Here is a 55123-nt window from a genome sequence, read left to right on the forward strand (position 1 = left end):
CTTCGTGCTCTACTTCGCGATCGGACCGATCCGCGCGCTCTTCGGCGTCTGAGCAGGTGGGAGCCGTCTCGCGCGTGCGGGACGGCTTCCTGGTATCCAGGAGGGCAAAAACCGGTTAGGGAAATATCCTGCCTTCGCCTATAGTTAGCAAAGGTAATGACTCATGCTAACCAAACCCCAGCACAAGACGGACCTGCGCAGCGACGCAGGCCTGGCTTCGGCCTTGCGCGTTTCTCTGGCAAGGCTGACCAGGCGCCTACGACGACAGGCAGCGGCGCACTCGCTGACGCCCACCCAGTTCGCGACCCTCGCCGCCATCGAGCGCAGGAGCTCGCCAGGAGTGAGCAAGGAACGAGCCAACGAGGGGCGAAGCGGGCGCGACAATCAGAGCGAGCGCAGGAGCTCGCCACCACCCCACGAGCAGCAAAGCGGGCACGACAGCCAGACGGAACAGCATTTCGGGATAACCCCCGGCGAATTGGCCGAGCTCGAGAAGGTGCAGCCGCCCTCGATGACGCGTGTGATCGCCAAGCTCGAGGAACGCGGCCTGGTCGCGCGCCATCCGCACCCGACCGACCGGCGCCAGGTGACCGTGACCGTGACCGAGGCCGCCGAGAAGCTGCTGAAGGAGGAGCGGCGCCGCAAGGAGGCGTGGCTGACACAGCGGCTGAAAGAGCTCTCCCCCGAGGAGAGGGCGATTCTCCGGCAGGCGGCGCCCATCCTGGAGAAGCTCAGCCGGATCTAGAGGAGCCTGAAGAACCCAGGACCGGAATGTTCCGGTCGCTCAGGGTTCGTAACTATCGCATGTTCGCGGCCGGGGGCGCCGTCTCCAACGTCGGCACCTGGCTGCAGCGCACCGCCCAGGACTGGCTGGTGCTCGACCTGACCAACGGCAGCGCGGCGGCGCTCGGCACGGCCACCGCGCTGCAGTTCCTGCCCATGCTGCTGTTCGGCATGTTCGGCGGCGTGCTGGCCGACCGCTACCCCAAGCGGCCCATCCTCGTCGGCGCCCAGGTGCTGATGGCCTCGCTCGCGCTGACCATAGGCGTGCTGACGATGACCGGCGCGGCCCAGGTGTGGCACGTGTACGCGATGGCGTTCCTGCTCGGCATGATCTCCTGCGTTGAGGTGCCGACGCGGCAGGCGTTCGTGGTCGAGATGGTCGGCCGTGACGACCTGTCCAACGCGATCGCCCTGAACAGCTCCATCTTCAACCTGGCCCGCGTGGTCGGCCCGGCGCTCGCCGGTCTGCTGATCTACGTGCTGGGCGGGACGGGCCCGATCTTCCTGATCAACGCGCTGACGTTCGGCGCGGTGATCTCCAGCCTGGTCTTCATGCGCAGCTCGGAGCTGAACGTCTCCGAGCGCGTGCCCAGGGCCAAGGGCCAGCTCCGCGAAGGGCTGCGCTACGTGGTGCGGCACGAAGAACTGCTCATGCCGGTGCTGCTCATCGGGTTCGTGTCGATGTTCTCGCAGTCGTTCTCGATGTCGATCGCGCTCATGGCACGCGAGGTGTTCAAGGCCGGCGCGTCCTCGTTCGGCCTGGCCTCCAGCATGTTCGCGGTGGGCGCGCTCGGCGGGGCGCTGCTGGCGGCGCGCAGGGCACGGTTGTCGCGCAAGGTGCTCTTCGCCGGGGCGATCGGCTTCGGCCTGTTCCAGATCGCGACGGCGCTGGCCCCGTTCTACCCCGTCTACCTGCTGCTGCTGGTCCCCACGGGCATCGCGCTGATCACCATCAACACGGCCGCCAACGCCAGCGTCCAGCTCGCCACCTCCCCCGACATGCGGGGGCGGGTCATGGGCATCTACATGCTGGTCTTCACCGGCGGGGCGCCGCTCGGCGCACCGCTCATCGGCTGGCTCTCGGAGCTCGGCGGGCCGCGTACGGGCGTGATGTTGTCGGGCGTGCTCGTCCTGGCGGGCACAGGGCTGGCGGTCCTCGTGACGCGGCTGATCAGCTCGCGGGTACGCAGGCCGTCGCTCGCCACGGCCTGAGCGACCCCTCCCCGCCACGGGGCACAATCGGATGGCATGAGGCTCTTCGCGGCCCTGGTGCCGCCCGACGAGGCGCTGGACGAGGTGTCCCGCGCGATAGCGCCGCACGTCGGGCAGGTGTTGGGCCTGCGCTGGCCCGACCGGGCCACCTGGCACATCACGCTGGCCTTCTTCGGCGAGGTGCCCGAGCGGGCGCTGCCCGAGCTGGAGCTGCGCCTGGCCCGTGCCGTGCGCCGCTACAGCGTGCTCGACCTGGCCTTCGACGGTTTCGGCGCGTTCTCGTCCGCCCGCCGGGCCAGGGTCCTGTGGGTGGGCGTCACGGGCGACTCGATGACCCGGCTCGCCGACTCCGTCAAGGCCGGCGCCCGCCGGGCGGGGGCCGGGCAGACGGACGGCAAACGGTTCCACCCGCACCTCACGCTGGCCAGAGCCAAGACGGAGACGGACCTCCGCCCGCTGATCGAGTCGCTGTCGGGATTCAGCGGCTCGCCGTGGCGGGCGGAGCACGTCCGTCTCGTCCGCAGCCACACCGGACCGCAGGTGAGGTACGAGTCACTCGCCGAATGGGCGCTCGCACCCTCCGAGCGGGGCTAGGCTCCAGGGCGTGGATCGTCCTCGTTCCTGGTTGCTGCCCATCGTGCTCGGCCTGCTGCTGCTGATCGTCGTGGTCGGCGCCCTGCTGACCTGAGCACTACCAGGCGTAGTCCTCCGGCGCGGTGCGGTGGCCGGGGAAGATCTCGTCGAGCCGGGCCAGCGCGGCCTCGTCCAGCTCGATCTCCAGGGTCCGCATGCTGCCGTCGAGCTGCTCCAGCGTGCGCGGGCCGATGATCGGTGCGGTGACCGCCCGCTGCTTGAGCAGCCAGGCGAGGGCCACGTACGCCGGGTCCTCGTTCAGCTCGTCGCAGAACTTCTCGTACTGCTCGATCTGGTCGCGGTGCTTCTCGAGCTGCTTGACCACGGCGTCCGAGGCCGACCGGCCCTTGTCGATCTTGCGCAGCACGCCGCCGAGCAGGCCGCCGGCCAGCGGGCTCCACGGGATCACGCCGAGGCCGTAGTCCTCGCAGGCGGGCAGCACCTCCAGCTCGACCGCGCGGGTCAGCAGGTTGTAGTGCGACTGCTCGCTGACCAGCCCGGTGGTGTTGCGCCTGGCGGCGCTCTCCTGGGCCTTGGCGATGTGCCAGCCGGCGAAGTTGGAGGAGCCCACGTATATGATCTTGCCCTGCTGGCGCAGGGTCTCCATGGCCTCCCAGAACTCGTCGAACGGGGTGTTCCTGTCGACGTGGTGGGCCTGGTAGATGTCGATGTAGTCGGTCTGCAGCCGCTTCAGCGAGGCGTCGCAGGCCTTGCGGATGTTGAGCGCCGACAGCTTCTGGTCGTTGGGCCAGTCGCTCATCCCGCCGTACAGCTTGGTCGCGATGACCGTCTTCTCCCGGCGCCCGCCGCCTTGAGCGAACCACCGGCCGATGATGTTCTCGGTGATGCCCTCGCCGAGTTTCCAGCCGTACACGTTGGCGGTGTCGAAGAAATTGATCCCCAGCTCATGAGCCCGGTCCATGATCGCGAAGGAGTCTTCCTCCGTGGTCAGCGGGCCGAAGTTCATGGTGCCGAGGCAGAGCGGGCTCACCTGGAGGCCGCTGCGTCCGAGATTGACGTAATCCATGCTCTCAACCCTAAGTACCTGGAGTGCGCTCCAGGCCATAGGATCCAGTCGTGATCTATCGAGAAATGGGGCATTCCCTGCCGCGCCGTCTCTCCCTGTGATCGCCCTGCTCAGGGCGGCCGTTCCGCTCTTCCTGGCCATGGTCACGGGCATGATCGGCTCGCTGGTGGTCACCTCCGTGCTCGGCCGGTACGACACCGTCGCCCTCGCCGCCTTCGCGGTCATGACCGCCGTGCTCAACCCGGCGTCCGCGACCGTGCAGGGCGCGCTGCGCGGGCTGGGGCCGTTCGTCGCCCAGCACAGGGACTCGCCCGCGGCGGCCGTGCCGATCGTGCGGGACGCGCGCTGGCTCAGCATGGCCGCCGGCGCGGCCGGGGCGCTCGCGGTGATCTGCGTTCCGCTGCTGGCGCACGCCACGGGGGTGCCCGGCGCAGTGGTGCGCGAGCTGGGCGCGCTGCCGTACCTCGTCGCGGTCTACCTCGTGGTCTTCGCCTCCACCGGCGGCGCGAGCACCATCCTGGTGGCGCTCGGGCGCAACCGCAGCGTGCTCTGGCCGTCCCTGACCTTCGGGCTGCTGCTGAGCGTCCTCACCGTGGCGCTGGTGCCGTCGCTCGGGCTGACCGGGGTGGGCATCGCGTGGGTGGCCGGGGGAGTCGCGGCGGCGGTCGTGGCGAGCCTCCTGCTGCGTCGCGCGCTCGGCGGCCCGATCGGGCAGGCCAGACCACGGATCGGCGAGATCGTCAAGCTCGCGAGGGTGAGCGTGCCGCTGGCGGGCACCGTACTGATCAAATTCGCGGTGCTCGGGGTCGTCACCCTCGCCGCGGGCGGGACCGGCGCGCGTGACACCGCCGCCCACGCCGTGCTGACCACGCTCACCGCGCTCATGATGATGGCCTCGCTCTCTATCGGCCAGGTCGCGGTCCCGGAGATCGCCCGCGCCGCCGACCCGGCAGGGGCGCGGCGGGCCAACAGGACGGCGGCCCTGCTCGCCCTCGCGGCCTCGCTCGCCGGCGCGGGCCTGCTGCTGGGGTTCGGCCCGGCGCTGGTCACGCTGTTCAGCGACGATCCCGGGGTACGCGAGCGCGTGCTCGCGTTGCTCCCGCTCATGGCGCTGGCGTCGATGGCCGACGCGGCCCAGGCCGTGCAGGGGACCGGGCTCACCGCACTCAAACGTTCGGGGGCCAGCCTGGGCTACTTCGCCATCGGGTACGGGCTCCTGGTCCTCGCCGCCGTGCCCGTGGCGAGGACCTGGGGCATCACCGGGTTGTGGGCGGCCATGGCGGTGGCCAACGTGCTGCTGGTGGTGCTGCAGGGCACCGGCTTCCACCGCCACAGCGCCAGGCTGGCCCGTTGAGGCTCAGGACCGGCTCATCCGCGGCACGCCCCACCAGTGCCCTTGACGTGGTCCTTGTCGACCCAGTACGGGGAGACCTGCAGCCGCCCGTTCGTCAACGAGCCCGACGTGACGTAGACGATGGCTCCCTTGCTGAAATAGCCGTCGGCCTTGCTGCCCGTCGAGCCCTTGTAACGGGGCGTCTTCTTCGTCACCTCGAAGGGGCACTGGGTGGCCGCGGTAGCGGTCGAGGTGGTTGCGCCGGCGGCGGGTGCGGTGGCCAGCGCCGCGCCCCCCGCCATCACGGTGGCGGCGAGCATCACAGCCAGACGGCTCGTTTTTGTGATCATGCCGAAAGGCTAGGCCGCGGCCCGCGACGATGTCCTTAGCGGCGGGTAGCGAGATTATTAGCGCTGCCTCCACTCGGGCGTGGCGCCTGTCGTGCGGCCGAGTCGGTCACCTACGCCGCCGACGGTACGGCGCTGCTGGTCGGTTCGGAGGGGCCGCGCAGTCCGGTCCACCTTGTTCCGCGGCACGAACGAACGGGCCTCTCCTGCCGCCACCGCCCGTGGGCGTGATCATGTTTCGCGCCCGCCGTACCCGCTGGTACGGGCTGCTGGTCCTGGCCGCCGTGCCCATGGCGAGGACCTGGGGCATCACCGGGTTGTGGGCGGCCATGGCGGTGGCCAACGTGCTGCTGGTGGTGCTGCAGGGCACCGGCTTCCACCGCCACGGCGCCAAGGTGGCCGGTTGAGACTCAGGAGCGGCACTGTCCCGCGCTGGTGAGGTCGGTCGCGGTGGCCCAGTAGCCGGAGGTCGTCTTCACCCGGCCGAACTTGCCGGAGCCCTGGTAGACGCTGACGATGTCCTGGTAATTCCACCAGCCCTTGATGTAGACGGTGGTGGCGGACAGCCACTTGGGAGTCGTCTTCGTCTTCACCTGGTAGGGGCAGATGACGGCCGCGGCCGCGGATGAGGTGGCGGCGCCGGCGGCGGGCGCGGCCATGAGTGCCCCGCCTCCCGCCAGCACGGTCGCGGCGAACACGGTGGCCAAACGGCGATTAGTGATGATCATTCGGTCAGGTTAGCTTGGCCGGCGCGAATGTCCTTGTCGGAGCGTGGCGAGACCTTGACGTTGCGTCTTCACCGATGCGGCTGCCGGTGCTGTCGTGCGGACCGGGTGGCCGGTGGGTGGGGCATGATGGCGGCGTGGGGGATGTCGTGATCAGGATGCTCGCGGTCGTCACGGCGATCTGCTGTCTGTCCGCCGTTCCCGCCTACGCGGCGGACGACGGCACGGAGAAGCTCTTCACCTTCCGCGATCCCGCGATCACGGAGTCCAGCGGCCTGGCCGTGTCACCGACGTACGACGGCGTCTTCTACACGCACAACGACAGCGCCGCCGCCCCCACATTCTACGCCGTCGACGGGAGGGGCCGTACGAAAGCGACCTTCCAGGTGCAGGGCGCCCAGGCGCGAGACTGGGAGGCGATGGCGGCGACCAAGGACCCGGAGACGGGCCGGGGGGTGTTGTGGTTCGCCGACATCGGCGACAACCTGGACGGCGCCTGGCCCGACATCTCGGTCTATCGCGTGATGGAGCCGCAGACGCTGCGCAGCGCCAGCCTGCCCGCCACCCGCTACCGCTTCCGCTACGCCGACGGAGCCCGCAACGCCGAAGGGCTCATGATCAACCCCAGGACCGGCCGGCTCTACGTGGTGTCCAAGGAGTTCGCCGGTTCGGTCTACGCGGCGCCGAAGAAGCTCCGCACCGGCCGGACGAACATCCTGCGCAAGGTCGCCAGCGCCCCCCTCATGGCCACGGACGCCGCCTACGCCCCCGACGGCTCGTCGTACGTCATCCGCACCTACTTCTCCGCGACCCTCTACCGGCCCTCCGGCGAGACGATCGCCAAGGTGACGATGCCGGAGCTCGAACAGGCCGAGTCGATCGCCTACACCGCCGACGGCACGGCGCTGCTGGTCGGCTCGGAGGGGCCGCGCAGCCCGGTCTACCGTGTCCCGCTGCCCGAGCGGGCCACCCCGACTCCCACTCCGACCCCGGAAGAGGCGCGCGAACAGGCCCCGGACGAGAGCCCTGACGAGGTGGCCGCCGGCGCCGGCGCGTCCGGGTTGACGATCAAAGACGTTCTCATCTGGCTGGCCGCGGCCGCCACCGCCGTGGGCGTGATCACGTTTCTCGCCCGCCGCACCCGCTGAGGGCCGGTCATCGGCCGGGGTGCCGCATCGTGGCGGTGGCGGGTGCGTACGACTTCACGCTGCCGGCGATCGCCGCAATGATCGTCGTCAGAACGCAGAAGATGATCGCCAGTCCTATGGCGACGCTGTTGGTCTTGTCGAAGCCGAAGACGAACGCGAGCTGAGCGCTGAAGGGCGTGCCGCGCAGGAGCGGCGCCACGAAGGTCGCCACCACGTAGAGCACGCAGAGCACGCACAGCGTCCACGCGCCGGGGATCCTGCGGGCGAACGTGAACCCTGCTGCGACCATGACCAGCCCGGCGCCGATGACGCCGCCGACCACGTTCACCACCACCACGCCGTTCCAGATGCCGGCCGGCCCGTTGGCGTGGACGACGTTGTAGAGCGCGAACCAGACGAGCATGCCGGCAGTGAGCAGCCCCAGGATGCCGGCGATCATGGCCGCCGCGACGTTCGCCCTCGGCCTGGGTGGCGGCCCCAGCGGGCTCGGCCCGCCACCCCACGGCGCGGGCCCGCCCGCGATCGGCGGCTGCCCGTACTGGGGGAACCTGGGTTGCGGTGGATTGGGCTGCATCCGCACTCCTCGCGCGTTCTGGCGGCACATGTGCCGCCCGTCATGGGCCGCGATCATCGTAGTGGGGAGGTCACGAATGGTGGCCTGTCGGTGACAGCACGCCGACTTCGCGGCCCGGCGTCAGGACGTCCGGCCTCAGCGCGGCGGGGGACCTGCCGGCCGCCCGCGTCCACGCAGCGTAGAGGTGAACAGGTCGCCGCGCAGCGCCCGCTCCACCACCTCGATGGAGCGTGACAGCCGGACCAGCCGGGGGCCCTCCTCGCGGTACACGTCGAGCACCGCCTCGATGGTGTGCGGCGGCAGGTGTCCTTTGAGGTCGACGGCCGCCGCCCGGTAGCCCGCGCGGGCGGCCTCGACGGCCGAGGCGACGTGGTGCCTGGCCATGCTGGCGAGCGCGATCGGGTGCCGTCTGAGCACCTCGTAGGCGCGGTAGTCGGGGGGCACCGCGTCGAGCAGCCAGGCCACCGCGGAGGTCTCCCAGTCGGGCACGCTCGGCGGCCGGACCTCGGGCGGCCACTCCGGCGGAACGTACATGGCGACATCGTACTCATGTTCGATTCGTCCGGATATGGCGGGGGAGGGCGGTAAGTCGGAAAATTGTCATGTGACGGAGAAGATCGGGATCGTGGGCGCGGGCATCGTGGGCCTGGCGGTGGCGCGGGAGCTGGCCAGGACCAGGGGCGCCGAGGTGACCGTGCTCGACAAGGAAGACCGCGTCGGCGCTCACCAGACCGGGCACAACAGCGGCGTCGTCCACGCGGGCATCTACTACCCTCCGGGCTCGCTGAAGGCGAAACTGTGCCGCGAGGGCGTGGCGCTGCTCAAGGACTACTGTGCCGCGCACGCGCTGCCGTACGTCGAGGTCGGGAAGCTGGTCGTGGCGAGCACCGCGGCCGAGCGGCCGCGGCTGGGCGCGCTGGCCGAGCGGGCCAGGGCCAACGGGGTGCCGGGCATCTCCGAGCTGGACGGGCTGGCGCTGCGCGAGATCGAGCCGCACGCGGTCGGCGTCGGCGCGATCCACTCGCCGCACACCGCGATCTGCGACTTCCCTGCGGTCGCGCGCCGGCTCGCGCAGGACGTCGCGGAGCTGGGCGGGTCCGTACGGCTCGCGCACCCGGTCAGGGCGATCAGGGAACGCCCGGGAGGCGTGGAGGTGCTGGCCGGGCAGCGCAAGCTCGTCTTCGACCGCCTGGTCGTGTGCGGCGGGCTGAACACCGACGCGGTGGCCAGGATGGCGGGCTCGCCGGGAGACGTCAGGATCGTCCCGTTCAGGGGTGACTTCTACGCGCTCCAGGGTGCGGCGAAGGACCTCGTCCGGGGGTTGATCTACCCGGTGCCCGATCCGCGCTATCCGTTCCTGGGGGTTCATCTGACGCGGCAGACCGACGGCCGGGTGCTGGCCGGGCCGAACGCGGTGCTCGCCCTGGCTTATGAGGGCTACGGTTCTGCCGTGCGATGGCGAAACTACTGCAATTCTCGGCAAATTCTTGGCTGGCCGGGGACGCTACGTCTGGCCCGCGCCCACTGGCGTACCGGGCTCAAAGAACTCCACGGCTCCCTCGTCAAACGCGAGTTCCTCCGCGCTACCCGCCGCTACGTCCCCGCCCTCACCGCCTCCGACCTGGAAAGAACCGAAGGCGGCGTACGCGCCCAGGCCGTGGCGCGGGACGGCCGCATGGTCGACGACTTCGTCGTGGACGTACACGGCCCGGTCGTGCTCGTACGTAACGCGCCCTCACCCGCCGCCACGTCCAGCCTGGCCATTGCCCGGCACATTGCCGGAATTGTCCCGGCACCCGTCCGATGAGTGCATCCTTGAAGGTGATGGAAGCGCGCCTGTTGATCGTCGAGGACGATCCGAACATCCTCGAGCTTCTCGCCGCGAGCCTGAGGTTCGCGGGTTTCGACGTGACCACGGCCAAGAGCGGCCTCGACGCCGTGGCCGCCGTGCAGCGGCACCGCCCCGACCTCATGGTCCTCGACGTCATGCTGCCCGACCTGGACGGATTCGAGATCGTCAGGCGGCTGCGCGGCGGTGGGCTGCACACGCCGGTGGTGTTCCTGACCGCCCGTGACGAGACCGAGGACAAGATCCGCGGGCTCACGATCGGCGGGGACGACTACGTGACCAAGCCGTTCAGCCTGGAGGAGGTGATCGCCAGAATCCACGCGGTGCTGCGCCGTACGAGCGGGGAGCCGCAGTCGCCGCCGCCGAGGCTCACGTTCGCCGACATCGAGCTGGACGAGGAGAGCCACGAGGTGTGGCGCGGGGGCAACGCCGTGGCGCTGTCGCCGACCGAGTTCAAGCTCCTGCGCTACTTCATGACGAACGCCGGCCGGGTCCTGTCCAAGCCGCAGATCCTCGACCACGTGTGGGACTACGACTTCAGGGGCGAGGTGGGCATCGTCGAGTCGTACGTGTCCGTCTTGCGCCGCAAGATCGACAACCGCAGCCCGCGGCTCATCCACACGCTGCGCGGTGTCGGCTACGTCCTCCGCCTGCCGCCGAACCCGTGATGCGCGGCCTGCCGCTGCGGATCAAGCTGATCGCGTCGATGCTGGCCCTGCTGGGGTTCGGCATGACGTTCATCGGCCTGGTGAGCGTCTCGGTGCTGCACGGCTACCTCATCGACCGGGTCGACAGCCAGCTCCACCTGCTCAGCCTGCGCATGCACAAGAAGGTCCTGAGCGACTGGAAGAGGGACAGGGAGACCTCCGACCGGCCGATCGCCATCGAGTCCGACGCGATCGTCCTGGTCAAGGAGCCGGGCGGCACGTTCGAGCCGATGCTGATCGACCGTGACGTCGACCTGAAACCGAAGCCGGTCCTGCAGTCCGCGCCGGGAGCCGAGCCCTACAACGCGCCCGCGATCAGGGGCAACGGCGAGTGGCGGGTGCTGGAGAGCATGGTCCGCCGGCGCACGCTGGTCGTCGCGGTGGACCTGGAGGAGGTCGACGCCATCACCCGGCGGCTCGTGCTCATCGAGCTGCTCGGCGGCGGCGGGATCCTGCTCATCCTGGCCGTCGTGGGCATCACGATCGTACGGCGCAGCATGCGCCCCCTCGGCCAGATCGAGCGCACGGCCGAGGCCATCGCGGCCGGCGAGCTGGGCCGGCGGGTGCCGGACGGCGACCCGCGTACCGAAGTGGGCCGGCTGGCCAGGTCGCTCAACGGGATGCTGGCGCAGATCGAGACCGCGTTCGCCGCCAGGTCGGACTCTGAGGCGGCGGCCCGGCGTTCCGAGGTGCGCATGCGCGAGTTCGTCGGCGACGCCTCCCACGAACTGCGCACCCCGCTGACCTCCATCCGCGGCTTCGCCGAGTACGCCAGGCAGAACCCCGGCGCCGACCCCGCCGAGCTGATGCAGCGCGTGGAGAAGGCCGCGGGACGGATGAGCCTGCTCGTGGACGACCTGCTGCTGCTGGCCAGGGTGGACCAGCAGCGGCCGTTGAAGCTGCGCCCGGTCGACATGCTGGCGCTGGCCGCGGACGCCGTACACGATGCGAGGATCCTCGCGCCCGACCGCGCGGTGAAGCTCGACGTGATCGGCGGCGCCGCCCTGATCGTCGCCGGCGACGAGGTGCGCCTGCGGCAGATCGTCAGCAACCTCGTCACCAACGCCATCATCCACACCGAGCCGGGCTCGCCGATCACCGTGCGTGCCGGGGCCGGCGACGGAACGCTCTTCATCGAGGTCGCCGACAGCGGCCCCGGGCTCACCCCTGACCAGCTGGAACGGGTCTTCGAACGCTTCTACCGGGCCGACTCCGCCCGGTCGCGCCGGTCGGGGGAGGACCGGGGCAGCGGGCTCGGCCTGGCGATCGTGCAGGCGCTGGTGGAGGCGCACGGCGGCACGGTGACGGTCGAGAGCTCGCCCGAGGACGGCTCCACCTTCCGGGTGGAACTCCCACTCGCCTTGGAGTGAGCCTTCAGCAAACCCTCAGGTGATTTTGTCACGCTGAGTAGGTGACGAAACCCGAGGCGCTGATCATGGTGGTGGACGACGAACCCAGCATCAGGGATCTCCTCTCCGCCAGCCTGCGCTTCTCCGGTTTCGAGGTGCTGACCGCCGCCGACGGTCAGGAGGCCGTGGAGGTGGCGGAACGCGCCTCGCCCGACCTGGTCGTGCTCGACGTGATGCTGCCGGACCTCGACGGCTTCGAGGTGGCCAAGCGGATCGGCACGCCCGTGTTGTTCCTGACGGCCCGCGACGCCACCGAGGACAAGATCGCCGGGCTGCGGGTCGGCGACGACTACGTGACGAAGCCGTTCAGCCTCGAAGAGGTGCAGGCCAGGATCCGGGCCGTGCTGCGGCGCACCCGCGGGGAGGTCGGGCCCGCCAGCAGGCTCAAGGTGGCCGATCTGGAGCTCGACGAGGACGCGCGCGAGGTGTGGCGGGGCGGCAGGCAGGTGCGGCTGTCGCCGACCGAGTTCAAGCTGCTGCACTACTTCATGGTCAACGCCGGGCGCGTGTTGTCGAAGGCGCAGATCCTCGACCACGTCTGGAACTACGACTTCGGCGGCGACGCCGGCGTGGTCGAGTCGTACGTCTCCTATCTCAGGCGCAAGGTCGACGACGTCGAGCCGCGGCTCATCCACACGCTCCGTAGCGTCGGCTACGTGCTGAGGGAGCCGCCCGCGGGCTGAGCGCGCGACACCTCGGGCTCCGCGGCCGGTGAATGTGGTTCACGCTGGGTAGCGTGGGGTTCATGGACCTGCTGGGCGCGTTGGAGACACTGCGCCGTCCCCTCGACCGCGAGCTGTTCCCGCTGGCGATCGGGGAGACCGCGGCCGACAGGCGCGCACTGCGCGAGCTGACCGGCCAGCTCGACGACTACCTGCTGCCCCGGCTGCGCTCCCTCGACGCGCCGCTGCTCGCCGTCGTCGGCGGATCCACCGGCGCGGGCAAGTCCACGCTGGTCAACTCGCTGGTCGGGGCCGACGTCGCCGAGCCGGGCGTGCTGCGGCCCACGACGCTGGTGCCCACGCTCGTGGTCAGCCCCGCCGACCGCGACTGGTTCATGGGCCAGAACGTGCTTCCCGGCCTGTCCCGCGGCACCGGCGCAGGCCCCGGCACGCTGCGCGTGGTGACGTCCGACGCGCTCGGCGCTGGGCTCGCGCTGCTCGACGCGCCCGACATCGACTCCGTGGTGACCGCCAACCGGGAACTCGCCGCCCAGCTCCTGGCCGCGGCCGACCTGTGGCTGTTCGTCACGACCGCGGCCCGCTACGCCGACGAGGTGCCGTGGGGCTTCCTGCGTTCCGCCCGCGAACGCAGCACCGCGCTGGCCGTCGTCCTCGACCGCGTGCCGCCCGACGCCCTCGACCCCGTCTCGCGCGACCTGTCCCGCCTCCTCGCCGAGAACGGCCTGGCGGACACCCGGCTGTTCACCGTCCCCGAGGCGCCGCTCCCCGACGAGAAGGCCCGGCTGCCCCGCGAGATGGTGCGGCCCATCGCCGCCTGGCTCGCGGGGCTGGCCTCCGACGCCGCGGAAAGGTCCCGCGTCGTACGCCAGACGCTGTCGGGGGCGCTCGACAGCCTCGCCATCCGGGTGCCGTCGCTGGCCGGAGCCGTCGACCGCCAGCGCGCCGCCTTCGACGGCCTGCGCTCGATCGTCACGGCGGCCTACGCGGGCGGCATGGCCGACTTCGACGAGGGCATGCGCGACGGGTCGCTGCTGCGCGGCGAGGTGCTGGCCCGCTGGCAGGACTTCATCGGCACCGGCGACCTCATGCGCTCGCTGGAGAGCCGGGTGGGCTGGCTGCGCGACCGCGTCGTCGGCTTCTTCACGGGACGGGTGCCGGAGGTCAGGCTCAGAGACGCCCTGGAGAGTGGCGTCGGGGCGCTGATCAGGGGCGCGGCCGACGGCGCCGCGGAGCGTGCCCTGGAGGGGTGGTCCGCCGCGCCCGGCGGCCCCGGGCTGCTCGAACGGCTCGGCGCCGTCGAGTCCGCCCGGCTCGGCCGTGCCTCGCCCGACCTGGCCAAGCGGGCCGAGGTCGCGGTGCGCGGGTGGCAGGAGTTCGTGCTGGACCTCGTACGCGAGGAGGGCGCCGAGAAGCGCACGGCCGCCCGCGTGGCGTCCTTCGGGGTGAACGGGGCCGGGCTGCTGCTCATGCTGGCCGTGTTCGCCTCCACAGGAGGGCTGACCGGGATCGAGGTGGGGATCGCCGGCGGGACGAGCGTGCTGACGCAGAAGCTGCTGGAGGCCGTCTTCGGTGACCAGGCGGTACGGACGCTGACCGTGCGGGCCAGGGAGGACCTGCGCGAGCGCGTACGCACCCTGCTGGCCGAGGAGGCGGCCCGGTTCACGGCCCAGCTGGAGGTGGTCGAGCCGCCCGCGGACACGGCGGATGCGCTGCGTACGGCACTGGAGCGCATCCAGGCCCACCGCACCGAACTCCCCGCGCCCGCCCTCGAACCACCCGCCGCCGAACTCGCCGGACCGGCGGAACCACCCACCGCCGAGCTTCCGGTCGTCGGGCCCGTGCAAGGTCTGACGCCGCCCGACCCCGAGGAGAGGCCGTGAAGCTGCTGCACCGTAAGGAGGGCCCGTCTCTCGACTCCAGGCTCGCCGCCCTCCTCGAGGCGGCCTCGCTGGCCGAGGGGCGGCTGCCCGAGCAGGCGGTGTCCGGCGCGCGTTCGGTCGCCGAGCGGGCGGGGGCACGCCGCAACCTGTCGGTCGACCACACCGTGGTCGCGCTGGCGGGGGCGACCGGCAGCGGCAAGTCGTCGCTCTACAACGCCCTGGCCGGTGCGGAGCTGGCGGCCGTGGGCGTCACCAGGCCGACGACCTCGACCGCGCAGGCGGCTCTGTGGGACGGCGAGGGCGCGGGCCCGCTGCTGGACTGGCTCGACGTCCCGCAGCGCCACGCGGCCGGCGCCGGCGACCTGTCCGGCCTCATCCTCCTGGACCTGCCCGACCACGACTCCATCCGGCTCTCCCACCGACTGGAGGTGGATCGCCTGGTGGAGCTGGTCGACCTGCTGGTGTGGGTGGTGGATCCGCAGAAGTACGCCGACGCGGCGCTGCACGAGCGCTACCTGCGCCCGCTGGCCGCGCACCGGGACGTGACGGTGGTGGTGCTCAACCAGGTGGACCGGCTGCCCGCGCAGGCCGTCGACCGCTGCCTGCGCGACATGCGCCGGCTGCTGGACGACGACGGGATGCAGGGCGTTCCGGTGCTCGCCGTCTCCGCCAGGACCGGGACGGGGCTGCCCCGGCTCCGCTCGCTCCTCCAGGACCGGGTCTCCGAACGTAAGTCGTGGTCCGCCCGCCTGGCCGCCGACGTCACGACCGCCGCCACCCACCTCACCACCGCCGGCCGGGCCTCGGAGGGGTTGCCGGGTGCGGTGGAGAAGCCGGGCTCCTCAGGGCGGGGCACGGAGGGGGCGGCGCAGCTGACGGGAGGGCTGGGCAGGGCGCTCACCGGGGCGCTGTCGCAGGCGGCAGGGGTGCCGCTGGTCGTGGAGGCCGTGGCCAAGGGGCACCGGCACCGGGCGATCGTCGCCACCGGGTGGCCGGTCACGAGGTGGCTCAGGAGGTTCCGGCCGGACCCGCTCAGGAGGCTGCGCGTCGACGGCATGGCCCCGCAGGGCGCGGTGGCCGGTGGCGTGACCGGCGCGGCGGGCAGGGAGATCGAAGGGCCGGGCGGGGAGCCTGGGAGCGAAATCGTGGGCCGCACGTCGGTTCCGGCGGCGTCGGCCGTCCAGCGGGCTCAGGTCGAGACGGCGATCAGGGACGTCGGCGAGGCGGCCGCGTCCGGGCTGCCCGGCCCGTGGGCGGCGGCGGTGCGGCACGCGGCGCGCTCGCGCTCCCAGGAGCTGGCGGACGCCGTGGACCGGGCGGTCGCGAGGACGTCCGCCGGCGCGACCAGGCGACCTCGGTGGTGGCGGGCGGTGAATGCGCTGCAGTGGCTGGTGTTCGCGGCCATGGTGGCCGGTGCGCTGTGGCTGGGCGTGCTGTTCGCGATGGACTACCTGCGCCTGCCGCAGCCGCCGCTCCCGACCGCCGGCGTGGTGCCGTGGCCGACGGTGCTGCTGGTGGGAGGCGCGCTCGCGGGCGTGCTGGTCGCGCTGTTGTCGAGGCTGGCCGCCTGGGCGGGCGGCCGGCGCAGGGCCCGGCGTACGTCCCGGGCCCTGCGCGCGGCCATCGGCCAGGTCGGCGAGGACCTCGTGCTGGATCCCGTGGAAGCCGAACTGGACAGGTACGCCCGCTTCACCGACGCGCTCGGGCTGGCCCGAGCAGACTGAACGTAGCCAAGCCCTCGCAGGCCGCTGCGGCACGCCCCTGACCCGTTGTGGGGGTTGCCGCGTTGTGCGGTGGCCCGCGGCATGGCGGTTGCTGTCGATCGATCGGCTCCGTCGGCTGAGCGTCGCCGGCGGGGTCGCGATGGGTCCTTTCGGAGGAGGACGTCGAACGCTCAGCTCGGGCGGATGGACAGACGGTGCCGGAAGATGTCGTGCGGGTCGTATGTCGCCTTGATCCGCTGCAGGCGGGCGTAGTTGCCCTTGTAGTAGAGCGTGTGCCACGGCACGCCGGAGGTGTTCCAGTCCGGGTCGTCGAGGTCGATGTCGGGCATGTTGATGTAGGAGCCGTCGCTCGCCGTGCCGGTGACGGGCACGCCGCCCGTGTCGGCGTAGACGTCCCTGAAGAACTCGCGGACCCACGCCAGGTGCGGTGTCTGGTCGTCGGTGTCCTCCCAGCCGGCCACGAAGAACAGCTTGAGCACCGAGTCGCGCTGGGCGACGGCGGTGGCTTCGGGGGCGACCGCGTTGACCCGGCCGCCGAAGGAGTGCAGGATCAGCGCGCCGCCAGGGCCGGGGACGTTCTCGCTGGTGAGGTAGCGGTAGGCGACGGAGATCTGCTCATCGGTCAGCCGGCGGCGCTGGTAGCTGTCCTTGGTCTTGAGGTTGTGCTGCCTGGTGTCCATCCCGGAGCCTTCGAGTGCGTAGGTCAGCCACGGTTTCACCTCGACCTTCCGCGCGGACGGCGGGACGGTGTTCTGGGACAGCGCTTCGAGGTGCGCGTCGAGTAGTTGCTGCGCGCCGGGGCCCGCGGGCAACTGGCCTTCCAGCGTGATCGTGCCCATGGACCGCCGCCACAGATAGAGCTCGCTGTACATGCCTGCATACGCCGAATCCGGATGGGCGTCCGACTCGAACCACTGCCCGTGGTTGCGGATCAGGGTGACGAACGCCTGCTCGTCCAGGGTCTGCCAATCCCACTCGATCGAAAAGCTGAGCACCTGCTCGGGCGGCCTGGGCAGCAGGTCGGCGGGCGTGGATCCGGTCGAGCCCGGCGTGCGGAACCAGTAGCGCGTCACGACCCCGAAGTTGCCGCCCCCGCCGCCGGTGTGGGCCCACCACAGGTCGTGGTGCGGGTCGTCCGGGTGGCGCGTGGCCACGATGCTCTCGGCCTGCCCCGCGTCGTTCACCACGACGACCTCCACCGCGTGCAGGTGGTCGACCGCCAGGCCGTGCAGCCGGCACAGGTAGCCGTAACCTCCGCCGAGGATGTGCCCGCCCACGCCGACGTCGGGGAACAGGCCCGCCGGGATGGTGACCCGCCAGCCCATGTAGAGCTTGCGGTAGACCTCGCCCAGGGTCGCCCCCGCCTCGACCATGAAGGCGCCGAGTTCCGCGTCGTATTCCACGCGGTTCATCAGCGACATGTCTATCAGCGAGCGCACGGCCGGGTCGTCGACGAAGCCCTCGAAACAGTGGCCGCCGCTGCGCACCGCGAGCTGCCGTCCGGCCGTCACGGCGTTCTGGACCGCGCGGACGACGTCGCCGGTCGAGGTCGCCAGGCACACTTCATCGGGAGTTCCGGTGAAGCGGCGGTTGCCCCGGCTGACGAGGCCGGCGTAGCGCGGGTCGTCTGGGCGGATCGCCGGCGGCAGGCTCCGGGAGTCGGCGAACTGCTGTTGGGTGGTCATGGTGTTATTACCTCTGTCCGTTCTGCTCCGGGGGGCATGGGCCGGCCTGAACCGCCGGCAGGATGGCCTGGTCGATGATCTCCGCGATCCGGGCCTGGTCCGGCGGTACGCCGTCGTCGTAGGCGAACTTGGTGACCAGCGCCTCGCCGATCTCCACGACCACTGGGGTCACCCGTGCGGCGTCGATGGCTCCGCGCGCGGCGTAGTGGCGCAGCACCGTCTCGGTGAACCGGCGTCCGCGCAGGTCGAACACCCGCTCATAGAGCGCGTCGAACAGCTCGGGGCGGCGGTTCCGCTCGGCGAGCACGGCGCCCGCCGCCTGGGCCGTCGGCGACATCATCCAGGTGACCATCGAGTTCAGTGCCTTGATGAGGTCGCCGCGCAGGTCGTCGGCGGAGGGTGAGACCTCCTCGGCGGGATGCGCGTCGTGCAGCGCCTCCAGAAGCAGGTCTTCCACTGTCGGCCAGCGCCGGTAGAGCGAAGTCTTGGCGATCCTCGTCCGCTTGGCCACGCATTCCATGGTCAGAGTGCCGAGCCCGCGTTCGGCGGTCTCGGCAATCACCCCCTCGTGCGCGGCTTTGACCAGGTCGGCGGCGCTACGCCGGGATCTTTCCGGTGGTACGTCCATGTCCATAGTCCCGATAACTAGCTACTATTTCGTAGCTACAATAACATAGCTACGAACAAGTTGCTTATTGTGCCAGGCATACGGGCGCGCAGGAGGGCGGCCGGGCGATCGCCGCAATGCCATACGGGCGGGCCGATCGGCGGCCCGCGTAGGTCGGTCGGGACAGTGCGCTGTGCAGATCTCCTCGAAACGTTCTCGGGGCCGGGCGGCCCCATGTGATTTCCTTCCGGTGGGTGAACACATCTGACGTCCCGGATGAAGGAGATGTGTTTCACCCTGTTCCGAGGGAGCCGGAGATCGTGCGGAGCCCCGCCAGGAGCGGGCGCAGGAGGGGATGGGAGTCGGCGCCACGGCGCACGGCGGCGAAGACGCGGCGCTCCGGCCCCGGCGTGTGGCGTACGACGACCCCGGGCAGCGCCATGTCGCGCAGCGCCAGCCGCGGCACGAGAGCCACCCCCGCGCCCGCGCCCACCAGGGCGACCACGGCGCTGAAGTCGTCGGAGCAGTGGGCGAGGTCCGGCGTGAACCCCGCCTGCCGGCAGGCGAACGTGATCACGTCGTGCACCGGATTGCCCGGATAGGGGCCGATCCACGTCTCGGAAGCGAGCGACTCCAGCGTGGCCGACCCCGCCAGCGGATGGTCGCGGGGGAGGACCAGGTCGAACGGCTCCGCGTACAGCGGCATGCGCGACAACCGGCGGTCGGAGGCGTCGGGCGCGTCCCGGTACTCCACCGCGATCGCCAGGTCCACCTCCCCGTCGAGCAGCATGGCCAGGCTCTGGTCGCCTTCGGCGTCGAGCACGCGTACGCGCAGGCCGGGGGCGGTGGAGCGCAGGGCGGCGATCGTGGGCGAGAGCACGGCGCTGATCGCGGTGGCGAAGCAGGCCACGGTCGCCTCGCCCGCCTCGCCCGTGGTGTACGCGGCCACCTCGGCCTCGGCGCGTTCGAGCTGGGCGAGGACCTCGTTGGCGTGGGCGATCATGATCTTGCCCACCGCGGTCAGGTGCACGCCGCGCCCGTCACGCGTGAGCAGGCGGTGGCCCACCTCGTGCTCCAGGGCGGCGAGCTGCTGGGACACGGCCGAGGGCGTGAGGTGCAGCGCCGCCGCCGCGGCGGTGACCGTGCCGTGGTCGGCCACCGCGCGCAACGTACGCAGCCGCCGCGTGTCTATCACGCAGCGAGAATACTGACCCCCCGCCCCTGTCACGCGACGAGGCGTCCAGGCGGGCGGGGCCGCGACTCAGGCGCGGGCCTGGGTGAAGGCTTCGATCGCGCGGTCGACGTCCTCCTGCGAGTGCGCGGCCGACAGCTGGACGCGGATCCTCGCCTGGCCGTGCGGCACGACGGGGTAGGAGAAGCCGATCACGTAGACGCCGAGGTCGAGCAGGCGCTCGGCCAGGGCGCCCGCCTCGGCGGCGTCGCCGATCATCACGGGCACGATCGGGTGGTCGCCGGGCAGGATGTCGAACCCGGCCGCGGCCATCCCGCCGCGGAAACGGGCGGTGTTGGCGCGCAGCCGCTCGCGGGCGTCGTCCGAGGTCTCCAGAAGGTCGAGGATGCGCAGCGACGCGGCGGCGATGACGGGCGCGAGCGAGTTGGAGAACAGGTAGGGGCGCGAGCGCTGGCGCAGCAGCTCGCAGATCTCCTTGCGGGCCGAGACGTAGCCGCCGCTGGCCCCCCCGAGAGCCTTGCCCAGCGTGCCGGTGATGATGTCGATCCGGTCGGTGACGCCGTGCAGCTCGGGTGTGCCGCGCCCGGTGGGCCCGACGAAGCCGACGGCGTGCGAGTCGTCGACCATCACCATGGCGTCGTACCGCTCGGCCAGGTCGCAGATATCGCGCAACGGGGCGAGATATCCGTCCATGGAGAACACGCCGTCGGTCACGATCAGCCGCCGCCGTGCCTCCGACGCCTCCTTCAACCTGGCCTCCAGCTCGGCCATGTCCCGGTTGGCGTACCGGAACCGCTTGGCCTTGGAGAGCCGGATGCCGTCAATGATGCTGGCGTGGTTGAGCGCGTCGGAGATCACCGCGTCCTGGGCGTCGAGCAGCGTCTCGAAGACGCCGCCGTTCGCGTCGAAACAGGAGCTGTAGAGGACGGTGTCCTCCATGCCGAGGAAGTCGGACAGGCGGACTTCGAGCTCCTTGTGCACCTCCTGGGTGCCGCAGATGAAGCGTACGGACGCCATCCCGAACCCCCACCGGTCGAGCGCCTCCTTGGCGGCCTCGACCACCGTGGGATCGTCGGCCAGGCCCAGGTAGTTGTTGGCGCAGAAGTTCAGCACCTCGCGCCCTGCCACGCTCACCTGGGAGCTCTGCGGGGTGCTGATCACGCGCTCGGGCTTGAGCAGCCCGGCCTCGGTGATCTCGTCGAGCGTCGTACGCAGCTGCTCGCGCACGTTCGTGAACATCAGGCGCTCCTGTCGGTGGTCGTGGCCGCTTCGGCCGGCGTTGCGCTCCAGTCCAGAATGACCTTGCCCGTACGGCCGCTGGCGGCCGTGTCGAAGGCGGCGTCGAAGGCGTGGTAGGGGAAACGGTCGGTGATCACGGGGGAGAGGTCGAGGCCCTTCTCCAGCAGCACGGACATGTTGTACCAGGTCTCGTACATCTCGCGGCCGTAGACCCCCTTGATCGTGATCATGGACGTCACGACGGTGGCCCAGTCGATGGCGAACTCCTCGGCGGGCAGCCCGAGCATGGCGATCTTCCCGCCGTGGGTCATGTTGGCGATCATGTCGCGCAGCGCCGCCGGGTTGCCGGACATCTCCAGCCCCACGTCGAAGCCCTCGCGCAGGTGGAGCCGGTGCATGCCCTCGGTGATCGGGGACGTGGAGACGTTGAGCGCGAGCGAGACGCCGAGCTTGCGGGCCAGGTCGAGCCGCTCGTCGCTGACGTCGGTGATGACCACGTTGCGCGCGCCGACGTGCGTGGCCACCGCCGCCGCCATGAGCCCGATCGGGCCCGCGCCGGTGATCAGCACGTCCTCGCCGACCAGGGGGAAGGAGAGCGCGGTGTGTACGGCGTTGCCGAACGGGTCGAAGATGGCGGCCACGTCGGGATGGACGGGGACACGGTGCACCCAGACGTTCGAGGCGGGCAGGGTGACGTACTCGGCGAACGCGCCGTCCCTGTGGACGCCCAGCCCGATCGTGTTGCGGCACAGGTGCCTGCGGCCGGCCATGCAGTTGCGGCACTTGCCGCAGACGAGGTGTCCCTCGCCGCTGACGAGGTCGCCGGGGGTGATGTCCTCGACGTCCGGCGCCACCTCGACCACGTGGCCGGAGAACTCATGACCCACGATCAACGGAGGTTTCAGGGTATGCCGCGCCCAATCGTCATATTTCCGGATATGCAGGTCGGTGCCGCAGATGCCGGTCCGCAGGACCCGGATCTTCACCTCGCCGGGCCCCACCTCCGGCTCCGGCACGTCCACCAGCGCGAGGCCGGGTTCGTCCCGCTCCTTGACCAGCGCCTTCATGCGCGTCCCCCTACGTCGAAGCATCAGTAACGCACTGTGCCCGTTCCCCGCCCAGCGTGTCCATCGAGGCTTTCTTAAGTGCCCCCACAGCACAGCTTCACGCCGCCGCCCGGTAGCAGGCGCCCTGTACTATTTCGTCCGCCTTCGGAAGGAACCCACGTGAACGACCTGCGTATCGGCGTCATCGGCCTCGGCCTGCGCACGAGCCTCGCCCTGGCGGCCCATCGCCCCGGTAAGGGCTCGGTGGTGGCCGCCCTGTGCGACTCCGACCCGGCGGTGCTCAAGAGACAGGCCGGCCGCTTCCAGGCGCAACTGCTGACCGAGCACCACCGCGAGCTGCTCGGCAGGGACAACCTCGACGCGGTCATCGTGATGACGCCCGACGACACGCACGAGCGCATCGCCATCGACTGCCTGGAGGCGGGCAAGGCCGTCTACCTGGAGAAGCCGCTGGCCATCACCGTGGAGAGCGCCGACCGCATCCTGCGCGCCGCCCGGCGCACCGGCACCCGCCTGTACGTCGGCCACAACATGCGCCACATGGGCGTGGTCCGCCTGATGCGCGACATCATCCGCAAGGGCGTCATCGGCGAGCCGAAGACCGTCTGGGTGCGCCACTTCGTCTCCTACGGCGGCGACTACTACTTCAAGGACTGGCACGCCGACCGCACCAGGACCACCGGGCTGCTGCTGCAGAAGGCGGCGCACGACCTCGACGTGATCCACTGGCTCGCGGGCGGCTACACCACCAGGGTCAACGCGTTCGGCGACCTGATGCTCTACGGCGACCTGCCGCGCCGCGACCCCGGCACGCCACGGCCGGACGGCTGGCTCCAGGACTACACCTGGCCGCCGTCCGGGCATCGCGACCTGCACCACGTCGTGGACGTCGAGGACGTCTCCGTCATGAACATGCGCCTGGACAACGGCGTCATCGCCGCCTACCAGCAGTGCCACTTCACGCCCGACTACGTGCGCAACTACACGGTCATCGGCACCGAGGGCCGCCTGGAGAACTTCGGCGACGGTCCCGGCGACACGGTCAAGGTGTGGAACACGGGGCCCACCGGCTACCGGGGCGACGCCGACGTCACGTACAAGGTGCCGGCCGCGCAGGGCACGCACGGGGGCGCCGACGCCGAGATCGTGACGGAGTTCCTCAGGTTCGTCAGGGACGGCGGCGTGACGGACACCTCGCCGGTGGCGGCGCGGATGAGCGTGGCGGCCGGCTACATGGCGACGATGTCGCTGCGGAACGGCGGCATGCCCTACGACGTGCCGGACCTCGACCCCGAGCTGGTCGCGTACTTCGACCGGGGGCAGGTGGAACCGGAGCAGGCGGCCGGACAGTAGATATATGTGGATATACGCACCCGGATCCGGGATGGAGACAGGGCGGCTTTCGGCGAACTCTTCGACGAGTGCTCCAAGGCCGTGTACAACCATGCCTTCCGCCTGACCGCCGACTGGTCCACGGCCGAGGACGTGACGGCGCTGACGTTCCTCGAAGCCTGGCGGTTACGCGGGCGCATCGACCCCGGCGGCGGCTCCCTGCGGCCGTGGCTCCTGGGCATCGCCACCAACGTGACCCGCAACATGCGCAGGGCCGCCCGCAGGCACGACGACGCCCTGGCCAGGCTGCCCAGAGGCGAGTCGGTGCCCGACTTCGCCGACGAGGTCGTGGGCCGGATCGAGGACGCCGAACGGCTGGCCGCGGTTCGTGCCGCGTACGGCCGGCTGCGCCGCCAGGAGCAGGACGTGTTCGCGTTGTGCGTCTGGGCGGGCCTCGACTACGCCCAGACGGCCGAGGCGCTGGGCATCCCGGTCGGCACGGTGAAGTCGAGGCTGTCACGGGCGCGCGGGAAACTCGCCGCCGCGGGGGAACCCCCGCCGCCGGACCGACAGGTAACAGGTGACCGTGGCCCTCGTCAGACGTGGGAGACCCGATGAACTGGCCGACCGAACGTGAACTTCCCGAGGGCCGTCACCGACTGCTCAAGGAGTTCGTCATGACCGAGATCGACAAGCGGCCCGCGAAGCGGCGGGTTCCGCGCCCCGCCGTGCTGGCGCCCGTCCTGGGCCTCGCAGTCGCCGCCGCCGTGGCCGTGCCGCTGCTCTTCGGGGGCACCCCCGCGTACGCGGTGGAGAAGCTCCCCGACGGCCTCATCCACATCACCATCAACGAGGCCAAGAACCCCGAGCGGCTCCAGGAGGACCTGCGGGCCATGGGAGCGAACGTGGTGGTGACCTACATCCCCCGCGGCAAGAAGTGCAGCCCGCAGCCGCGCAGCAGCCACTTCCTGAGCGACGAGGAGGCGCCGCTGGCGCCGTTCCCGGCGCCCGGCGGTAAGACCGAACCGGGCTTCGCCATCGACCCGCGGGTGATCGGCGAGGGGCAGACGGGGGTGCTGGAGTTCAGCGTCTCGGAGAACAACGGCGGGGTCGTCGCGGGGATCTGGGCCCGCGTGGGCCAGGACCCGATCACCGCATGCGAACTGGTGGACACGACGGACGCGCCTCTGTCGCACTGATCCCAGCACTCCGGCGCCCGCCACACGATTTCGTGTGGCGGGCGCCGTCGTGTGCAGCTGGAACGCCAGGGTTGGAATTGCCGTACTAATCGTGTAACACTGTTGCAAGGTTGGTACATGGTCGGTAGAGGAAGACATCAGCACAACGAAATCAATGCCGTCTTCAGGGCGATCCGCAAGTTCGAGTGGTTGACCGTGGTGGAAAGCCACAACGGGCACCGCTGGGGATGGATCGAATGCGCCTGCGGTGCCCCTGCGCAGTCAATCTGGTGCACGCCGCGTAACCCGGGCAACCACGCGAAGCGCATTCTCCGATGGGTCGACGAGCACGCGGAGTGCGCAAAGAACGAGGAGAGGTCATGATTACGTGGGACTTCCGCGTCACGCTGAATCGAGCGGTCACAGGCGAGGAGCTGGACGCTCTGTTCGAGGCCGGTCTCGATGACTGCACCGTTTCGAGCCTCAAAGACGGCAGAACTTACGTCATGTGCGACCGCGAAGCGGAGACCTTGCTGGACGCGATCGCATCCGTGCTCACCCAGATCAGGACGGTCCCGGGTCTCTGGGCCACCGGGGTCGGCCACGACGACGGGGTGACGCTGGGGGACGCGGCGCGCCGGCACGGAGGCCGCACCCAGGCCAGCCTCCGGCAGCTCGCCGCGGGCCAGCGCGGCCCCGGTGGTTTCCCGAAGCCTCTGATGGAGGCCGACAACATCAGCCTCTACTCCTGGGCCGAGATCTCGGAGTGGCTGCGCACCAAGATGGGCGATGACATCGCCCCGGCGAACCGCGACCTCGTCATCGCCGATGCGGCGGTCAAACTGGCCTGCCGGGCCCGTGACGCCCATCGGGAGAGCCAGGTGGCCGCCATCTTCGAGATCGCCTCCTGATCCGGTGGCGGCCGGCCTCCCGCCCCTCAACTGACCTGCCGGCCGCCCGGAGCAACTCTCTTGACCGAAACTCTCAGCGCTCGGCCTCCGTCGGCTTCTTGTCCAGGTCGGGGAATGCGGCGGGCTCCCGGGCGCCCTGCGTGAGCTGGCGCGGCCCCTTCGGGCTCTCGGCCTGCTGGGCGTCGGCCACGGCCTCGGCAGCGGCCTCCGCGGCCTTGGCGGCCTCCTCCTCCGCGGCCGAGCTCTCCGGCATCTCCTCGCGGGTGGCCGCCGACTTCGGCAGGGCCTCCGTGAACGCCCTCGACACCCCCTGCAGCGCCGACGTGACCTCGCTCGGGATCACCCAGAACGTGTTGCCGTCGCCCTGCGCGAGCTGCGGCAGCACCTGGAGGTACTGGTAGGCGAGCAGCTTGGGGTCGGGGTCGTTGCGGTGGACGGCCTGGAAGACCTGGTCGATGGCGCGCGACTGGCCCTCGGCCTCCAGGATGGCGGCCGTGCGCTGGCCCTCGGCGCGCAGGACGCGGCTCTGCTTCTCGCCTTCGGCGGTGAGGATCTGCGACTGCCGCTGGCCTTCGGCGTTGAGGATGGCGGCGCGCTTGTCGCGCTCGGCCCGCATCTGCTTCTCCATCGCGTCCTTGATGGTCTTCGGCGGGTCGATGGCCTTGATCTCGACGCGGTTGACGCGCAGCCCCCACTTGCCGGTGGCCTCGTCGAGGACGCCGCGCAGCTGGCTGTTGATGGTGTCGCGGGAGGTCAGGGTCTTCTCCAGGTCCATGGAGCCGACGACGTTACGCAGCGTCGTGACGGTGAGCTGCTCGACGGCCTGGATGTAGTTGGCGATCTCGTACGCCGCCGCGCGCGGATCGGTGACCTGGAAGTAGAGGACGGTGTCGATCTCGACGACCAGGTTGTCCTCGGTGATGACGGGCTGGGGACGGAAGGAGACGACCTGCTCGCGGAGGTCGATCACGGGGTAGACGCGGTCGATGTAGGGGATGACGAAGTTGAGGCCGGGCTTGAGGGTGCGGTGGTATCGGCCGAGCCGCTCCACGTTGCGCGCCCGCGCCTGCGGGATGATCCGCACTGCTTTGAGCACGGTGAACACCGCGAAGAGGATGATGAAGATTCCGACCAGCAAGAGCGGATCCATGAGTCACTCCCGGGGATAGACGAGGGCTGTCGCCCCTTCGATCTCGATGATGTCGACGGTCGCCCCTGTGGGGATCACCAGGGTTTCGTCGTACGCGCGCGCGGACCACTCCTCACCCCCGATGCGCACGCGACCGTCGCGGCCCGTCACCTCCGAGACCACGTAGGCGGGCTTGCCGACGAGTGCTTCCACCCCGAATCGTTGCAGCGCCGGCTGCTTGATATGGCGCATCGCGATGGGCCTGAGCACCAGCAGGCCGGCAGCCGACGAAGCGGCGAAGAACATTAACTGCAGGGGAACGGGCAAGCCCAGCGCCGCGGTGGCGGCGGTCAGGAGAGCGGCCGCACCCAAAAGCCCGAGCGAGGCCGTGAGCGTGAATATTTCGGCCACGCCGAGGACGACAGCGAGGATTACCCAGATGATCCATTCATCCATGTCCGGCCCTCCTACTAGGACAACGGGCCTGCACCGGCGGGTTGTTCCCCTTGCTCTAAGGTAGCCCTGGATTCACCCTCGCGGCACCCATGGGCGCGCCGTGCCCGTTTTCGGAAAGCGCGCTCCCCTGCCGCCATTTCTCCCACGGAAGTTGCCAGAAACCCCACCCGTTGTCCCATTCGAGGGTGCGGTCGGTGCCCGTGATGACGACCGGATCGCCGCGCAGGGTGGTGGTGTAGAACCACTCCGCCTGGTCCGGCCGGGCATTGACGCAACCGTGGCTGACGTTTTCCCGGCCCTGCGCCCAGAGGTTGTCCTTGGCGTGCACGTATTCGCCGGTGTCGGAAATGCGTACGGCATGCTCGATCATCATGTCGTAAAAGTCGGGTTCGCCCTCGTCACGGCCCGGGGAAACCATGCGGACCGGATTGCCTTTGTCCATGGTCAGGTGGATGCCGCTGGTCGTGGTGTATTCCTCTGTGGTGGCCATGCCCGCGCTGATGGCCATGCGCTGCACGATCCGGCCGTCGCGGCGGACGACCATCTGGTGGGTCCCGGTGTCGATCGTGCTGGTCTGCGAGCGGCCCACGGTGAAGGCGAACGTGGAGTCGACGGCGCCGTGCAGGCCGCCGGCCGCGCGCACTCCAGCCAGGTGCGCCGTGACGGTGACCTGCTGCCGGGGCGCCCAGAACTCCCGGGGACGGTAGACCACCCTCGTGTCGCTGGACCACCGCCAGGCGCCCTCCGCCGGGTGCTCGGCCGTGACCTCGAGCGCGCGCTCGACGGCCGCCCTGTCTTCCACGGGGGTGTCGAAGTCGATGATGATCGGCATGCCCGTGCCGACCGTCTCGCCGGGCAGGGGGGCGGTGGCGGCCACCTGGAACGTACGCCTGGCCGCGCGGGTGCGGAAGCGGCCCAGCGCCACCGTCGCGGGGCCGCCGGCGACCGTGGCCGTGGCGCTCACCGTGTATTCGGCCGCGGGTTCGAGTGTCCAGCGGGAGCGCCAGACCGTGCCTGACCGGTCGAGCCCGCCCGGCACGGGCTCGCCGCGTTCGTGGACCGTGACCTGGGCGAGCGTGCCGCCCTGCGCCTCGATCACGAGCCCGCGGTCGGTGCGGGCGCGCTTGGCGTCGAGGGGCGGCCACACGCGCACCACGGGCGGGGCGGGCGAGGTCTCGGCCGGGAACGACGCGCAGCCACAGACCAGGAGAAGGGCGACAAAGGTCACCACGGCACGCCGCATGTCCACTCCTGCTTTCCGAGGGTGAGAGGGGCTCCCTAGGGTAGCGGTGTGTCAGCATGCAAGCACGCGGAGTGACTTATCGGACGGTTCCGGAAACCTCCCCCAACGTCAGGTCGCCGGCCGTCGCCCGGATCGTCACGGTGTCGCCGTCCTGCAGGAACGCTCGGGTCTCGCCGCTGGCCAGCTTGATCGGGTCGGTGCCGTTCCACGTCAGCTCGGTGAGCGAACCCCGCTCGCCGCGTTCGGGGCCCGAGACCGTGCCGCTGGCGAACAGGTCTCCGGTGCGCAGCGAGGCGCCGTTCACCGTCATGTGCGCCAGCATCTGGTCGGGTGTCCAGTACATCGCCGCGTACGGGGGCCGCGACACGCTCTCGCCGTTGAGCAGGATCTCCAGCGTGATGTCGAGCCCCCAGTCGCCATGCCTGCGCAGGTAGGCGGCGGGCTCGGGGTCCTGGGCGCGGCCGGGGATCCTGGGCAGCGCCTCCAGCGGGGTGACCCACGGCGAGACGGACGTGGCGAACGACTTGCCCAGGAACGGCCCGAGCGGCACGTACTCCCAGCCCTGGATGTCGCGCGCGCTCCAGTCGTTGACCAGCGTCACCCCGAACACGTGCTCCTCGAACGCCCCCGCGGGCGAGCCGTGATCGGACGGCACGCCCACCACGAACCCCAGCTCGGCTTCGATGTCGAGCTTCTTGCACGGCCCGAACACCCCCGGGCCGAGCTGGCCGTGCGGGCGCCTGACCGGTGTGCCCGACACGACGACGGTGCCCGACCTGCCGTGGTAGCCGACCGGCAGGTGCCGCCAGTTGGGCTTCAGCGGCTCGTCGCCGGGGCGGAGGATCTTGCCGAGGTTGCTCGCGTGGTCGATCGAGGCGTAGAAGTCGACGTAGTCGGCGACCTCGAACGGCAGGTGCAGGCGCACCTGCTCCAGCGGGATCAGGTGCGCCTCCGTCACCGAGAGGTCGCCGGTCAGCTTGTTCTGGATCAGGGTCCTGGTGTCGTGCCAGGCGGCGCGCCCCCTGGCCATGAACGGGTTGAGCGTGGGGGCGGCGAACACCTCGTCGTGCAGCGCCGGCGCCAGGTCGAGCACCTTGTCGCCGTACCGTACGCCGACCCTGGGCGCCTGTCCCGGGCAGGAGAAGACCCCGTAGGGCAGGTTGTCGACTCCCCAGCTCATGCGTTCACCTCCACGAGTCCGAGTGCGCGCAGGTCCTCGACGGGCGTACCCGTGCTGCACGAGCCGTAGCTCACCAGCAGCTCGCGGGCGCGCTTCGCGGTGTCCTCGGTCACGGACCGCGCCAGGCGTACGAGATGGCCGACGTCGGTGGTGCGCAGCGCCGGCCCGGGATCGCGCCCCTCCACGGCCTCGCAGACCGCCATCAACAGGTTGAGGAAGCCGTGCCGGTCGACGCCGAGCGAGGGGTCGAAGTGGCGTACGGCGTGGTGCAGCCCGGCCGTGGCCTTGAACGGGATGCCGTGCTCCACGCACGACCTGATGAACGCCGCGAGGTGGTCGACCGGCGGGAAGTCCTCAGGCGACGGGCCGCCGCAGCGCACCTTCAGCCCCACCCCGGCGGGCGGTTGGAAGGCAACCTTGTGCGGCGGGACCTCGACGAAGAGCCGCACCCCCTCCGGCAGGGCCAGCCGGGCCGCGACCGCGGCGACCGGGGTGTCGGCGGGCGGGCGGATCTCGACGATGTCCACGGGCAGGTCGTCGAAGGCGGGCAGCTCGTCGGTGTCGACGATGAGGCCGATCCGCCGCGGCCGGAACGCCATGCCGCGCAGCCGGTCGAGCCGGCTGGCCGGGCAGAGGAACCTCTGCGTGAGGACCGGGCTGCCGCTCTCGAGGTCGCGCCGGTTGCGGGACAGGGCCTCGTCCATGTGCAGCGACGTCGGCGGGAACAGGCCCGCGTCGTCGATCAGTGCCGTGAAGATGCTCATCGTGCCCAGGTCCAGGCGTAGCCGGGGTCTTCGCAGGACAGCGCGGCCGGGCCGAGGTCGAGCGGGCGGAACGTGTCGACCATCACGGCCATCTCGCTCGTCGTCGTGACGCCGCGCCCGACCGCCTCGATCACCGCTTCGACCGCTCCGGGCTGCGGCCCGTGCGTGAACCCGGCGGGATGCAGGGAGATCGAGCCGACGTCGATGCCGGACCCCTTGCGCGCGGAGTAGTCGCCGCCCGCGTAGAACATGAACTCGTCGGAGTCGACGTTGTGGTGGTTGTACGGGATCGGGATGGCCTCCGGGTGGTAGTCGAGCGGCCGCGGGCAGAACGAGCACACCACGAACCCCGGCCCCTCGAACGTCTGGTGCACCGGCGGCGGCGCGTGCGTCTTCTTCACGATCGGCTCGAAGTCGTTGATGTTGAACGCGAACGGGTAGAGGCAGCCGTCCCAGCCGACCACGTCGAAGGGGTGGTTGCGGTAGACCAGCCGGGTCAGCCCGCCGCGCGTGCGCACGAGCACCGGCACCTCCTCGCCCTCCACGACGAGCGGCTCGGCCGGGGCGCGCAGGTCGCGCTCGCAGTAGGGCGCGTGCTCCAGGAACTGCCCGTGTTGCGACAGATAGCGCTTGGGCGGCCTGATGTGCCCGCCCGCCTCGATGGCCAGCACGCTGACCTGGCCCTCGGGCGCCCAGCGGTGGATGGTGCCGGTCGGGATGACGACGTAGTCGCCCTCGCCTGCCTCGATCACGCCGTACGTGGACTCGAAGCGCACGGTGCCGCGCTGGACGTAGACGCACTCGTCGCCCATGGAGTTGCGGTAGAGCTCGCTCGGCCGGTCGCTGGTGGCGTACGACAACCGGACGTCGCCGTTGCCGGCCAGCAGCATGCGGCCCGTGACGAGGTCGCCCGCGCTGGACAGTTCCTGCGTGCGGAAGTGGCGGGGTGAGAGGGGCAGGTTGGGCTCGAGGCGGGCCTCGGCCGTGGGCGTGACCGCCTCCGCCTTGACGATGGCGGTGGGCAGGTGGCGGTGGTAGAGCAGCGAGGAGTCGGACGAGAATCCCTCCTCGCCCATGAGCTCCTCCGCGTAGAGACCGCCGTCCGGCCGTCTGAACTGCACGTGCCGCTTGCGCGGCACCTCCCCCACGACCCGGTAGTACGGCATCTGCCCCTCCAATGTGTCCGTTAACCGGACGGCAGTGTCCCTTATACGCGACTACCGTCCGCTATCGGTCTGGAGATGTCAACCCAGGGCCGCGGCCAGCTCGGCCGCCGCCGCCACCACCCGCGGCCCCGTGGACACCTCCAGCGGCCCGAACGTCACCACCCCCACCGACGCCTCAAGCCAGGGCAGCCCGGTGACGGGCGCGGCGACACCCCGCGCACCCTCCTGCAACTGCCCTTCCGTGACGAAATAGTCGTCGCCGCCCTCGCGCAGCCCCAGGATCGCCCGCCCCGCCGCGCCTTTCGCCAGCGGATGGCGCGAGCCCTCGCGGTAGGCCACGTGCATGTCGGTCCAGGACGGCTCCACCACCGCCACCGCCAGCCCGTCGTCGCCCTCGGCCACGGTCAGGTGCGCGGTCGCGCCCACCTCCTCGGCCAGCCGCCGCAGCGCCGGCATCGCCGCCGCCCGCAGCAGCGGCTGCACGGCCTGCGCCAGCACCAGCACCCCGAACCCCAGATGCACCCGGCCGCCGGCGTCCCTGCGGACGAACCCCTCGTTCATCAGCGTCGTCAGCAGCCGGTAGACCACGGGACGGCTCAGCGACAGCTCGGCGCTCAGCTCGGTCGGCGTGCGGCCGTTCTTGCCGTCGGCGAGCAGGCGCAGCAGGCGCAGCCCGCGCTCCAGGGTCTGGGCGGATTCAGCGGCCATGCGACCGATTATCCAGCGAGGGAGCGGGGGAGCGGGGCGACCAGGCCGGTGACGTAGCGCGGTTACACGGGTACGTATCGCACGGGAAGAACCTGGGGGTGACGATGCGGCACAGGTCGCTGCTTCTGATTGCCGGTCTGACCATGTGCGCGCTGACCCCCGCGGCGCCGACGCTCACCGGCCCCGTGTCCACCGTGTCCACCAGCACCTCGTACGACCGGGCCGGCGGGAGCCTGGTCGAGGACACCTTCCACCTCACCCGGGGCATCGAGGTGCGCCGGCGCCTGCTGCCCACCGCCGGGGGCGTCACGTTCCGCCCCGGCCACGTCGCGGTCGGGGTCCGGGTCGACGCGAGCGGCCTGCTGCACGGCACGCCGCAGCGCTCCGGCACCTTCGTCGCCCCCGTCGGGATCTGCTCGGAAGGGTCGTGCCGGGAGCAGGAGCTGACCCTCGTGGTGCTCGGCTACGAGCCGTGGGAGCCGCGTGACCTGACCTTTCCCGGCAAGGTGGGAGTTCCGCTCGACGGCGAGATCGGCGTCGAGGGCGGCCCGGCCGGCGTGCTCCCGACGTTCACGGTGACCGACCAGGCCAGGCTGCCCGCGGGCGTGAGCATCGGGCCCGACGGCCAGGTGGGCGGCGTCCCCGCGGCTCCGGGCGTCTTCGAGGTCCCGGTGCGGATCTGCGTGGCGGGCAACTGCGCCGGCGTGGTGGTCCGGATCATCGTCGGCTGAGCCTTGCGGGCACGTGCCTTTTGCGGTCACCTGGTGTCATGAAATCGGTCATCGTGGTCGGAGCGGGCATATGGGGGTCATCGCTGGCGTTGCGGCTGGCCGAAACCGGCTGGCAGGTGACGCTCGTCGAGCAGCACAGGCCGGGGCACGTCCGGCAGTCCAGCGCCGGTGAGACCCGGCTCCTGCGCTGCTCGCACGGCGACGACGCCTGGTACGCCCAGCTCGCCTGGCAGGCCAGGGACGGCTGGCGCAGGCTGGAGGAACGGGCCGGCGAGGAGCTGTACCACGAGGCCGGCATGGTCTGGTTCGCGAGGACGCCCGACGGGTGGGAGCACAAGAGCGCTCAGGCGCTGAAAAATCTGGACATCCCGTGTGAGGTGCTGGACCCGTCCGACGGCGGCCGCTTCTTCCCCGACCTGCGCGCCGACGACCTCAGCTTCCTGCTCTGGGAGCCGTACGCGGGCGTGCTGAGGGCCAGGCGGGCGACCCAGGTGACCGCCGGCCTGGCGGTGGCGTCCGGGGTCCGGCTGGTCAGGGCGCGGGCGGTGCCCGTACGGGGCGGCACAGCGGGGGGCACAGCGGGCGACGCGGCGCCGTACCAGGCCGCGGTCGAGATCGACGGCGAGGTGCGGCACGCCGACCGGGTGGTGTGGGCGTGCGGCGCGTGGTTGCCCGCGCTCTTCGACGACGTGCCGGTTACCGTGACGAAGCAGGACACTCTGCACTTCGCGGTGCCGTCCGCGTGGTCCGTCCCCGAGACGCCCGCCTGGGTGGACCACGGGGCCTCCGCCTACGGTCACGGCGACGTGGACGGGGTGGGGATGAAGGCCACCTCCGACGCGGAAGGGGAGCCGTACGATCCGGAGCACGGCTCGCGGGAGGTGGACGCGGCCGGCGTCGAGCGGGCACGCGCGTACCTCCGGCGCAGGTTCCCCTCGCTGGCGCAGGCGCCGGTGCTGTTCAGCCAGGTGTGCCAGTACGCGCTCACGCCGGACGCCGAGTGGATCGTCAACGAGGTGTCGCCGGGGGTGTGGCTGTTCGGCGGGGACTCGGGGCACGGGTTCAAGCACGCGCCCGCGCTGGCCGGCTACGTGGCGGGCGTGCTCGACGGCCATCACGCGCCCGAGCCGCGCTTCGGGCTGCACGAGCGGATCCCGTCGCGCGGGCTGAGGACCAGCGGCAACGTCCTGTAGGGCCGGGCGTGGTAGGGCCTGCCTCACCGGCGATTCGGGGGACGGCGGGCATGATCGCACCGTCGTGCGGACGGCCGCCACGCTCTGGCTGGCGGCGGTGGCGCTGGGCGCGTTCTGGCCGGGACGCTGGGCGTGTTCGGTACGATCTCGCTCGTGATCGAACCGGTCGAATGGCTGCTCGCGGGCGGCTCGATCAGCCAGGCCGTGGCCGGGATGGACCTGATGGGCGTGGTAGGGGCCGCCGCGAGGATCCTCCACCTGGGGGCCGTGATCGGCGCGCTGGCCCTGATGTTCCAGCCGCGGGCCAACGCCTATTTCCGGGCCTCTCTCCGGTCAGGGTGAGGCCGGCTCCAGCGGCGCCTTCGGCTCCGGGGCGCGCAGGTTGCGCACCCCTGGGGAGAGCAGCGCCGCCAGCGTCGACAGCACGACGATGACCGCGCACCCCAGCAACGCCGCCTCGATGCCGAACAGGCTCGCCGCCGGCCCCGCCAGCAACAGGCCGAGCGGGCCGAACATCAGGGACCCGAGCATGTCGTACGAGCTGACCCGCGACAGCGACTCGGCCGGGATCTCGCGCTGCATCGTGGTCATCCACAACACGCCGAACACGTCGAAACACACGCCGAGCACGAACGCCCCGGCCACGATGCCCCAGAGCGGGGCGTCGAGCCCGAGCAGCGCGGTCGGCAGCGCGGTCGGCAGGCAGAGCAGCACGGCCACCAGGATCGGCCGCTTCGGCCGCAGCCGCAGCGACACCAGCACCCCGGCGATCGTGCCCACGGCCTCGCCCGCCAGGAACGCCGACCATGCCGCGGGACCGCCCAGGCTCTCCTTGGCCAGCAGCGGGCCGAGCACCCCGTGCGAGGCCTGAATGGCCATGATCATCAGCGAGAACTGCGCGACCACCACCCAGATCCACTGCCGCGAGCTGAACTCCCGCCACCCGTCACGCAGGTCGGCCAGCACCGAGTGCCGCTCGCCCCTCGGGCGCTCGCCCGGCTTCATGCGCAGCAGCGCGACCAGCACGCCGGCCACCGCGAACATCGCGCCGCTCACCGCCAGCGCCCAGCCGCCGCCGAACAACACCACGGCGCCGCCGCCCAGCACCGCGCCTGCCACGCGGGAGACGTTCATGCCGAGGCCGAGCAGCGCGTTGCCGGTCTGCAGACGGTCCTCAGGCACGACCTCGGGGATGATGCCGGTCAGCGCGGGGAACGCGACGGCCGTGGCCACGCCGCTCAGCGCCGCCGCCGCGCTCAGCGCGGGCAGCGGGGTCCAGCCGGTGAGCATCATCACCGCCAGCGCGAAGAAACCCGCGGCCATCAGGAACTCGGCGGCCGTCAGCACCCGATTCCGCGGCAGCCGGTCCGCGATGACGCCGCCTACCAGGGTGAACACGACCATCGGCAGCGCCTCGGCGGTGAGCACGACCGACAACGTCGAGGCGGTGGCGCCGGGCAGGTTGAGCACGCCGAACGCCAGGGCCACCGGCGCGAACGCGCTGCCCAGCACGGAGATCGTCCGCGCGGCCAGCAGCAGCGCGAACCGGCGGTCGCGGAGCAGCCCGAGATCGTTCATGAAACTGTGCACCCGCGGCCCCCTGTAAAGGTCAAACCCCACCATTCTCCAGGGGCGTCCCGCTGTTGTCGCGCGAATATTTCTTGTCACGCCGGTGACAAGAGCAACCCCCGGAATGTGCCGGCGGCGGGCAAGAATCGAGCCTGCCCGTCCCGTAATTTGCTAGGTCCCTGCAGTCGGCGACGGGATCGGGCCATGCGGTACACGCGGATCGCCCGCGTGCTGCTACTTCTGAGCCTGGTGGGGGCGGTCCTCGCCGTCCCACTGGGGCTGGAGCTGTTCGGGCGGATGACGGGCGGCGCCGAGGACCCGCCGTCCGGCTCGGCGACCGCCGCCCGCTGGGGCGAGCAGTGGTACGCCGCCCCCGACGTGGTGGTCCTCTACCGGCACCCGTCGGTCAAGGTGCGCGATCCCCGGTACAAGAAGGCGGTGCACGACTCGCTGCGGCGGCTGCCGGCGGCGCACGTGAGCGGGCTGGCCACGTACTGGACGACCGGGTCGAAGGCGATGGTGTCCGGCGACGGGCACGCGACGTACGCGCTGGTCACCCTCCGGGACGGCGCCGAGCTGGAACGCTACGCGGCGATCGCGGACCGGCTCAGGAGCGTCCAGAACCTGCACGTCGGGGTCGGCGGGCCGGTGCCGCTGCTGGCGGAGCGCAACGCGCGGGCCGCCGCCGACCTGGCCCGCGCCGCGGCCGTCGCCGCGCCGGTGCTCCTCGCGCTGCTCGTCCTGGTCTCAGGGAGCCTGGTGGCAGCCGCGGTGCCGGTGCTCGCCGGGCTGCTCGCCGTCGGGGGCACGGTGATGCTGCTGCGGCTGCTCACCGAGGTGGTCGAGATCTCCATCACCTCGCTGTACGCCGCCGCCGTGCTCGGGTTCGCGCTGGCCGCCGGGTACGCCGTGTTCATGGTCAAGGCGTTCACGGACACGCTCGGGACCGGGGGCCCGCCCGGCGGCGAGGTGTCCTGCGAACGGGCTCTGGGCGCGGCCGGACGTACCGTGGCCCTGTCCGGGACGGCGGTGGCCGTGTCCCTGCTCGGGCTGCTGCTGTTCCCGAGGGCGTCCCTGAGCGCGTTCGGGCCCGTGGCGGCGGCCGTGGCGCTCCTCGCCACCGGCGTCGCGCTGGTCGTGCCCGCCGCCCTGCTCGGGGTGCTCGGCCGGGGCGTGGCCGCGTTGCGGATCGTCCCCGGACTCTGGTGGCGGCCACGCCCGGTCGTGCCGCACCTGGTCGCGACGGCCGCCGTGCTGGCGGCGCTGGCGGTGCCGTACGCGCAGGCTCAGCTCGGCGGCGTGGACCGTCGTGCGCTGCCCGCCGGCGCGGAGAGCCGCAGGGTCGCCGAGATCGTCGAGCGGGGTTTCCCCGGGAACCCGCTCGGGGCGCTCGACGTGCACGTCCTCGTCGAGCGTTCCTTCTCGGGCGAGCCCCGCGAACCCGGGCCGCTCGGGCAGGGCCACACGCCGATCAGCGCCGTCACGCGGGTGACCGCCTCCGACGTACGGTCCCTCGCCCGCCGTCTCGAACGGCTGCCGCACGTCACGGGGGTCTCCGTGGCCGGGCTCTCCCAGGAGCACGGCGCGGTCCGCCTGTCCGTCCACCACGCCCTCGACCCCGTGTCCGCCGCCGCGGGGGAACTGGTCGCCTCGATCAGGTCGGCGGATCCGGGGCCCAAGGTGCGCGAGGTGGTGGCCGGCGGTCCTGCGGCGGCTCGTACGGACCTGCTGGCGGCTTACGCGGGGTCGCTGCCGTGGGCGGCGCTGGTGGTCTGCGCGCTGCCGTACGCCCTCCTGGCCCTCACCCGTCTCCGCCGCCGCTCAGCGCTCCTGACGCGCCCTTCCCGAGCGCCCGCCCGCCCCTCCACTCCTCCGGCCGCCCCTTCCACGGCGGCCGCCCGCCCTTCCGCTCGTCGGACGCGCCCCTTCGAGGAGCCGACCCGCTCCTCCGGTGCGCCGACTGTCGCGCCTGGGCCGGTCGGCGCCGGAAGGGGAAGGCGGGACGGGTCGGCGGATCTGCCGGTCGTACGGTTCGGGAGCGGCGCAGGGATGCTGCCGGTGACCGTGAAGGGCCGCCCGGCGGTCTTCGGGGCGGACACCGATCCGGTGCCGCTTGCCCAGGAGGATCGCGAGCTGTCGGAGCGGCCCGCATGGGTCAGGGTGACGGCCGGGCGTACGAGGGTGGTCCGGGCCACCCGAGACGGATGGACGTGGGCCGAGGTGGAGGAGTGACCCAGGTGAACATGACGGAAACACCTACTTCGCGTCGGCATAGCCGTGAAGTAAAGGCATAGATTTCATTGAACGTTGTTGATCGTCCGGATATTGTGCGAATGCCCACGATCACCCCCCTGGAAGTAAGGTGCCATGCGACTGCGGCAGCTCTTCGTCATCGGACTGGCCCTCTCCCTTTTGGGCATCGGCGTTCCCGCGTGGTCGGAGGACGACCCGAGGAGCTGCAACGACCTCCTCTCCGAGGACACCCCCGCGTACGTCGTGTGCCGGTGGATGGCCACCCCGGAAGAGGCCGCCGACATCGCGAAGTTCTGGCTCGACAACGACGGCGAGCACATGGTCGAGGCCGGCCCGATGGACCCGGTCACGGTCGACTGCACCCAGGCGGGCAACGAGTGCGCGACGGACTCGGAGGGTGACGGCGAGGTGCACGACGCCGGCTCGCCGGACGTCCCGGGCGCCGAGGACGGCGGCACGCCCGAGTGCCAGAACGGCGAGCAGTGCTACGTCGACGGCAGCGGCATCACCCCCGAGCAGAAGGCCGCCGCCAAGCAGACCCCGGCGGGCCAGGCCGCGCAGACCGTCTCCCAGACGAACATGCGGATCTGGATCGACACCGAGCTCGCCGACGACTACAAGGCGGGCAAGCTCGCCGAGGCCGCCAAGAAGGTCGCCGCGCTGGCCGCCGCCCAGCCGGGGGTGGTGGGTGTCAGGTTCACCTCGAAGCTCGGCGCCGACAACCAGGCGTTCGGCACTGCCGACGAGCTGGACGCGTTCGTCAGCGAGGCCACGACCACGCTGCGCGGGCTGCTCCCGGGCAAGAAGCTGGCCGCGCACACGGTGGTGCCGCTCTTCGGCTGCGGCTCGAACGACGCCTGCAAGGCCGAGATGACCAAGAAGTATCCGCTGCTCGACCCGGAGCGCATCGGCGGCTGGCTCGCCAAGGGCCTCATCGACCAGCTCGCCCTGGACAGCGGCCACCTGGCCACGGAGTACGCCACCTGGAAGATCGACGCCGCCGAGGCCCAGCGTAACCAGTGGATCCAGGTCAGGGCCCGCGCCTGGGACGCCTACGGCCAGATCGCCGCCGAGGACGCCTCCTTCGCCGCCGCCGGCAGCGCCCAGCTGAACGAGGAGCAGGCCACCCAGGCCATCACCGACCGCATCGCCGCCCCGCTGCAGGACGACGCCGCGGAGACGGTCACCCTGTGGACCCGCTGGCAGGACGACCAGGGCCAGGTCAACCGCGTGTACGGCGAGAAGTGGGCCGCCAACACCACCTGGGATCAGCTCAAGAAGCTGGGCACGGTCCGCGCCCGCCTGGCCACCGTCTACGACCCGGCCAACCCCGAGGTGGACATGGTCACGGACCTGAAGAACCTGTCCGAGGTCTTCGGCCAGATCTACCTGCACGCCGCCTGATCGTCCGACCGGGAAGCCGGGCATCGCCTCCCTGAGGCGGTGCCCGGCTTTCTGTCCTGGGTGCACATTCCGGATGTCCAGGGGCTGGTTTCGGTATGTTACGAACCTTGAACCACCCAAACCCCGACAGAAGGGAACGGCACGTGTCGGACGACGCCGGCCTTAAGGCGCTCCGCGAGGCGGCGCGTCTATCACCGGACAACCTTCCGCTGCGCCGGCACCTCGCCGGTCAGCTCCTCGCCGGCGGCTACCTCGCCGACGCCGAGGCCGAGTTCCGCGGGGCGCTCGCGCTCGCCCCGAGGGACGCCGAGCTCACGGCCGGGCTGGCGGAGGCGTTCATCAGGCAGAGCGCCCACGGGGCCGCTCTGGCCGCGCTGGAGCCGCTGCTCGACACGCCCGGCCACCCGCCCGTACTCGGGGTGCTGGCGGCCAGGGCGCTGCTCGGCGAGGGCGACACCGCGCAGGCGGCCCGCCGCTACCAGGAGGCGGTTGCCCGCGACCCGTCCGTGGGCGACGCCGCCCTCGCCGCCCGCCTGGCGCCCCCGCCCCCACCCCAGCCGCAGGCGGCGCCCCCGGCCCCGCCGTACGCCGCACCCCATGCCAGGCCTCACGCCGCACCTGCCCCCGCCTACCACGCGCCCTCCCCGGGACCCGCGGACCGGGCCACCGCCGAGGTCGAGCACTCCCAGGTGAGTTTCGCCGACGTGGCGGGAATGGAGGCGGTCAAGGAGGCGCTGCACGTCAAGCTGCTGCTCCCGCTCCAGCAGCCGGAGATGTTCGCCGCGTTCGGCAAGCGCGCGGGTGGCGGCGTGCTGCTGTACGGCCCTCCCGGCGCGGGCAAGACCCACCTCGCCAGGGCCGCCGCCGGGGAGCTCGGCGCGAAGTTCGTCAACGTCGGCCTGGCCGACATCCTGGACATGTACATCGGTTCCAGCGAGCGCAACCTGCGGGCCACGTTCGACCTGGCCCGGCGCAACCGGCCGTGCGTGCTCTTCTTCGACGAGGTCGACGCGCTGGCCGCCCGCCGCTCCGACATGCGCCAGGCGCACACGCGGCAGCTGGTCAACCAGTTCCTGGCCGAGCTCGACGGCGTGGACGAGCACGCCAACGAGGGCGTCCTCGTGCTGGCGGCCACCAACGCCCCCTGGTACGTGGACCCGGCCTTCCGCCGGCCCGGCCGCTTCGACCAGCCCGTGCTCGTCCCACCGCCGGACGCCGCGGCCCGCGCGGCCATCCTGCGCATCCTGTGCCGTGACAAGCCCCTGGCCGAGATGGACTACGACGCGGTCGCCCGGGTCACCGACCACTTCGTCGGCGCCGACCTCAAGGGCCTGGTGGACCGGGCGGTGGAGGCCAAGCTGCGGCAGTCGATCAGCGCCGGCCGTCCCATACCGCTGACGACGCCCGACCTGCTGGCCGCCGCGCAGACCGTCCGCCCCGCGGCGGTGCACGAGTGGATGGCCACGGCGCGCAACTACGTCATGCACGCGAACGACTCGGGCGCGTGGGACGAGCTGCTGCCCTGGGTCAAAGGCAAGCGGTGACGACCACGGGTGACCCCCTGGAGCGGGCGCGGACCCTGCTGCGGCTGCGCAGGCCCGCCGACGCCGAGCGCGAGCTGCGAGGGGTGCTCGCCCAGCAGCCGCAGTACGCCACCGCGCACGCCTTCCTGGCCCTCGCCCTGGTGCTGCAGGGCAACGCGGCCGAGGCCGTCGAGGAGTCCGACGAGGCGGTACGCCTCGCGCCCGACCACTGGTTCACCCACTACGCGGCCGCGCAGGTGCACCACCGGGCCCGCCGCCCCGCCGCCGCGCTGGCCGCCGCCACCACCGCGCTGCGGCTCAATCCCGAGCATCCGCCGATCTGGAACCAGCTCGCCCGTACGCACCTGCTGGCCGGCCAGCGGCGTGAGGCGGCCGAGGCGGCGCGGCGCGGGCTGGCCATCGACCCGGAGGACTGCGACCTGGTGAGCCTGCTGGCGGTGGCCTGCACGGTGCTCGGGGACGCGCAGCAGGCCAGGGCCGCCGCCGCGCACGCCGTACGGCTGGATCCGGAGAGCGCCATCGCGCACCTCGCCTACGGCCGCGCGGAGCTGGCCTTCGGCGAGCCCCGGCAGGCCGCGGAGGCCTTCCGCGAGGTGCTCCGCCTGGATCCCGGCTACGGCCAGGCCCGGGACCTGCTGGTGACGGCGCTCAAACAGCGCAACCCCCTGTACCGGTGGTTGTCGGGGGTGCGCGGCAGGTACCGTGGCAGGTGGTGGCTGGTGTTCCTCCTGCCCACGATCCCGCCGGTCATCCTGGTCTTCGTCGTCGTGGCGCTGCTGCACTGGGCGGCCTGGGTCGCCGAGGCGGTCACGACGCTGCGGCTGGCCCGTGGCAGGACCACCCAGCTGCTCTTCGAGGCCGTCGAGTCCCGCATGGCGGTGCTCTGCTGCGGCCTGGTGGCCGTGGGCGCGGTGGTGCTCGGGCTCGGGATCGTGTTCGGCAGCGAGCCGCTCGGCATGGTGGGTGTCGGGGCCATGGCCATGGTCACCCCCGCTCAGGAGGCCGCGCACACCGGCTCGGAGCGCCGGCGCATGATTCTCTACGCCTGGGCGGTCCTGCTCGCCGGGGCCGTCGTCGTGTCGGCGTTCTTCGCCGTGGCGGGCGTGGCGCTGCTCAGCGTGTACGCCTGCCTGGCCACGGTCTGGGTGGCGGCCGGCGTACGCGGCAGGCCCGAGCTCCTCTGACTAGAGGAGGGTCCCGCCGGACACCTCGAACGCGGCCAGCGCCTTGCCGATCGCGTCCAGCGTGTCCGGGTGGAGGGTGAGGTCGGCCGCCGCCAGGTTCTCCTCGATGTGGGCGGGGGTGCGGCTGCCCGGGATGGTCACCACGTGCTCGTCCTGGTGCAGGAGCCAGGCCAGGGCCAGCTGGGCGGGGGTGACGCCGAGCTGGGCGGCCATGGCCCTGATCGGGGCGTAGCGGTCGTTGTTGCTCGCCAGGTTGCCCGCGTCGAAGCGCGGGGCGTTGTGGCGGAAGTCGTCCTCGCCGAGCGACTGGACCGTGCCCGTCAGGAAGCCGCTGCCGAGAGGGCTCCACGCCACGATGCCCACGCCCAGCTCGCGTGCGGTGGCCAGGAGGTCCGGGTCCACGTGCCGCCACATCGACCACTCGTTCTGCACGGCCGACACCGGGTGGACGGCGTGCGCCGCGCGCAGCTGGGCGGCCGTCACGTTGGACAGGCCGACATGCCTGATCAACCCGTCGCGCACCAGGCCGGCCATCGCGCCGACGGTCTCCTCGATCGGCACGCCGGGGTCGGGGTAGTGCGCGTAGTAGAGGTCGATCACGTCCGTGCCGAGGTTGCGCAGGCTGTGCTCGGCGTAGCGGCGCACCAGGCGCGGCTCGGCGTTCACCCGGAGCTCGTTGAAGGCGTAGCCGACCGGGTGCGCCCTGCTGGGCTCGCCCTCCGGGATCGCCAGGCCGAACTTGGTCGCGACCACCACCTCGTCGCGGCGCCCTTTGATCGCACGGCCCACGAGCCGCTCGTTGTGTCCGTCCGGGCCGTAGGCGTCGCTGGTGTCCACGTGGGTGCCGCCCGCGTCCAGCGCCGCCCTGAGCGCCGTCTCGGCACGGTCGTCGTCGATGTCGCCGTACATGCCGGGGGAGAGCACCATGGCGCCGAAGCCGATGGCGGGCACCTGCAGGTCTCCAAGAGTGCGGGTCTTCATGACCGCCAGCCTGCCGGGCGGCTGGGACACAGGTCCAAGACCCTTTGCTATAACCAGTGGCTATGGAGGTGCATCTGCGGGAGTTGCACTACTTCGTGGCGGTGGCCGAGGAGCTCAACGTGACGCGGGCCGCCGAGCGGCTGTTCGTCTCCCAGCCGGCCCTGTCCAAGCAGCTCAGGGTGCTGGAGCGGCAGCTCGGGTTCGGGCTGTTCGAGCGGGTGCCCAGCGGGATGGCGCTGACCAGGCAGGGCGAGGCGCTGCTTCCGGTCGCCCGCGACCTGCTCGGACGGTGGGCCGCCGGCGTGGCGGAGGCGCGCGCCGCTGCGCCGCCGGGGACGCTGGTGATCGGCATGCAGACGGCCGTGGGCAGAGGGCTGCATCAGGCGGCCCTGCGCCGCTTCCGCGAGCGGCTGCCGGGCTGGGAGGTCGCGCTGCGACTGGTCGGATGGGACGACCCCAGCGGCGGCCTGGCCGACGGGAGCTCCGACGTGGCGTTCATCTGGCTGCCGGTGCCGCCGGGGGTGCGGACGTACGTGGTGGCCACGGAAAGGCGTGGGGTGGCCATGCCGGCCGATCACCGGCTCGCCGGGCTGGCGGAGGTGCCGTTCCCGGCTCTGCGCGGCGAGCCGTTCATCGCGCTGCCCGCGGTGGCGGGGCCGCTGCGCGACTTCTGGCTCGGGCTCGACGCGCGCGACGACGAGCCGGTCGTTGGGGTCATCGCCAACACGCCCGAGGAGGTGTTCGAGGCCGTGACCGGCGGGCTGGGCGTGGTGCTCGTGGCCGAGGGCAACGCCGAGCTCTACAGCAGGCCGGGGCTGGCCTACCGGCCGGTCACCGGGCTACCTCCAGGCGAACTCGCCATCGCGTGGCGAGAAGGCGACAGGAGACCGCAAGTCACGGCATTCATCGACGCACTACGACAAGTCGCTACTAAGGTCTGACGCGACAGCGGATCCCGGCAGAAGGGCGACCCATGAGCGACTACGCGACCACCTTCGAACTGATCGACGCCGACAAGGACGGGCGCATCTCCGCCGTCGAGCTCGTACGGCTGATGGAGGTGCTTGGCCGGCCGGTGACGCTGGAGGCCGCGCAGGCCGGTGTGCGGCAGCTCGACAAGGACGGCGACGGCCTGATCGACGTGGAGGAGTTCGCCGCCTTCCTCCAGAAGTGATAACAAACAAGCTCTTGCTACACATCTCTTGTCGCCTGGGTCACAATGGGTGTCAGGAGGGACGATGGTCATCAAGAGTGACAGCAGCGAAAGCCGTACCACCGCGGACATCGCGAAAGCGCTCAGGCCGGGGATCGGGCGGGTCTCCGACGAGGTGATCGAGGAGATCCAGACCCGGATCCCCGAATACGCGAGGCCGTCGGACGAGCTCTACATCAAGGTCATCAGGATCGCGGTCGAGCAGGCCGTCGAGGGTTTCCTCGACCGCGTCGAGGACCCGGACGCCCCGTGGGACCCCGAGCCGTTCCGCATGATCGGCAGGGGAGAGGCGGCCGAGGGCCGCAACCTGGAGCCGCTGCAGGCGGCGATGCGGCTCGGCGCCAGAGTGGGCTGGCGGCGGCTGACCGAGCTCGCCGGTCCGTGCGCGCTGTCCCCGCAGAACCTGTACGACCTGGGCGAAGCCATCTTCGTCCACCTCGACCAGCTCGCCGACGCGGCGGCCGAGGGCTTCGCCGAGGCCAGGTCACACGCCGCCGGCGAGACCGAGCGCCGCCGCGCCCGCCTGCTCGACCTCCTGCTCAGCCGGCCGCCCGCCAGCGCCGAGGCCATCGCCGACCTCGCCAGGGCCGCCGGGTGGCGGCTGCCGAGGACGGTGGCCTGCGTGGCGCTCGACGACGGGCTCGGCCCGTGCCCCGCGCTCGCGTTCCCCTCCGACGTGCTCACCGCCATGGACCGGCCGGAGCCGTGCCTGCTGGCGCCCGATCCCAACGGCCCCGGCCAGGCCAGGATGCTCGACCAGGCCCTGCGCGGGCGCCGGGCCGCCATCGGCCCCGCCGTGCCCCTGACCGCCGCCGCGACGTCGTTGCGGTGGGCCAGGCAGGCGCTCGGCCTGTCGCGCCGCGGCGTCCTGCCCGGCGGGCTGGTGCGGTGTGCCGACCACATGGCCACGCTGGTGGTCTTCAAGGACGAGGAGCTCGTCAGCGCGCTGGCCGAGGTGCGGCTGGCGCCCCTGGCCCACCTGCGGCCCACCCAGCAGGACCGGCTGGCGGAGACGCTGCTCGCCTGGCTGCGGCACGGCAGGGGCGCCGGCGAGGTGGCCGCCCGGCTGCACGTGCACCCGCAGACCGTGCGCTACCGGCTGCGGCAGCTCGAAGAGCTCTACGGCGACCAGCTCACCGACCCCGACATCCGCTTCGAGCTGGAGATCGCCCTCAGGGCCCGGCAGGCGGTCAGGGCCTGACTAGTGGACGGCCCGTCTCGACGGGTACCACGCGCCGCCGACGGGCTCGCCGGCCATGTTCCAGCTCCACGAGACGGTCGGCGTGATGCGTGCGTAGAGGCCGGGGCCGACCATCCCCATCCGCTCCACCGGCCGCTCGGCCTCGCCGTAGACGCGCACGCCGCGGGCGACGAAGGGGTCGAACGACACCATGTCGTCCACGACCAGGGCCACCTTGAGGTGCCCCGCCTCGAGGTTGCGGAACTTCCGGGTGCGCAGGACGTCCTGGCCCGAGCCGCCGACCCAGAAGCACGTCCCGTCGAACTCGAAGGCGACCGGCACCACGTCCGGCTGATCGTCGCGCGACAGGGTCGCGAGCCGGGCGAGCGGCTGGGACCGCAGGTAGGCGATCTCCTCGTCGGTGAAAGACATGTGCGTCCTTCCTTTCCGTACACGTTTTCCCCTACACGAACGCAGGCCGCCCGGATCGACGCCGTAGCGGGGTGGTCACCGGAGATTCGGCCCTCTTCGACGCGATCCAAGGTCATCGGCCGCGGGCCACGACTACCATGGCGCCATGGTGGGCGAGCAGAGGTGGCGGGCCCGGCTGTTATGGCTGTCCATGGTGCTCCTGCCTGTCGTGGTGTCCGTGGCCGCCAACCAGGTGCTCAACGACGGCGTGTGGAGCGCCCCTTGGGCCGCCGGCACCATCGTGGCGGCGGTGCTGGCCGGCCTCGTCGCCGAACGGGCCGGGCGCGTGCTCGCCCCCGCCCCCGGGACCGTCACCGATACGATGCGGGAGCTCGCCCAGCTGGTCCACGACCGGTGGAGCGACGAGGTGGTGACGCGTTCCCTGGGCGATCCACCCATCCCGGTCTCCTGGCACATGACCCGCCGGACCAAACTCATGGATCACCCGCACCTGATCGCCGACCGCGAGCCGGCGGTGTCGGGCCGATCCGACGACATCGCCGCGCTCGCCGTCGCCTTCCGCGCGCTGCGCCGGCGCCGCCTGGTCATCACCGGAGGCCCGGGCACGGGCAAGACCACCCTGGCCATCCAGTTGATGCTGGAACTGATCCGCACGCGTGCCGACGACGACCCGGTCCCGGTGCTCCTGCCCGTCGCCGACTGGGACATCGAGGCCCACCCCCGCTTCCAGGACTGGGTGGCAGAGCGCGTGCGCACCGACTACGCCGCCCTGCGCACGCCGGGCAGGCGGCAGGACGGCGCCGACGTCCTGGCGGCCCGTGGCGCGATCCTGGCCGTTCTCGACGGTCTCGACGAGCTGCCCGAGCCCGCCCGCGCCAAGGTGATCGAAAAACTGTCCGAAACGCTCATGGAACGCGATCAGGTGATCATCACGTCGCGTACCACCGAATACGGAAACGCGGTCACCGCCGCACGGCGCCCGCTCAAGGCCACCGCCGTCATCGCGCCCAAGGCGCTGCACCCCGACATCGTGGCGGACTTCCTGAGCGCCCACCTGCCCGCGCTGTCCTCCTCCCCGGAGTGGACCAAGGTCCTGCGCGCCCTCAGGGAGGGCGCCGCGCCGGCGCTGGCCGGGGTCACCTCCACCGCCCTGGGACTGTGGCTGGTCCGGGCCGTCTACATCGACCAGCCGGACGCCGACCCGGCTCCGCTGGTCACCGAGTACGCCGACGACGTGCAGGCCCTGCGCGCCCACCTGCTCGACAACCTCCTCGGCGCGCTGCTGAACGCACGCGCCACGATCAGGCCCGCAACCTGGGACCCGGCCGGCCTCACCGAGTGGACGAAACGGCTGGCACGCCTGCAGGCCGGATCCGGCGGGCACGACCTGGCCTGGTGGCGGCTGACCGACCAGGCGCTGCCCGCCTCCCGGGTACGGCGCGCGCTCGCCCGTACCTGGATCGGCTGGTTGAGCGGTCTGGCGTTCGCGATCCCCACAGCGTTGACCGCCACGCTGACCTACGGGCCGGTCTTCGGCTCCGCCTTCGGCATCTGCTTCGGCCTGTCCGCGGTGGAGGCCGCCCGCACCCCCGACTTCGCTCCGCTGCGCGTACGGCAACGGCTGCGTGACTTCACCCGTGGACTGGTGTCCGACGCGCGAATGATGCTGTTCCTCCTGCCGGCGGGCATCGGCCTGCCTGCGGTGGTCTACAACACGTGGGCGCACGGCTGGAAGATGGGACTGGCCTCCCTTTTCGCGGCGCTCGGCATCGGGTGGGTGACCGTGCGGGTCCTGCGGCAGCGGGACAAGACGCCCGCCCGGGCGGACGAGAACCGGCTCCCGCCGTTCACCGCGGCACTCACCCCCCAGTCCACCTGGCGGGTCAACCGAAGCCTCGTGGGTGTGCAACTGATGAACGCCCTGCTCCTCGGAGCGATCGTCGGCTTCGCCGTCGACTTCATGAACGAGGCGTCCATCGTGCCGCCCTCCTCGTCCGCATCCGTGCACGCGGGGATGGGCATCGTCTTCGGCATAGCGTTCGGCCAGGTGAACAAGCGCCAGCACATGTGGCTGATGTCCACCATCGCCCTGGCACACCTCGGGCCCTCGCGCCGGCTGCCGTTCCGCTTGATGCGCTTCCTGCATGATCTGCACCAGCTGGGCGTCCTGCGGACCGTCGGGCCCTTCTACCAGTTCCGCCACTCCGAACTGCAGGCTCATCTGGCCGCTGACCCGGCACGGGGGTGAGCGCTCGTCGGGGTTCGTGACTCCGCGTCCGCCGGGGGTAGCGGGCTTGGATGCGACTGACGTACACCTCCGATCTGTGGTGGAAGAACGCCGTCGTCTACTGCCTGGACGTCGAGACGTTCAAGGACGGCGACGGCGACGGCGTCGGCGACTTCCGCGGGCTGACGCAGCGGATCGACTATCTCGCCGGCCTGGGCGTGACCTGCCTCTGGCTCATGCCGTTCTTCCCCACCCCCAACAAGGACGACGGGTACGACATCACCGACTTCTACCGCGTGGACCCGCGGCTGGGAACGCTGGGCGACTTCGTGGAGTTCATGCGCACCGCCCACGACCGAGGGCTCCGGGTGATCGCGGACCTGGTCGTCAACCACACCTCTGACCAGCACCCCTGGTTCAAGGAGTCGCGGTCGGGCAAGGACTCGCCCCTGCGCGACTGGTACGTCTGGTCCGACACCCCCGAGCCGGACGACCCCGAGCAGATCATCTTCCCCGACAAGGAGGACAGCGTCTGGGAGTACGACGAAGGGTCGGGACAGTACTACCTGCACACCTTCTACCGGCACCAGCCGGACCTGAACATCGCGAACCCCGAGGTACGGGACGAGATCACGCGCGTGCTCGGCTTCTGGATGGAGCTGGGGCTGGCCGGGTTCAGGGTGGACGCGGTTCCGTACCTCATCGAGAACGTCGACCCGGAACTCGCGAACCCGCACGACTTCCTGGCGGACCTGCGGGCGTTCATGACCCGCCGCCAGGGCGGGTCGATCCTGCTCGGCGAGGTCAACCTTCCCTACAAGGACCTGATGACCTATTTCGGCGAAGGGCTCGGCGACCAGGTCACCGTGTGCTTCGACTTCGTCGGCATGCAGAAGGCCTGGCTCTCGACGGCCCGCGGTGACGCCCGCCCGCTGGCCGACGCCCTGCGCGAGCGCCCGAAGCCGCCGAAGGACTGTCAGTGGGCCATGTTCCTGCGCAACCACGACGAGCTCACCCTCGACAAGCTCAGCGACGAGGAGCGCCAGGAGGTGTTCGCGGCGTTCGGGCCGGACAAAGACATGCAGATCTTCGGCCGCGGGCTGCGGCGGCGGCTGCCGGGCATGCTCGGAGGCGACCTGCGCCGGGTCAAGCTGGCCTACAGCCTGCTGTTCTCACTGCCAGGTACGCCGGTGATCTTCTACGGCGAGGAGATCGGCATGGGGGAGAACCTCGCCTTGGAAGGCCGCATGGCGGTCCGCACGCCGATGCAGTGGGCGCCGGACGGGAGCTTCGGCTCCGCGGAGCCGAAGCGCGCGATGCCGGACGGCCCCTTCGCACCGGAACGGGTGAACGTGGCCGCGCAGAGGAGAGACCCCGACTCGCTGCTGCGCTGGTTCCAACTGCTCATCGAGCGTTACCGGGAGTGCCCGGAGCTGGCGTGGGGCGACTGCACCGTGCTCGACCCAGTGCTCGACCCAGTGCTCGACCCCGGGCGCGGCACCGGCGCGAACGCGGTCTTCGCGCACCGGTGCGACGCCGGCGGGGCGACGATGGTGATCGTGCACAACCTCGGCGACACGGCGTGCGACGTGGAGCTGACGCTGCCGGGGCTGGAGGGCTCCCGGCTCACCGACCTGCTGGTGGACGGCACGCTTGAGGTCTCGGGGGAGGGCACGGTGCGGGTGGCGCTCGACCCGCACGGCTGCCGCTGGTTGCGGGCCTTCGCTCCGGGAGCGTCGCCGGAGGACGCCTCGGCCAAGGCCATGTGAGCCGCCGGGCCGGCCCCGCTGACGGTCACAGGTAGGACGGCCCGGTGACCCGGTGCCGGAACGTCCACCACACCCATGCCTGCGCCGCCACGAGCAGCGGCATCATGGTGAGCACGACAGGCACCAGCACCACGCCCGCGCTGCCCGGATCCAGCGGGAGCCGCAGCCCGGCCAGCACCCCGACCGTGACCAGCGCCGCCGAGGTCAGCGCGTACGTGCGCGCCTCCCCGGCCCCGCCGGACAACACGGCCGCCCGCGCCCGGAGCCCGCCGCGGAGCCGCAGCGACGCGAAGGCCATGCCGTGCGTGCCGAACAGCGCGGCCACCACCAGCGCCGGCAACAGCGCGAACGGCCCGGTGATGCCGAGCAGCACGTGCCCGAGCAGCAGGCCCCAGCTCAGCGCCAGCCCCCAGCTGCCGGCGACGATCGCGCCGTCCCAGAACGCCTGCCAGCGCGCCCCCGGCACGCGCCCCCGCAGCCACAGGCCCATGTCGCGGACCACCCACGCCAGCAGCAGCACCACGACCACCGTGTGGTTCCCGCTCAGCAGCTCGCCCTCCAGCTCGGGGAAGAGCCCCGCGAGCACGCCCGCCGTGGCCACCAGCCACACCTCGTTGCCGAGGAAGAACGGCGCGATCGCGGCGATCACCTCGCGCCGTTCCGCCGCGGATCTGCCCAGGTACGGCAGCGCCATGCCGACCCCGATGTCGGCGCCGGCCAGCACCAGGTAGCCCAGCGCGAAGAAGGCCAGGATGAAGATCTCCATGACGGCTCCTCAGAAGGTAGGGGCGGGAACGGGCGCCTCGATCGGGCGGTCGCCGAGCAGCACGGCGTCCGGCCCGCGCCGGGCGTGCCGCGCCAGCAGCCAGTAGTTGACGGCGATCAGCACGGCGAACACCGTGAGGAAGGCGACCACGGAGAACCGCATCTGCCCGGCCGACACCGGAGACATCGCCTCCGACGTCCTCAGCAGCCCGTACACCGTCCACGGCTGGCGTCCGAACTCGCGGAAGGCCCAGCCGGCGAGCATGGCGAGGAACGGGACGGGGATCATCAGCGTCATCAGCCAGTGCCAGAGCCTGAACCCGCGTACGACCGGACGGAAGAGCATCAGCAGGCAGCTCAGCCCCGCGAAGAACATCATCAGCGCGAACAGCAGCATCATCGTCGTGCCGCTCGTCTGCACCCACTCCACCGGAGGCAGGTAGTCGCCGGGCCCGTGCGCGGCCACCATCTCCGCCTGGGCTTCCGCGAGCCGTGAGTCGTCGCCCGACCAGGCCGCCAGCTTGGCCGGCTGCATCGTCTCGAACCCCAGCCCGCCGAACGTCGCGGTGACGAAGACGGCCGGCAGCGCCACCCCCATCCCGATCCGCAGCGACTTGCGGAAGACGTCCTGCTCGGCGGTGCGCCTGCGCAGGTGGTACGCGCTCACCCCGGCCATGAAGAACCCGCCGACGACCATCCCGGCGCTGACGACGTGCCAGAACGCCACCTGCGCCGCCGGGTTGGCCACCATCGCCCCGAAGTCCGCCAGCCGCATCCTGCCGCCCTCCAGCACGTGGCCCACCGGGTTCTGCAGGAAACCGTTCGCCACCATGATCCAGAAAGCCGACGCGTACGCGGTCAGCGTCACGACCCAGATCAGCGCCAGGTGCGCCCACCGGTTCAGCTTGTTCCAGCCGAAGATCCACAATCCCAGGAACGTGGACTCGATGAAGAACGCCACCAGCGTCTCGATCGCCAGCGCCGAGCCGAACACGTCACCCGCGTACTCCGTCAGCCCGCTCCACGACAGCCCGAGCTGGAACTCCATCACCAGGCCGGTGACGATGCCCATCGCGTAGTTGATGATGTACAGCTGGCCCCAGAACCGCGTCATCCGCAGGTGTACGGGGCTGTTGCCGAAGGTGGCCCGCGTCTGGACGACCGCCAGCAGGGTCGCCAGGCCGAGGGTCAGCGCCACGAAGAGGAAGTGCGAGCCCGCAGTGATCGCGAACTGCAGGCGGGCGAGGTCAACGGTGTCCATGCCGAAAGCCTGCGCGTACGGCCTGGGCGGCGGCGTCATGCTCCGGCGGGCACCTGGTTTACACCCCGGGTCGCATGGACCCGCCGGGCGTACCCCTCAGGGCGTAAGCCACCTCCGCCGCTCCGGGGTGTGCGGGGTGTCCCCGCAGGTCGGGGTGTCCCCGCAGGGTCAGGAGGTGAGCCAGCCCGGGGTGATCATGCCGGCTTCGTACGCGATGATGACGAGCTGGGCCCTGTCGCGTACGGACAGCTTGGTCATGATGCGGCTGACGTGCGTCTTCGCCGTGGCGGGGCTGAGCACGAGCCGGGCGGCGATCTCGTCGTTGGACAGCCCGGCCGCCACCAGCCCCATGACCTCGCGCTCGCGATCGGTGAGCGCGTTGAGCTCGGGGCCGGGCTCGGGGCGCTTGACCCGGCCGGCGAACTCGGCGATCAGCCGCCGCGTGATGGACGGTGCGATCAGCGCGTCGCCCCTGGCCACGACCCGGACGGCGTGGATCAGCTCGGCCGGCTCGGTGTCCTTGACGAGGAAGCCGCTCGCGCCGGCCCGCAGCGCGCCGTAGACGTAGTCGTCCAGGTCGAACGTGGTCAGGATGATCACCTTGACGCCTTCGAGCCGGGGGTCGCCGGCGATCTGGCGGGTGGCTTCCAGGCCGTCGAGCTCGGGCATGCGGATGTCCATGAGGACCACGTCGGGCTGGAGCTCGCGGGCGCCCTGGACGGCCGCCGTGCCGTTGGGCGCCTCGCCCACGACCTCGATGTCGTCCTCGTCGCTGAGTATCGACCGGAACCCGGCACGCACCAGGGTCTGGTCGTCGGCGAGCAGCACGCGGATCATCACAGCCCCTTCGCCGGCAGCCGGGCGAGGACGCGGAAGCCGCCTTCGGATCGTGGCCCCGCCTCCAGGGTGCCGCCCAGCACGGTCGCGCGCTCGCGCATGCCCGTCAGGCCGAAGCCGCTGCCACCGTCGTAGGAGGCGCCCGGCCCGTCATCCTCCACGCAGATCTCGATCTTTCCGAATCTATTGCTGATCTTCAAGTTTGCCTCGTTCGTGCCTGAATGGCGGGATACGTTCGTCAGGGCTTCCCTGACGATGCGGGCGGCCGCCAGGTCGACCTCGGTCGGGAGCGCGTCGAGCGATCCGGACAGCTCGGTGCGTACCTTGAGCCCGGACGCCTCGACCAGCGCGTCCACCCGCGCCAGGCTGTCGGCCGGCGCGGTCGGCGCGTCCTCGTCGACCTGGCGCAGCACGCCCAGGGTGGTGCGCAGCTCGCGCAGCGTCTCCTTGCTGGTGTCCTTGATCGTCCGCAGTGCCGTCTCGGCGTCCTCGGGCCGCTTCCTCAGCCCGTGCAGCGCCGCCGCGGCCTGCACGTTGATCATGGAGATGTTGTGGCCGAGCACGTCGTGCAGCTCTCTGGCGATGCGCAGGCGTTCTTCTCCCGCCCGCCGCCTGGCCTCCTCGTCCTTGCTGCGCAGGGCGTCGAGCGCGTGCCGGCGCGCCTCCATGAGGTAGGCGCGCCGGTTGCGGGTGACGCCGCCGAAGGCGATGGCCGCCACCACCCATCCGGTGATCATCAGGAACGCGCCGTCGTCCACGTGCCTGACCCCGCCGGTCTCGCCGAGCCCCATGCCGAGCAGCGCCGCCGCCCCCGCGACGATGGCCGCGGTGAGATGCCCCTTGTCCGCGGCGGTGTAGAGGGCGAACAGCGGCAGCGCGATGAGCGGCCCGTCTGCCGACGCCCACGGGTAGTAGGCGCCCGTCGCCGCGATCACGATGATCAGCGCCGCGACGGGGTAACGCTCCCGCAGCAGCAGGCCGGCCGAGGCGATGACCGGCAGCACGACGTCGGAAGCGTTGAGCCGGCCGGAGCCGCTCAGCAGCAGGGTGAGGACGATTCCTGCCAGCACCGCGGCGATCATGGCGAGCGACACGAGTGTGCTCTTCGACGGCCTCCGCATGGCCCCCATTCTGTACGTCCCCGTCAAAGCCGGGTAATCGCCGCCGTCCCTGTGGGTAGAGCCGGTGAATGAGCACTAAGGACGAGCTCCGGCAGGTCGAAGAGGATCTGGCCCGGTTGCGCGCCGAGAACCAGGACATCCGCGACCAGATCCGCGACATGGGCGCGACCGACCAGGTGGAGATCTCCGCCATGATCAGCCAGGCGGACGAGCAGGTCGAGCTCATCGCCGGGCTCGAACGCCGCCGCGACAACCTGCGCAGGCGGCTGGAGGAGGGCGAGGGCTGACCGGGCGCCCTCTCCAGGCGCCCGGCCGGTCATCGCAGCGCGGCCCCGACCTCGTGCAGGTGCCGAAGCGCCTGCCCGTACGACGTGACGAGCCCGGTCTGCAGGTAGTCGACGCCGATCTCGGCGCAGTACGCCTGGACGATCGGCTGCGCCCTGCGCAGGTTGGGCGCCGGCATGTTCGGGAACAGATGGTGCTCGATCTGGTAGTTGAGCTGGCCGAGTGCCACGTCGGTGAACCAGCCGCCCTTGACGTTGCGCGAGGTCAGCACCTGCTTGCGGAGGAAGTCGAGCTTGTCCTCTTTGGTCAGCACGGGCATGCCCTTGTGGTTGGGCGCGAACGAGAGGCCCAGATAGATCCCGAACAGCCCCTGGTGCACGATCAGGAACGCCAGCGCCTTGCCGAGCGGCAGGACGGTGAAGACCAGGCCGAAATAGAGCACGAAGTGCACGACGATCAGGCTGAGCTCGGTCGTACGCCGCTTGGCGGCCGGCTTGAGCAGCGCCTTGACGCTGGCGACGTGCAGGTGCCAGGCCTCCAGGGTGAGCAGCGGAAGAAACCAGAAAGCCTGATATTTCGCGACAAAGCGGGGAATGCCGCTGCTTTTGGCGACTTGGTCCTCCGACCAGACGATCACGGCGGGCGACACGTCCGGATCGTGGTCCTCGTGGTTGGGGTTGGCATGGTGCCGGTTGTGCTTGCTGGTCCACCATCCCCAGCCGAGCCCGAGGCCGAAATTGCCGATCAGCAGCCCGGCGACGTCGCTCGGTCGCCGCTTCTTGAAGACCTGCCGGTGCCCGAGGTCGTGGGCGAGAAAGCCGAGTTGCGCGAAGACCACGGCCATCGCGGCCGCGACCAGAAGCTGCAACCAGGAGTCGCCCACCCAGGCGAACAGTGCCCAGCAGCCGAGATAGATCACGGCTGCGATGCTCATCCTGACGGCGTAATAAAGGGGACGCCGGTCAAGGAGACCCGCGTCCATGATCCGATGGGCGAGTCGGGCGAAATCGCTGCCCCGAGTGTCGAGCGTGCCAGGACTGACCACAGGTCTCCTTACCTCGCGGTGCAAGTTGCCTAAACCATCGCGCATCCGCCGCCAAACCGGAAGCGTGACGTTGCCGTAACCTGGAGAGGTGATCTACGCCACTACGCCACTGACCCCCGCAATACGCGAAGCCGTGGCCCTGACCTGGGGCTTAACCGGTGAGGGCGAGCGGCTGCACGGTGGCGAGGAGTCCGCCGCCTACCGCCTCGACGGCCATGTGATCAGGGTCGGCCCCGCC

The 55123-nt window shown here is 71.2% G+C and carries 56 protein-coding genes (2 of these 56 cut by a window edge); 31 read left to right on the plus strand and 25 right to left on the minus strand.

From position 1 onward, the window contains the following. From ACTWPV_RS13545 to thpR, 4 genes are all read left to right on the plus strand, one after another. Nucleotides 1–52 carry the end of an NCS2 family permease gene (locus ACTWPV_RS13545; RefSeq protein WP_443152009.1) on the plus strand. Its footprint begins 1391 nt before the window's first position, so 52 of the gene's 1443 nt are visible here — the last part of the coding sequence; the start codon falls outside the window, past its left edge; it ends in the stop codon at nt 50–52. A gap of 111 nt (nt 53–163) precedes the next feature. Further along, complete coding sequence (locus ACTWPV_RS13550; protein WP_443152010.1) at nt 164–745, plus strand: MarR family winged helix-turn-helix transcriptional regulator; 582 nt, start codon at nt 164–166, stop codon at nt 743–745. 26 nt (nt 746–771) lie between these two features. Next, on the plus strand, nt 772–1995 hold the full coding sequence (locus ACTWPV_RS13555; RefSeq protein WP_443152011.1) for an MFS transporter: 1224 nt from the start codon (nt 772–774) through the stop codon (nt 1993–1995). 36 nt (nt 1996–2031) lie between these two features. Continuing rightward, a complete protein-coding gene (gene thpR / locus ACTWPV_RS13560; protein ID WP_443152012.1) occupies nt 2032–2589 on the plus strand; it encodes an RNA 2',3'-cyclic phosphodiesterase in 558 nt (185 codons plus the stop codon). 97 nt (nt 2590–2686) lie between these two features. Here the strand turns inward: thpR and ACTWPV_RS13565 are convergent, their stop codons facing one another. Continuing rightward, a complete protein-coding gene (locus ACTWPV_RS13565; RefSeq protein ID WP_347645596.1) occupies nt 2687–3655 on the minus strand; it encodes an aldo/keto reductase in 969 nt (322 codons plus the stop codon). 97 nt (nt 3656–3752) lie between these two features. Between ACTWPV_RS13565 and ACTWPV_RS13570 the strand changes: the two genes are divergently transcribed. After that, nucleotides 3753–5009 (plus strand): MATE family efflux transporter, encoded by a 1257-nt coding sequence (locus ACTWPV_RS13570; RefSeq protein ID WP_443152013.1) that lies wholly within the window; start codon nt 3753–3755, stop codon nt 5007–5009. Between the two features lie 14 nt (nt 5010–5023). Here the strand turns inward: ACTWPV_RS13570 and ACTWPV_RS13575 are convergent, their stop codons facing one another. Further along, nucleotides 5024–5338, minus strand: coding sequence for a hypothetical protein (locus ACTWPV_RS13575; protein ID WP_347645598.1), 315 nt, complete (start codon nt 5336–5338; stop codon nt 5024–5026). Nucleotides 5339–5562: 224 nt separating this feature from the next. Here ACTWPV_RS13575 and ACTWPV_RS13580 point away from each other — a divergent pair, with 224 nt between their 5' ends. Next, nucleotides 5563–5742 carry a hypothetical protein gene (locus tag ACTWPV_RS13580; RefSeq protein ID WP_443152014.1) on the plus strand — a complete coding sequence of 60 codons (180 nt, stop codon included), beginning with the start codon at nt 5563–5565 and terminating at the stop codon, nt 5740–5742. A 3-nt stretch (nt 5743–5745) separates the two neighbouring features. On the opposite strand, the gene ACTWPV_RS13585 is transcribed toward ACTWPV_RS13580, so the two are convergent. After that, the gene (locus ACTWPV_RS13585) at nt 5746–6063 is read right to left on the minus strand and encodes a hypothetical protein (RefSeq protein WP_347645600.1); all 318 of its coding nucleotides are present in this window, start codon (nt 6061–6063) and stop codon (nt 5746–5748) included. A gap of 134 nt (nt 6064–6197) precedes the next feature. Here ACTWPV_RS13585 and ACTWPV_RS13590 point away from each other — a divergent pair, with 134 nt between their 5' ends. Further along, nucleotides 6198–7208 (plus strand): hypothetical protein, encoded by a 1011-nt coding sequence (locus tag ACTWPV_RS13590; protein ID WP_443152015.1) that lies wholly within the window; start codon nt 6198–6200, stop codon nt 7206–7208. Nucleotides 7209–7215: 7 nt separating this feature from the next. Here the strand turns inward: ACTWPV_RS13590 and ACTWPV_RS13595 are convergent, their stop codons facing one another. Both ACTWPV_RS13595 and ACTWPV_RS13600 read right to left on the minus strand, forming a co-directional pair. Then, nucleotides 7216–7782 carry a hypothetical protein gene (locus ACTWPV_RS13595; RefSeq protein WP_443152016.1) on the minus strand — a complete coding sequence of 189 codons (567 nt, stop codon included), beginning with the start codon at nt 7780–7782 and terminating at the stop codon, nt 7216–7218. A 135-nt stretch (nt 7783–7917) separates the two neighbouring features. Next, nucleotides 7918–8316 carry a hypothetical protein gene (locus tag ACTWPV_RS13600; protein WP_347645603.1) on the minus strand — a complete coding sequence of 133 codons (399 nt, stop codon included), beginning with the start codon at nt 8314–8316 and terminating at the stop codon, nt 7918–7920. Between the two features lie 70 nt (nt 8317–8386). Between ACTWPV_RS13600 and lhgO the strand changes: the two genes are divergently transcribed. From lhgO to ACTWPV_RS13630, 6 genes are all read left to right on the plus strand, one after another. Then, entirely contained in the window at nt 8387–9589 is a 1203-nt protein-coding gene (lhgO, locus tag ACTWPV_RS13605; protein ID WP_443152017.1) for an L-2-hydroxyglutarate oxidase, read from the plus strand. A 17-nt stretch (nt 9590–9606) separates the two neighbouring features. Further along, entirely contained in the window at nt 9607–10299 is a 693-nt protein-coding gene (locus tag ACTWPV_RS13610; protein ID WP_347645605.1) for a response regulator transcription factor, read from the plus strand. Continuing rightward, complete coding sequence (locus tag ACTWPV_RS13615; RefSeq protein WP_443152440.1) at nt 10299–11708, plus strand: sensor histidine kinase; 1410 nt, start codon at nt 10299–10301, stop codon at nt 11706–11708. The genes ACTWPV_RS13610 and ACTWPV_RS13615 overlap by 1 nt, the downstream gene beginning before the upstream one ends. Before the next feature lie 65 nt (nt 11709–11773). After that, nucleotides 11774–12430, plus strand: a complete 657-nt coding sequence (locus tag ACTWPV_RS13620) for a response regulator transcription factor (RefSeq protein WP_443152441.1) — start codon at nt 11774–11776, stop codon at nt 12428–12430. A 62-nt stretch (nt 12431–12492) separates the two neighbouring features. Then, complete coding sequence (locus ACTWPV_RS13625; protein WP_443152442.1) at nt 12493–14310, plus strand: ABC transporter; 1818 nt, start codon at nt 12493–12495, stop codon at nt 14308–14310. Further along, a complete protein-coding gene (locus ACTWPV_RS13630; RefSeq protein WP_443152018.1) occupies nt 14307–16034 on the plus strand; it encodes a GTPase in 1728 nt (575 codons plus the stop codon). Before ACTWPV_RS13625 ends, ACTWPV_RS13630 begins: the two co-directional genes overlap by 4 nt. A 170-nt stretch (nt 16035–16204) precedes the next feature. On the opposite strand, the gene ACTWPV_RS13635 is transcribed toward ACTWPV_RS13630, so the two are convergent. The 5 genes from ACTWPV_RS13635 to tdh form a co-directional block, all read right to left on the minus strand. Beyond that, nucleotides 16205–17719 (minus strand): FAD-binding oxidoreductase, encoded by a 1515-nt coding sequence (locus tag ACTWPV_RS13635; RefSeq protein ID WP_443152019.1) that lies wholly within the window; start codon nt 17717–17719, stop codon nt 16205–16207. A 7-nt stretch (nt 17720–17726) separates the two neighbouring features. Further along, on the minus strand, nt 17727–18347 hold the full coding sequence (locus ACTWPV_RS13640) for a TetR/AcrR family transcriptional regulator (RefSeq protein ID WP_347645610.1): 621 nt from the start codon (nt 18345–18347) through the stop codon (nt 17727–17729). 271 nt (nt 18348–18618) lie between these two features. Continuing rightward, nucleotides 18619–19521 (minus strand): LysR family transcriptional regulator, encoded by a 903-nt coding sequence (locus ACTWPV_RS13645; RefSeq protein ID WP_443152020.1) that lies wholly within the window; start codon nt 19519–19521, stop codon nt 18619–18621. 66 nt (nt 19522–19587) lie between these two features. Continuing rightward, the gene (locus ACTWPV_RS13650; protein WP_443152021.1) at nt 19588–20757 is read right to left on the minus strand and encodes a glycine C-acetyltransferase; all 1170 of its coding nucleotides are present in this window, start codon (nt 20755–20757) and stop codon (nt 19588–19590) included. Continuing rightward, nucleotides 20757–21824: an L-threonine 3-dehydrogenase gene (gene tdh / locus ACTWPV_RS13655; RefSeq protein ID WP_347645613.1), complete on the minus strand. Its 1068-nt coding sequence runs from the start codon at nt 21822–21824 to the stop codon at nt 20757–20759. Before tdh ends, ACTWPV_RS13650 begins: the two co-directional genes overlap by 1 nt. A 159-nt stretch (nt 21825–21983) precedes the next feature. Between tdh and ACTWPV_RS13660 the strand changes: the two genes are divergently transcribed. From ACTWPV_RS13660 to ACTWPV_RS13675, 4 genes are all read left to right on the plus strand, one after another. Beyond that, nucleotides 21984–23177 carry a Gfo/Idh/MocA family protein gene (locus ACTWPV_RS13660; protein ID WP_347645614.1) on the plus strand — a complete coding sequence of 398 codons (1194 nt, stop codon included), beginning with the start codon at nt 21984–21986 and terminating at the stop codon, nt 23175–23177. Between the two features lie 6 nt (nt 23178–23183). Continuing rightward, nucleotides 23184–23774 carry an RNA polymerase sigma factor gene (locus ACTWPV_RS13665; RefSeq protein WP_347645615.1) on the plus strand — a complete coding sequence of 197 codons (591 nt, stop codon included), beginning with the start codon at nt 23184–23186 and terminating at the stop codon, nt 23772–23774. Continuing rightward, nucleotides 23771–24355 (plus strand): hypothetical protein, encoded by a 585-nt coding sequence (locus ACTWPV_RS13670; protein ID WP_347645616.1) that lies wholly within the window; start codon nt 23771–23773, stop codon nt 24353–24355. Before ACTWPV_RS13665 ends, ACTWPV_RS13670 begins: the two co-directional genes overlap by 4 nt. A gap of 359 nt (nt 24356–24714) precedes the next feature. Beyond that, entirely contained in the window at nt 24715–25245 is a 531-nt protein-coding gene (locus ACTWPV_RS13675) for a hypothetical protein (RefSeq protein WP_347645617.1), read from the plus strand. A 73-nt stretch (nt 25246–25318) separates the two neighbouring features. On the opposite strand, the gene ACTWPV_RS13680 is transcribed toward ACTWPV_RS13675, so the two are convergent. The 7 genes from ACTWPV_RS13680 to ACTWPV_RS13710 all read right to left on the minus strand — a co-directional run bounded on the left by ACTWPV_RS13680 (nt 25319) and on the right by ACTWPV_RS13710 (nt 31891). Beyond that, nucleotides 25319–26395: an SPFH domain-containing protein gene (locus ACTWPV_RS13680; RefSeq protein WP_347645618.1), complete on the minus strand. Its 1077-nt coding sequence runs from the start codon at nt 26393–26395 to the stop codon at nt 25319–25321. A 3-nt stretch (nt 26396–26398) separates the two neighbouring features. After that, nucleotides 26399–26830 carry an NfeD family protein gene (locus ACTWPV_RS13685; protein ID WP_347645619.1) on the minus strand — a complete coding sequence of 144 codons (432 nt, stop codon included), beginning with the start codon at nt 26828–26830 and terminating at the stop codon, nt 26399–26401. Between the two features lie 55 nt (nt 26831–26885). Next, nucleotides 26886–28073, minus strand: a complete 1188-nt coding sequence (locus ACTWPV_RS13690) for a L,D-transpeptidase (protein ID WP_347645620.1) — start codon at nt 28071–28073, stop codon at nt 26886–26888. A 76-nt stretch (nt 28074–28149) separates the two neighbouring features. After that, nucleotides 28150–29253, minus strand: coding sequence for a fumarylacetoacetase (gene fahA, locus ACTWPV_RS13695; RefSeq protein ID WP_443152022.1), 1104 nt, complete (start codon nt 29251–29253; stop codon nt 28150–28152). Next, on the minus strand, nt 29250–30017 hold the full coding sequence (locus ACTWPV_RS13700; RefSeq protein WP_347645622.1) for a hypothetical protein: 768 nt from the start codon (nt 30015–30017) through the stop codon (nt 29250–29252). The genes fahA and ACTWPV_RS13700 overlap by 4 nt, the downstream gene beginning before the upstream one ends. Next, on the minus strand, nt 30014–31183 hold the full coding sequence (locus tag ACTWPV_RS13705; RefSeq protein WP_347645623.1) for a homogentisate 1,2-dioxygenase: 1170 nt from the start codon (nt 31181–31183) through the stop codon (nt 30014–30016). Before ACTWPV_RS13705 ends, ACTWPV_RS13700 begins: the two co-directional genes overlap by 4 nt. A gap of 78 nt (nt 31184–31261) precedes the next feature. After that, on the minus strand, nt 31262–31891 hold the full coding sequence (locus tag ACTWPV_RS13710) for a helix-turn-helix domain-containing protein (protein WP_347645624.1): 630 nt from the start codon (nt 31889–31891) through the stop codon (nt 31262–31264). A 98-nt stretch (nt 31892–31989) separates the two neighbouring features. On the opposite strand from ACTWPV_RS13710, the gene ACTWPV_RS13715 reads away from it, so the two are divergent. The 3 genes from ACTWPV_RS13715 to ACTWPV_RS13725 all read left to right on the plus strand — a co-directional run bounded on the left by ACTWPV_RS13715 (nt 31990) and on the right by ACTWPV_RS13725 (nt 34157). Beyond that, on the plus strand, nt 31990–32622 hold the full coding sequence (locus tag ACTWPV_RS13715) for a hypothetical protein (protein ID WP_347645625.1): 633 nt from the start codon (nt 31990–31992) through the stop codon (nt 32620–32622). 38 nt (nt 32623–32660) lie between these two features. Further along, the gene (locus ACTWPV_RS13720; protein ID WP_443152023.1) at nt 32661–33815 is read left to right on the plus strand and encodes an NAD(P)/FAD-dependent oxidoreductase; all 1155 of its coding nucleotides are present in this window, start codon (nt 32661–32663) and stop codon (nt 33813–33815) included. 153 nt (nt 33816–33968) lie between these two features. Further along, the gene (locus tag ACTWPV_RS13725) at nt 33969–34157 is read left to right on the plus strand and encodes a hypothetical protein (RefSeq protein WP_347645627.1); all 189 of its coding nucleotides are present in this window, start codon (nt 33969–33971) and stop codon (nt 34155–34157) included. Here the strand turns inward: ACTWPV_RS13725 and ACTWPV_RS13730 are convergent. After that, nucleotides 34149–35393: an MFS transporter gene (locus tag ACTWPV_RS13730; protein WP_443152024.1), complete on the minus strand. Its 1245-nt coding sequence runs from the start codon at nt 35391–35393 to the stop codon at nt 34149–34151. The genes ACTWPV_RS13725 and ACTWPV_RS13730 overlap by 9 nt on opposite strands. Nucleotides 35394–35588: 195 nt before the next feature. Between ACTWPV_RS13730 and ACTWPV_RS13735 the strand changes: the two genes are divergently transcribed. From ACTWPV_RS13735 to ACTWPV_RS13750, 4 genes are all read left to right on the plus strand, one after another. Continuing rightward, the gene (locus ACTWPV_RS13735; protein ID WP_443152025.1) at nt 35589–37616 is read left to right on the plus strand and encodes an MMPL family transporter; all 2028 of its coding nucleotides are present in this window, start codon (nt 35589–35591) and stop codon (nt 37614–37616) included. Between the two features lie 135 nt (nt 37617–37751). Beyond that, nucleotides 37752–39041 carry a hypothetical protein gene (locus ACTWPV_RS13740; RefSeq protein WP_347645630.1) on the plus strand — a complete coding sequence of 430 codons (1290 nt, stop codon included), beginning with the start codon at nt 37752–37754 and terminating at the stop codon, nt 39039–39041. A 143-nt stretch (nt 39042–39184) separates the two neighbouring features. Beyond that, nucleotides 39185–40585: an AAA family ATPase gene (locus ACTWPV_RS13745; RefSeq protein WP_443152026.1), complete on the plus strand. Its 1401-nt coding sequence runs from the start codon at nt 39185–39187 to the stop codon at nt 40583–40585. Then, on the plus strand, nt 40582–41769 hold the full coding sequence (locus ACTWPV_RS13750; RefSeq protein ID WP_443152027.1) for a tetratricopeptide repeat protein: 1188 nt from the start codon (nt 40582–40584) through the stop codon (nt 41767–41769). Before ACTWPV_RS13745 ends, ACTWPV_RS13750 begins: the two co-directional genes overlap by 4 nt. Here the strand turns inward: ACTWPV_RS13750 and ACTWPV_RS13755 are convergent, their stop codons facing one another. Further along, nucleotides 41770–42750 (minus strand): aldo/keto reductase, encoded by a 981-nt coding sequence (locus ACTWPV_RS13755; protein ID WP_443152028.1) that lies wholly within the window; start codon nt 42748–42750, stop codon nt 41770–41772. It abuts the gene before it with no gap. A 62-nt stretch (nt 42751–42812) separates the two neighbouring features. Between ACTWPV_RS13755 and ACTWPV_RS13760 the strand changes: the two genes are divergently transcribed. The 3 genes from ACTWPV_RS13760 (at nt 42813) to ACTWPV_RS13770 (ending at nt 45164) form a co-directional block, all read left to right on the plus strand. Next, nucleotides 42813–43691 (plus strand): LysR family transcriptional regulator, encoded by an 879-nt coding sequence (locus ACTWPV_RS13760; protein ID WP_443152029.1) that lies wholly within the window; start codon nt 42813–42815, stop codon nt 43689–43691. A 32-nt stretch (nt 43692–43723) separates the two neighbouring features. Then, nucleotides 43724–43924 carry an EF-hand domain-containing protein gene (locus ACTWPV_RS13765; protein ID WP_347645635.1) on the plus strand — a complete coding sequence of 67 codons (201 nt, stop codon included), beginning with the start codon at nt 43724–43726 and terminating at the stop codon, nt 43922–43924. Between the two features lie 64 nt (nt 43925–43988). Beyond that, nucleotides 43989–45164 (plus strand): PucR family transcriptional regulator, encoded by a 1176-nt coding sequence (locus tag ACTWPV_RS13770; protein WP_347645636.1) that lies wholly within the window; start codon nt 43989–43991, stop codon nt 45162–45164. On the opposite strand, the gene ACTWPV_RS13775 is transcribed toward ACTWPV_RS13770, so the two are convergent. Next, nucleotides 45165–45575: a PPOX class F420-dependent oxidoreductase gene (locus ACTWPV_RS13775; protein WP_347645637.1), complete on the minus strand. Its 411-nt coding sequence runs from the start codon at nt 45573–45575 to the stop codon at nt 45165–45167. Nucleotides 45576–45720: 145 nt separating this feature from the next. On the opposite strand from ACTWPV_RS13775, the gene ACTWPV_RS13780 reads away from it, so the two are divergent. Both ACTWPV_RS13780 and ACTWPV_RS13785 read left to right on the plus strand, forming a co-directional pair. Beyond that, a complete protein-coding gene (locus tag ACTWPV_RS13780; protein WP_443152030.1) occupies nt 45721–47823 on the plus strand; it encodes an NACHT domain-containing protein in 2103 nt (700 codons plus the stop codon). A 50-nt stretch (nt 47824–47873) separates the two neighbouring features. Further along, nucleotides 47874–49571 (plus strand): alpha-amylase family protein, encoded by a 1698-nt coding sequence (locus tag ACTWPV_RS13785; protein ID WP_443152031.1) that lies wholly within the window; start codon nt 47874–47876, stop codon nt 49569–49571. A 25-nt stretch (nt 49572–49596) separates the two neighbouring features. On the opposite strand, the gene ACTWPV_RS13790 is transcribed toward ACTWPV_RS13785, so the two are convergent. The 4 genes from ACTWPV_RS13790 to ACTWPV_RS13805 all read right to left on the minus strand — a co-directional run bounded on the left by ACTWPV_RS13790 (nt 49597) and on the right by ACTWPV_RS13805 (nt 53555). Then, nucleotides 49597–50337, minus strand: a complete 741-nt coding sequence (locus tag ACTWPV_RS13790) for a cytochrome d ubiquinol oxidase subunit II (protein WP_347645640.1) — start codon at nt 50335–50337, stop codon at nt 49597–49599. A gap of 9 nt (nt 50338–50346) precedes the next feature. Further along, nucleotides 50347–51597 (minus strand): cytochrome ubiquinol oxidase subunit I, encoded by a 1251-nt coding sequence (locus ACTWPV_RS13795; protein WP_347645641.1) that lies wholly within the window; start codon nt 51595–51597, stop codon nt 50347–50349. Nucleotides 51598–51765: 168 nt separating this feature from the next. After that, nucleotides 51766–52434: a response regulator gene (locus tag ACTWPV_RS13800; RefSeq protein ID WP_443152032.1), complete on the minus strand. Its 669-nt coding sequence runs from the start codon at nt 52432–52434 to the stop codon at nt 51766–51768. Then, on the minus strand, nt 52434–53555 hold the full coding sequence (locus tag ACTWPV_RS13805) for a sensor histidine kinase (protein WP_443152033.1): 1122 nt from the start codon (nt 53553–53555) through the stop codon (nt 52434–52436). Before ACTWPV_RS13805 ends, ACTWPV_RS13800 begins: the two co-directional genes overlap by 1 nt. Before the next feature lie 68 nt (nt 53556–53623). Here ACTWPV_RS13805 and ACTWPV_RS13810 point away from each other — a divergent pair, with 68 nt between their 5' ends. Continuing rightward, nucleotides 53624–53842 carry a hypothetical protein gene (locus ACTWPV_RS13810; protein ID WP_347645644.1) on the plus strand — a complete coding sequence of 73 codons (219 nt, stop codon included), beginning with the start codon at nt 53624–53626 and terminating at the stop codon, nt 53840–53842. A 29-nt stretch (nt 53843–53871) separates the two neighbouring features. Here the strand turns inward: ACTWPV_RS13810 and ACTWPV_RS13815 are convergent, their stop codons facing one another. Next, the gene (locus tag ACTWPV_RS13815) at nt 53872–54774 is read right to left on the minus strand and encodes a fatty acid desaturase family protein (RefSeq protein ID WP_443152034.1); all 903 of its coding nucleotides are present in this window, start codon (nt 54772–54774) and stop codon (nt 53872–53874) included. A 199-nt stretch (nt 54775–54973) separates the two neighbouring features. Here ACTWPV_RS13815 and ACTWPV_RS13820 point away from each other — a divergent pair, with 199 nt between their 5' ends. After that, on the plus strand, nt 54974–55123 hold the start of the coding sequence (locus tag ACTWPV_RS13820) for a phosphotransferase enzyme family protein (protein WP_443152035.1). Its footprint extends 735 nt past the window's final position; the window shows 150 of its 885 coding nt (coding positions 1–150); its start codon is at nt 54974–54976; its stop codon lies beyond the right edge, outside the window.

The sequence above is a fragment of the Nonomuraea sp. KM88 genome, from assembly GCF_052245635.1.
Taxonomy (GTDB): Bacteria; Actinomycetota; Actinomycetes; order Streptosporangiales; family Streptosporangiaceae; genus Nonomuraea.

Coding starts and splice junctions, on each gene's coding strand:
- ACTWPV_RS13585 (WP_347645600.1), bottom strand. CDS start 6,063: ATGATCATCACTAATCGCCGTTTGGCCACCGTGTTCGCCGCGACCGTG.
- ACTWPV_RS13720 (WP_443152023.1), top strand. CDS start 32,661: ATGAAATCGGTCATCGTGGTCGGAGCGGGCATATGGGGGTCATCGCTG.
- ACTWPV_RS13615 (WP_443152440.1), top strand. CDS start 10,299: ATGCGCGGCCTGCCGCTGCGGATCAAGCTGATCGCGTCGATGCTGGCC.
- ACTWPV_RS13600 (WP_347645603.1), bottom strand. CDS start 8,316: ATGTACGTTCCGCCGGAGTGGCCGCCCGAGGTCCGGCCGCCGAGCGTG.
- ACTWPV_RS13625 (WP_443152442.1), top strand. CDS start 12,493: ATGGACCTGCTGGGCGCGTTGGAGACACTGCGCCGTCCCCTCGACCGC.
- ACTWPV_RS13790 (WP_347645640.1), bottom strand. CDS start 50,337: ATGGAGATCTTCATCCTGGCCTTCTTCGCGCTGGGCTACCTGGTGCTG.
- ACTWPV_RS13610 (WP_347645605.1), top strand. CDS start 9,607: ATGGAAGCGCGCCTGTTGATCGTCGAGGACGATCCGAACATCCTCGAG.
- ACTWPV_RS13595 (WP_443152016.1), bottom strand. CDS start 7,782: ATGCAGCCCAATCCACCGCAACCCAGGTTCCCCCAGTACGGGCAGCCG.
- ACTWPV_RS13710 (WP_347645624.1), bottom strand. CDS start 31,891: ATGGCCGCTGAATCCGCCCAGACCCTGGAGCGCGGGCTGCGCCTGCTG.
- ACTWPV_RS13620 (WP_443152441.1), top strand. CDS start 11,774: ATGGTGGTGGACGACGAACCCAGCATCAGGGATCTCCTCTCCGCCAGC.
- ACTWPV_RS13755 (WP_443152028.1), bottom strand. CDS start 42,750: ATGAAGACCCGCACTCTTGGAGACCTGCAGGTGCCCGCCATCGGCTTC.
- ACTWPV_RS13730 (WP_443152024.1), bottom strand. CDS start 35,393: ATGAACGATCTCGGGCTGCTCCGCGACCGCCGGTTCGCGCTGCTGCTG.
- ACTWPV_RS13685 (WP_347645619.1), bottom strand. CDS start 26,830: ATGGATGAATGGATCATCTGGGTAATCCTCGCTGTCGTCCTCGGCGTG.
- ACTWPV_RS13800 (WP_443152032.1), bottom strand. CDS start 52,434: ATGATCCGCGTGCTGCTCGCCGACGACCAGACCCTGGTGCGTGCCGGG.
- ACTWPV_RS13815 (WP_443152034.1), bottom strand. CDS start 54,774: ATGAGCATCGCAGCCGTGATCTATCTCGGCTGCTGGGCACTGTTCGCC.
- ACTWPV_RS13675 (WP_347645617.1), top strand. CDS start 24,715: ATGATTACGTGGGACTTCCGCGTCACGCTGAATCGAGCGGTCACAGGC.
- fahA (WP_443152022.1), bottom strand. CDS start 29,253: ATGAGCTGGGGAGTCGACAACCTGCCCTACGGGGTCTTCTCCTGCCCG.
- ACTWPV_RS13740 (WP_347645630.1), top strand. CDS start 37,752: ATGCGACTGCGGCAGCTCTTCGTCATCGGACTGGCCCTCTCCCTTTTG.
- ACTWPV_RS13690 (WP_347645620.1), bottom strand. CDS start 28,073: ATGCGGCGTGCCGTGGTGACCTTTGTCGCCCTTCTCCTGGTCTGTGGC.
- ACTWPV_RS13555 (WP_443152011.1), top strand. CDS start 772: ATGTTCCGGTCGCTCAGGGTTCGTAACTATCGCATGTTCGCGGCCGGG.
- thpR (WP_443152012.1), top strand. CDS start 2,032: ATGAGGCTCTTCGCGGCCCTGGTGCCGCCCGACGAGGCGCTGGACGAG.
- ACTWPV_RS13565 (WP_347645596.1), bottom strand. CDS start 3,655: ATGGATTACGTCAATCTCGGACGCAGCGGCCTCCAGGTGAGCCCGCTC.
- ACTWPV_RS13680 (WP_347645618.1), bottom strand. CDS start 26,395: ATGGATCCGCTCTTGCTGGTCGGAATCTTCATCATCCTCTTCGCGGTG.
- ACTWPV_RS13780 (WP_443152030.1), top strand. CDS start 45,721: ATGGTGGGCGAGCAGAGGTGGCGGGCCCGGCTGTTATGGCTGTCCATG.
- ACTWPV_RS13810 (WP_347645644.1), top strand. CDS start 53,624: ATGAGCACTAAGGACGAGCTCCGGCAGGTCGAAGAGGATCTGGCCCGG.
- ACTWPV_RS13760 (WP_443152029.1), top strand. CDS start 42,813: ATGGAGGTGCATCTGCGGGAGTTGCACTACTTCGTGGCGGTGGCCGAG.
- ACTWPV_RS13785 (WP_443152031.1), top strand. CDS start 47,874: ATGCGACTGACGTACACCTCCGATCTGTGGTGGAAGAACGCCGTCGTC.
- tdh (WP_347645613.1), bottom strand. CDS start 21,824: ATGAAGGCGCTGGTCAAGGAGCGGGACGAACCCGGCCTCGCGCTGGTG.
- ACTWPV_RS13735 (WP_443152025.1), top strand. CDS start 35,589: ATGCGGTACACGCGGATCGCCCGCGTGCTGCTACTTCTGAGCCTGGTG.
- ACTWPV_RS13670 (WP_347645616.1), top strand. CDS start 23,771: ATGAACTGGCCGACCGAACGTGAACTTCCCGAGGGCCGTCACCGACTG.
- ACTWPV_RS13635 (WP_443152019.1), bottom strand. CDS start 17,719: ATGACCACCCAACAGCAGTTCGCCGACTCCCGGAGCCTGCCGCCGGCG.
- ACTWPV_RS13775 (WP_347645637.1), bottom strand. CDS start 45,575: ATGTCTTTCACCGACGAGGAGATCGCCTACCTGCGGTCCCAGCCGCTC.
- ACTWPV_RS13640 (WP_347645610.1), bottom strand. CDS start 18,347: ATGGACGTACCACCGGAAAGATCCCGGCGTAGCGCCGCCGACCTGGTC.
- ACTWPV_RS13650 (WP_443152021.1), bottom strand. CDS start 20,757: ATGTTCACGAACGTGCGCGAGCAGCTGCGTACGACGCTCGACGAGATC.
- ACTWPV_RS13550 (WP_443152010.1), top strand. CDS start 164: ATGCTAACCAAACCCCAGCACAAGACGGACCTGCGCAGCGACGCAGGC.
- ACTWPV_RS13770 (WP_347645636.1), top strand. CDS start 43,989: ATGGTCATCAAGAGTGACAGCAGCGAAAGCCGTACCACCGCGGACATC.
- ACTWPV_RS13795 (WP_347645641.1), bottom strand. CDS start 51,597: ATGGACACCGTTGACCTCGCCCGCCTGCAGTTCGCGATCACTGCGGGC.
- ACTWPV_RS13705 (WP_347645623.1), bottom strand. CDS start 31,183: ATGCCGTACTACCGGGTCGTGGGGGAGGTGCCGCGCAAGCGGCACGTG.
- ACTWPV_RS13575 (WP_347645598.1), bottom strand. CDS start 5,338: ATGATCACAAAAACGAGCCGTCTGGCTGTGATGCTCGCCGCCACCGTG.
- ACTWPV_RS13805 (WP_443152033.1), bottom strand. CDS start 53,555: ATGCGGAGGCCGTCGAAGAGCACACTCGTGTCGCTCGCCATGATCGCC.
- ACTWPV_RS13700 (WP_347645622.1), bottom strand. CDS start 30,017: ATGAGCATCTTCACGGCACTGATCGACGACGCGGGCCTGTTCCCGCCG.
- ACTWPV_RS13765 (WP_347645635.1), top strand. CDS start 43,724: ATGAGCGACTACGCGACCACCTTCGAACTGATCGACGCCGACAAGGAC.